At 50.9% G+C, this 57,671-nt stretch carries 44 protein-coding genes and 1 pseudogene (2 of these 45 running past the window's edge); 13 read left to right on the forward strand and 32 right to left on the reverse strand.

What is annotated here, in order from left to right:
- The 28 genes and pseudogenes from AC6I7T_RS23320 to AC6I7T_RS23455 all read right to left on the reverse strand — a co-directional run.
- Positions 1–391, reverse strand: the 5' portion of a protein-coding gene (locus AC6I7T_RS23320) for a hypothetical protein (RefSeq protein ID WP_497790166.1). The gene continues 170 nt to the left of window position 1, outside the view; the window shows 391 of its 561 coding nt (coding positions 1–391); its start codon is at positions 389–391; its stop codon lies beyond the left edge, outside the window.
- Positions 381–1,226, reverse strand: a pseudogene (locus tag AC6I7T_RS23325) (RHS repeat-associated core domain-containing protein); the annotation flags it as partial. The pseudogene AC6I7T_RS23325 and the gene AC6I7T_RS23320, both read right to left, overlap by 11 nt.
- A gap of 426 nt (positions 1,227–1,652) precedes the next feature.
- Positions 1,653–2,228, reverse strand: a complete 576-nt coding sequence (locus tag AC6I7T_RS23330) for a hypothetical protein (RefSeq protein ID WP_497790167.1) — start codon at positions 2,226–2,228, stop codon at positions 1,653–1,655.
- A gap of 76 nt (positions 2,229–2,304) precedes the next feature.
- On the reverse strand, positions 2,305–2,727 hold the full coding sequence (locus AC6I7T_RS23335) for a lysozyme (protein ID WP_497794641.1): 423 nt from the start codon (positions 2,725–2,727) through the stop codon (positions 2,305–2,307).
- A gap of 95 nt (positions 2,728–2,822) precedes the next feature.
- Positions 2,823–3,395, reverse strand: a complete 573-nt coding sequence (locus AC6I7T_RS23340) for a hypothetical protein (RefSeq protein ID WP_497790168.1) — start codon at positions 3,393–3,395, stop codon at positions 2,823–2,825.
- A gap of 69 nt (positions 3,396–3,464) precedes the next feature.
- The gene (locus AC6I7T_RS23345) at positions 3,465–10,013 is read right to left on the reverse strand and encodes an RHS repeat domain-containing protein (RefSeq protein WP_497790169.1); all 6,549 of its coding nucleotides are present in this window, start codon (positions 10,011–10,013) and stop codon (positions 3,465–3,467) included.
- Between the two features lie 1,142 nt (positions 10,014–11,155).
- The gene (locus AC6I7T_RS23350; RefSeq protein WP_497790170.1) at positions 11,156–12,061 is read right to left on the reverse strand and encodes a TadA family conjugal transfer-associated ATPase; all 906 of its coding nucleotides are present in this window, start codon (positions 12,059–12,061) and stop codon (positions 11,156–11,158) included.
- Between the two features lie 17 nt (positions 12,062–12,078).
- Complete coding sequence (locus AC6I7T_RS23355; protein WP_497790171.1) at positions 12,079–14,115, reverse strand: type IV secretory system conjugative DNA transfer family protein; 2,037 nt, start codon at positions 14,113–14,115, stop codon at positions 12,079–12,081.
- 16 nt (positions 14,116–14,131) lie between these two features.
- On the reverse strand, positions 14,132–14,449 hold the full coding sequence (locus tag AC6I7T_RS23360; protein ID WP_497790172.1) for a hypothetical protein: 318 nt from the start codon (positions 14,447–14,449) through the stop codon (positions 14,132–14,134).
- 238 nt (positions 14,450–14,687) lie between these two features.
- Entirely contained in the window at positions 14,688–15,734 is a 1,047-nt protein-coding gene (locus AC6I7T_RS23365; RefSeq protein ID WP_497790173.1) for a hypothetical protein, read from the reverse strand.
- On the reverse strand, positions 15,731–16,804 hold the full coding sequence (locus tag AC6I7T_RS23370; protein ID WP_497790174.1) for a hypothetical protein: 1,074 nt from the start codon (positions 16,802–16,804) through the stop codon (positions 15,731–15,733). Before AC6I7T_RS23370 ends, AC6I7T_RS23365 begins: the two co-directional genes overlap by 4 nt.
- A complete protein-coding gene (locus AC6I7T_RS23375) occupies positions 16,801–17,043 on the reverse strand; it encodes a hypothetical protein (RefSeq protein ID WP_497790175.1) in 243 nt (80 codons plus the stop codon). The genes AC6I7T_RS23370 and AC6I7T_RS23375 overlap by 4 nt, the downstream gene beginning before the upstream one ends.
- Positions 17,044–17,045: 2 nt before the next feature.
- Entirely contained in the window at positions 17,046–17,354 is a 309-nt protein-coding gene (locus AC6I7T_RS23380) for a hypothetical protein (protein ID WP_497790176.1), read from the reverse strand.
- A 69-nt stretch (positions 17,355–17,423) separates the two neighbouring features.
- Positions 17,424–17,798 carry a single-stranded DNA-binding protein gene (locus tag AC6I7T_RS23385; protein ID WP_497790177.1) on the reverse strand — a complete coding sequence of 125 codons (375 nt, stop codon included), beginning with the start codon at positions 17,796–17,798 and terminating at the stop codon, positions 17,424–17,426.
- A gap of 29 nt (positions 17,799–17,827) precedes the next feature.
- Positions 17,828–18,241: a single-stranded DNA-binding protein gene (locus AC6I7T_RS23390; protein ID WP_497790178.1), complete on the reverse strand. Its 414-nt coding sequence runs from the start codon at positions 18,239–18,241 to the stop codon at positions 17,828–17,830.
- 587 nt (positions 18,242–18,828) lie between these two features.
- On the reverse strand, positions 18,829–20,259 hold the full coding sequence (locus AC6I7T_RS23395) for a DNA cytosine methyltransferase (RefSeq protein WP_497790179.1): 1,431 nt from the start codon (positions 20,257–20,259) through the stop codon (positions 18,829–18,831).
- A gap of 73 nt (positions 20,260–20,332) precedes the next feature.
- Entirely contained in the window at positions 20,333–20,746 is a 414-nt protein-coding gene (locus tag AC6I7T_RS23400) for a single-stranded DNA-binding protein (RefSeq protein WP_497790180.1), read from the reverse strand.
- Between the two features lie 334 nt (positions 20,747–21,080).
- A complete protein-coding gene (locus tag AC6I7T_RS23405) occupies positions 21,081–21,473 on the reverse strand; it encodes a hypothetical protein (protein ID WP_497790181.1) in 393 nt (130 codons plus the stop codon).
- 5 nt (positions 21,474–21,478) lie between these two features.
- Positions 21,479–22,156, reverse strand: a complete 678-nt coding sequence (locus AC6I7T_RS23410) for a VirB8/TrbF family protein (protein ID WP_497790182.1) — start codon at positions 22,154–22,156, stop codon at positions 21,479–21,481.
- 5 nt (positions 22,157–22,161) lie between these two features.
- Positions 22,162–22,983 (reverse strand): type IV secretion system protein, encoded by an 822-nt coding sequence (locus tag AC6I7T_RS23415; protein ID WP_497790183.1) that lies wholly within the window; start codon positions 22,981–22,983, stop codon positions 22,162–22,164.
- 3 nt (positions 22,984–22,986) lie between these two features.
- Positions 22,987–23,814: a TrbJ/VirB5 family protein gene (locus AC6I7T_RS23420; RefSeq protein ID WP_497790184.1), complete on the reverse strand. Its 828-nt coding sequence runs from the start codon at positions 23,812–23,814 to the stop codon at positions 22,987–22,989.
- A gap of 226 nt (positions 23,815–24,040) precedes the next feature.
- Positions 24,041–25,285 carry a TraB/TrbI/VirB10 family type IV secretion system protein gene (locus tag AC6I7T_RS23425; RefSeq protein ID WP_497790185.1) on the reverse strand — a complete coding sequence of 415 codons (1,245 nt, stop codon included), beginning with the start codon at positions 25,283–25,285 and terminating at the stop codon, positions 24,041–24,043.
- A 9-nt stretch (positions 25,286–25,294) separates the two neighbouring features.
- On the reverse strand, positions 25,295–26,047 hold the full coding sequence (locus AC6I7T_RS23430; RefSeq protein WP_497790186.1) for a TrbG/VirB9 family P-type conjugative transfer protein: 753 nt from the start codon (positions 26,045–26,047) through the stop codon (positions 25,295–25,297).
- Complete coding sequence (locus tag AC6I7T_RS23435) at positions 26,044–28,518, reverse strand: VirB4 family type IV secretion system protein (RefSeq protein ID WP_497790187.1); 2,475 nt, start codon at positions 28,516–28,518, stop codon at positions 26,044–26,046. The genes AC6I7T_RS23430 and AC6I7T_RS23435 overlap by 4 nt, the downstream gene beginning before the upstream one ends.
- Positions 28,505–28,816, reverse strand: a complete 312-nt coding sequence (locus tag AC6I7T_RS23440) for a VirB3 family type IV secretion system protein (protein WP_497790188.1) — start codon at positions 28,814–28,816, stop codon at positions 28,505–28,507. The genes AC6I7T_RS23435 and AC6I7T_RS23440 overlap by 14 nt, the downstream gene beginning before the upstream one ends.
- A gap of 41 nt (positions 28,817–28,857) precedes the next feature.
- Complete coding sequence (locus tag AC6I7T_RS23445) at positions 28,858–29,187, reverse strand: TrbC/VirB2 family type IV secretion system protein (protein WP_497790189.1); 330 nt, start codon at positions 29,185–29,187, stop codon at positions 28,858–28,860.
- A gap of 318 nt (positions 29,188–29,505) precedes the next feature.
- Entirely contained in the window at positions 29,506–30,228 is a 723-nt protein-coding gene (locus AC6I7T_RS23450; protein WP_497790190.1) for a DNA methyltransferase, read from the reverse strand.
- Between the two features lie 330 nt (positions 30,229–30,558).
- On the reverse strand, positions 30,559–30,882 hold the full coding sequence (locus AC6I7T_RS23455; protein ID WP_497790191.1) for a hypothetical protein: 324 nt from the start codon (positions 30,880–30,882) through the stop codon (positions 30,559–30,561).
- A 328-nt stretch (positions 30,883–31,210) separates the two neighbouring features.
- On the opposite strand from AC6I7T_RS23455, the gene AC6I7T_RS23460 reads away from it, so the two are divergent.
- The 9 genes from AC6I7T_RS23460 to AC6I7T_RS23500 all read left to right on the forward strand — a co-directional run bounded on the left by AC6I7T_RS23460 (position 31,211) and on the right by AC6I7T_RS23500 (position 48,532).
- Positions 31,211–31,438, forward strand: a complete 228-nt coding sequence (locus AC6I7T_RS23460; protein ID WP_497790192.1) for a helix-turn-helix transcriptional regulator — start codon at positions 31,211–31,213, stop codon at positions 31,436–31,438.
- 63 nt (positions 31,439–31,501) lie between these two features.
- Positions 31,502–32,791: a tyrosine-type recombinase/integrase gene (locus AC6I7T_RS23465; protein ID WP_497790193.1), complete on the forward strand. Its 1,290-nt coding sequence runs from the start codon at positions 31,502–31,504 to the stop codon at positions 32,789–32,791.
- 567 nt (positions 32,792–33,358) lie between these two features.
- A complete protein-coding gene (locus AC6I7T_RS23470; RefSeq protein WP_497794642.1) occupies positions 33,359–34,417 on the forward strand; it encodes a site-specific integrase in 1,059 nt (352 codons plus the stop codon).
- A 162-nt stretch (positions 34,418–34,579) separates the two neighbouring features.
- Complete coding sequence (locus AC6I7T_RS23475) at positions 34,580–37,993, forward strand: leucine-rich repeat domain-containing protein (protein WP_497790194.1); 3,414 nt, start codon at positions 34,580–34,582, stop codon at positions 37,991–37,993.
- A 361-nt stretch (positions 37,994–38,354) separates the two neighbouring features.
- Positions 38,355–39,542, forward strand: a complete 1,188-nt coding sequence (locus AC6I7T_RS23480; protein ID WP_497790195.1) for an NACHT domain-containing protein — start codon at positions 38,355–38,357, stop codon at positions 39,540–39,542.
- 237 nt (positions 39,543–39,779) lie between these two features.
- Positions 39,780–42,551, forward strand: coding sequence for a hypothetical protein (locus AC6I7T_RS23485; RefSeq protein WP_497790196.1), 2,772 nt, complete (start codon positions 39,780–39,782; stop codon positions 42,549–42,551).
- A 1,154-nt stretch (positions 42,552–43,705) separates the two neighbouring features.
- The gene (locus AC6I7T_RS23490; RefSeq protein WP_497790197.1) at positions 43,706–43,870 is read left to right on the forward strand and encodes an IS3 family transposase; all 165 of its coding nucleotides are present in this window, start codon (positions 43,706–43,708) and stop codon (positions 43,868–43,870) included.
- Positions 43,871–45,187: 1,317 nt separating this feature from the next.
- Positions 45,188–47,362: a peptidase domain-containing ABC transporter gene (locus AC6I7T_RS23495; RefSeq protein ID WP_497794643.1), complete on the forward strand. Its 2,175-nt coding sequence runs from the start codon at positions 45,188–45,190 to the stop codon at positions 47,360–47,362.
- Positions 47,363–47,470: 108 nt separating this feature from the next.
- Entirely contained in the window at positions 47,471–48,532 is a 1,062-nt protein-coding gene (locus tag AC6I7T_RS23500) for a glycosyltransferase family 28 protein (protein WP_497790198.1), read from the forward strand.
- A gap of 241 nt (positions 48,533–48,773) precedes the next feature.
- Here the strand turns inward: AC6I7T_RS23500 and wecB are convergent, their stop codons facing one another.
- The 4 genes from wecB to AC6I7T_RS23520 form a co-directional block, all read right to left on the reverse strand.
- Positions 48,774–49,949 (reverse strand): non-hydrolyzing UDP-N-acetylglucosamine 2-epimerase, encoded by a 1,176-nt coding sequence (gene wecB, locus AC6I7T_RS23505; protein ID WP_497790199.1) that lies wholly within the window; start codon positions 49,947–49,949, stop codon positions 48,774–48,776.
- 173 nt (positions 49,950–50,122) lie between these two features.
- Positions 50,123–51,007, reverse strand: a complete 885-nt coding sequence (locus AC6I7T_RS23510) for a glycosyltransferase family 2 protein (RefSeq protein WP_497790200.1) — start codon at positions 51,005–51,007, stop codon at positions 50,123–50,125.
- Positions 51,008–51,083: 76 nt separating this feature from the next.
- The gene (gene nusG, locus AC6I7T_RS23515) at positions 51,084–51,635 is read right to left on the reverse strand and encodes a transcription termination/antitermination protein NusG (RefSeq protein WP_497790202.1); all 552 of its coding nucleotides are present in this window, start codon (positions 51,633–51,635) and stop codon (positions 51,084–51,086) included.
- 418 nt (positions 51,636–52,053) lie between these two features.
- Complete coding sequence (locus AC6I7T_RS23520) at positions 52,054–52,773, reverse strand: response regulator transcription factor (protein WP_497790203.1); 720 nt, start codon at positions 52,771–52,773, stop codon at positions 52,054–52,056.
- Between the two features lie 1,448 nt (positions 52,774–54,221).
- On the opposite strand from AC6I7T_RS23520, the gene AC6I7T_RS23525 reads away from it, so the two are divergent.
- The 4 genes from AC6I7T_RS23525 to AC6I7T_RS23540 form a co-directional block, all read left to right on the forward strand.
- Positions 54,222–54,386 carry a hypothetical protein gene (locus AC6I7T_RS23525; RefSeq protein WP_497790204.1) on the forward strand — a complete coding sequence of 55 codons (165 nt, stop codon included), beginning with the start codon at positions 54,222–54,224 and terminating at the stop codon, positions 54,384–54,386.
- A gap of 1,394 nt (positions 54,387–55,780) precedes the next feature.
- A complete protein-coding gene (locus AC6I7T_RS23530; RefSeq protein ID WP_497790205.1) occupies positions 55,781–56,431 on the forward strand; it encodes a hypothetical protein in 651 nt (216 codons plus the stop codon).
- Positions 56,432–56,620: 189 nt separating this feature from the next.
- On the forward strand, positions 56,621–56,998 hold the full coding sequence (locus AC6I7T_RS23535) for a PqqD family protein (protein ID WP_497790206.1): 378 nt from the start codon (positions 56,621–56,623) through the stop codon (positions 56,996–56,998).
- Between the two features lie 33 nt (positions 56,999–57,031).
- On the forward strand, positions 57,032–57,671 hold the beginning of the coding sequence (locus AC6I7T_RS23540) for a B12-binding domain-containing radical SAM protein (RefSeq protein WP_497790207.1). It continues 719 nt past the right edge of the window; the window shows 640 of its 1,359 coding nt (coding positions 1–640); its start codon is at positions 57,032–57,034; the stop codon falls past the right edge of the window.

Below are 57,671 nucleotides of genomic sequence, written 5' to 3' on the forward strand. Positions count from 1 at the left end.
CCTTATGGTGAAAAGTCAACCAGTATTTACGGTTCTTTTCCTCCTCGGAGTTTCCGAAAATATGTTTACTCTGGGCACAGAAGTCAATGCTACCCGTCATGTATCGAAGCCCGCGAATCATCCATAGAACATGCTCCGTCGAAGGCTTGTCCGCTTTTGCAAACTCGTCAGAATCAGGTATGGGATGGAGGTCAGCAATCAACAGGTCTACGCTGACTTTCGGGGTCGCTGCCAACTGTTTTATATCCGCTATATCGTCATTTCCTTGTGTTCCGAGACGAGCTACCCTTTGGGCGGGCGTGATCTGTCCCGTTATCGGTTCTTGCTGAGCTTGAACTGACGGTGCTGTTAGCAATGTAAATATGAGAAATGATGCCAGCTTATTTCTCATAGATGTCGATGAATGTCCTGTTTCCACGTGGTACATCGCCTCCCCCTACATTTCTAAATAGTCCGTACGACTTGGTTGGTACTCCTTGCCCATACCCTGCTTTCTTTGAAGGATGTTGCGGATTCTTTGCTCCTTCTTGCCGAATGAAGAAGTACTTCCCAGGTAAGCTTCCGTTACTCTTCTTCGCCGCATCCATGTTGGCATTCCACAGCTGTTGCTCGATCGGATTGTCTGAGGCGGTTGCTCTCTTCACATTGCTGTTTCGATCAGAAATATCCATGATGTTCTGACGGGCATCCTGGAGTTGTTGAGTCGAAGCGGGGTCCCACGTAGAAGGGTCGTATGGGCTTTTCTTCTTTGGATCTGCATTCGCAGCTCGTTCAGGGACGAGGCCAGCAGTTTCGCCATATCCTACTTCTGCCTTTTGTTCCTGCGGTTGAGCCCCAGAAGCGCTAGAGGGAGTTGTGCTTTCAGAAGCTGGAGATGAAGACCCACCACTCGGACTTGCAGCTCTCTTCCTGTAAGCATAATCTTCCAGCCCCATCTGTTGGTAAGGCGTCCCCTTGCCAGACGAATCGAAGCCCATCAAGGCGCAAAGAGACAGATCCCCGCCACATCCTGTTCCATGATCGAAACGCCAGTGTCCGTCCAGGTCCTCTCCGTTAGCTGGGTCATTCCCCACATACGCATAGAGGTTTAGTGATTGTGGGTTTGTGAATGATGCATAGGGTACGGCCTGAACTGTTGCCGACCAATCGGGAGTCATCCAACGCCGCCATTGCGAAGAAAAATACCTTGCTCCAAAATCATCCAGATTTGATCGTGAATCCCTCTGCTTCCCGGTAAAGAAATTCGGGAGGGATCAATTTCTATTGGCCCTGGGGGGAATTATTGTGTCGCTTCGCTCCAAATGGGTTCGGATGCGATTTGTGGTATGTCCTTCCAGAGTGCATGCAAATTCCGCAATTGTGGTGCGACGGATTCTTTTCGAAGCCAACTCTTGTATGTGACTCGAATCCAAGATGGGAGAAGCACTAATCTTGGCAATTTTCGGACTAGGCCATTCATAGTAATCGTCGCTTGCTCTTTCTCGGAACAAGCGTCCTGTTCACTTCCGTGAAGGTTCGCCCCTATCAGAATCAGCCCGATACGCCTGTCCGCAGCCTTGGTGTCAAAGAGTCATGTGCTGTGTAGCAAGAGAAGGCTGTTGGGGCGAACCGCCCTGCTGTTGATTCTACTGCAGAGCGTCACCCGTCAACGATCATTTCCGAGAACCAGGTTCGATCTTGATCGACCGCAAAATTTCGCGGAAAACAATCATGTCTTGATCGAACGAACGCACATTTGTGTGCAAGCTGAGTTCGTAATTATTGGATGGAACTGTTGGATCAAAATCGGGATCAGGTTTCCCCGCTTGCGTAACAACCAGAATCTCGATAGAGCCATCAGGCCGATCAATGCGGGCCGCTTCGCTAGGTAAGCCATGGAAGAATAGTCCTTCAGGCATAGATTGGCACTGTCCCTTCGCTTCATATTGGCATTGCCATAGCAGAAATGAATGCAGCGTTTTTGTGTCTTCAGAGACGTTATATTGAGCCCAGATGGTTATCCATCGCTTTTCTGAAAGACTTTTACATTGGCTTACATCCTTTGTGCCTAGCAAAAAAGCAGCGCCGTGGTGGGTCCTATCGCCCAAAGAAACTGGACAAATTTGGGCGCCACTCGGAATCGGAAATGCGATTCCATAATCAGCATTGCGATACATCATCCTATGTCTTAGCGCATAGGTCGTAGCCCACAGAATTAAGAATCCAATTGAAACTTGTATGGCCTTCATGCTTTTACCTCCTATGCAGTAAATTCGCTCCTGTACATCGTCCTTACTGCACTATTGCGACAGATAAATGGGGATATCACGTTGCATCTGTCGGATTCCGCTTGTGATAAGCGCCTTCCAGGCAGTGGGCGGAATTTCGACGGAGTTGTACATCCCTTGTTAAGCTTGGCACTTCTACTAGCTTTCCACCAACATGTGCATGGCCATATGCTGTAAAATTTGCTTCCGTAACTGCTGTTCCAGATGACACATTCCCGAAGAGGGTCGAACTCCCGTAGTTGCGTATCTTGAAAGCAAACGATACGAGTCCATCGAACTGCTGCTGGCTCAGAGAAGCGCCAAGACCATTTACAGATTTCTCGAATTCAGCGAGATCGCTTTTCAAAAGAGCCTCATCCTGCTCCTTCGTAATGCCATCCTTGAAGTCCGTGCACTTGCCGCAATTATGTCCCCAGCCGATGGTCCCGTTATCGAAACCATCATCCTTCGCAAAGGTCAGTCCGGTTTTTTGTCGACGGTTCTATTCCAGCCTTCTCAGCCTTCGATGAAATCCACTCCGGCAGCGTTCGTAGTCATCCGCTGTTGAGCCAAGAACTATTTCTTCTGAGAGTGTTTTGCCAAATACCGCCGGTACGAGAATCCGACGCGGCCTAGTTGACGTTGGACGGCCTCATCTAGCCTTTGTTTTGATACGCCAGGATCAACGGTGAAGGCGGATTTCACTGCTCGCTGCTGGATAAAGCTACACACCTTTTCGTCAGTCATATAGATGGTGAGTACACTGCCGCCCGTCGGGAGAAAGCGCTTTTGAGGGTCTCCCAGAAGTACGACAACGCCGTTTTTTTGAACCACGAAGAGCCTATAAACCTCTCCATACGGCATCAGTTTGTAAATTGCAACGCCATCGCCATCTTTGGAAATGTTTCTTGAAATGTAGATGCTAATTTTCGCAGGCTTCGTATCCCCTGCTCCTTGATCGTCAATAAGGAAGTATTTGTTTTCGAAATTGTAATCGTAGATCTCATCTTCGACCGCTTGAACGACAGCGGGAATGTATTGGTCAACGGGCCTCGCTTCAGAGTTTGCCTGCGCGGATTGTCCGAACGAAACCAGACTGTACGCAGCAAAAAAGGCGCCGACAACATAGAGTCGCGTTCGTACTCGCATTGATTGGCTCTCCATCAGATAATTAAGTTCCAGTAACGGCACACATGCCTCCTTGCGAGACGATGAATCCTACGGTCCCTGGTCAATAAGGACATAAATCGTATCACCCTTATGGATATCTGCCCTGCGGTCACTGGCTCCCGCGGTAAAGGGTCCAAGCTTCATTTCATTTCCCTGAGCCCAGGATGGTACATCTTCGTTTCGTCCAGGCGTCGTGTCGAGCACAAAGAAATGTATAGCACCGTTCGTGGGATCGGAAGGATCGGACAGCGCCTCCGCCGATGCCCCGAGGGAATCATTGTAAGCGGCAACATTGATACCATTTGCTATTGCCGTCTGATCCCCAGCACTTAATGCATTCTGGCCTTGAAATGCCGACTTGTGTTTGACGTTCATATACACATGCGCCGTGTCCACTCGCATATCATGGATTGCCTGAGCATCACCTTGGATGGTACCCGTTTCATTGAATACAACATTCGCCATCTTGTTCTTTGGTTGGTATGGAGATTTTGGCTTGTGATGCTTTGCTTTATGCTGTTGATCCTTAGAAGCGCTAGAGGGAGTTGTGCCTTCCGGTGATGGAGATGTAGATCCACCACTCGGACTGGCAGCTCTCTTGCTGTAAGCATAATCTTCCAGGCCCATTTGCTGGTAAGGTGTCCCTTTGCCAGAGGAATCGAAGCCCATCAAGGCGCAAAGAGATAGATACCCGCCACATCCTGTTCCATGATCGAAACGCCAGTGCCCATCCAGGTCCTCTCCGTTAGCTGGATCATTTCCGACATAAGCATAGAGGTTTAATGATTGTGGGTTTGCGAATGATGCATAGGGTACGGCTTGAACTGTTGCCGACCAATCGGGGGTCATCCAACGCCCCCATTGTGAAGAAAAATACCTCGCACCAAAATCATCCAGATTTGATTCTGAATCCCTCTGTTTCCCGGTAAAGAAATTCGGAGATGGATCACATGCCGGAGCATTGGCCGGGGTTGTTCTGACCGTATTATCTCCGTACGGTTGACTGGTTATGGTCTCACACAACACCCCGCCTGCATTGGTACGTGCACGTTCTGTTCCCAACCAGTCATAATGCGAAAAGTAGATCGAACTTCCGTTGTAGGTCCCAACATGTTTCCCCGCTGCATAAATTTCAGTACGTACGAGCTGCCCGCTACGCAATTCATCCAGGATCACGCCGCTTGCACCAACAACATAAACGGTTCCATCGGATTTCCCCACACGGCGGCCTGCTGCATCGTAGGTATAGCTGATTCCTCCGTCCACCTGAAAGATACGGTTTTCCGCATCGTAGATGTAATTATGGCGAGTGTCATTCCGGATATTGCCTGCAACATCGTATAGCAAACTCGCAGTTGCATGATTCGATCCAGTGTCAAAGCCGAGCGAAGTAGATGTTCCAGTTCCTGCGGTCAAGTTTTGATGCCAACGATTACCATAGCGATCATAATCCCACGAGAGCCCTACAATAGCAGCTCCACCGCTATCAACCTTCTCGGCTGCTCCTAGGCGGTTGAAGTCATCATAATGATAGTTCCAGGTCCCGTTGACCCAATCGGCGGACTGCTTAATCTGTCCATTGTCCTCATGCTGGAGGCTGAAACTGTAGATTGTTCCAGTACTGAATTGAGTATCGGCGCCGTTAGCTAAGCTGCCGTTCGCCGGATTCGCTGCAAAGGATGCAGAAGAAAAATCGCTGGTATCAGAGGTGGAGATACTGAGAGAAACCGCAGTACCGTTTGCTGCTGCCCCCGCCTGTTTTGCAGTCAGGGTTATAGATGTCGCGTTCTGTTGTGCAGAAACTGCCAAGTTCGCACTGTTCACCACACTGACCAATTGTGCTGCAACTGTCGATGCGCTGCTTCCTTGTCCATAGTTTACTGACACCGTATTGCCGCCTATGGCTAGGCTAGCCATTCCTCGGTCATAGACAGTAGTCCAGCCAGCATCTTTACCTCCTGCCAGCCCACCACTGGCGGCAGTAAAGTCCGGTGAACCCGAGTAGTTTCCCGAAACCGAGATCTGAATACTCCCATTTGCGGAAGCACCGGTCGCCTTTGTTGTTAGCGAAATCGTTGCTGCTCCTCCCGGAGCCACCGCACTGACGGGAGAACTTGCTGTATTCAAAGCATCAGTAAGCTTACCGGCGATAGAGTTTGCGGTATCGCCCTGTCCATAATTTGCGCTGGCGACAAAACCTCCCGGCAGTGACAGGGAGATAGTCCCTTGGTCCCAGAGTTGATCTTTGCCTCCTGCAAATTGCGCTCCTGAAACCCCGAACGATGCGCCGGAGAAATTTGTACTGTCGAAGTTCACTGAACTAGTCACGCTATAACTGTTTGCCGCAGCCCCAGAGCTACACGCTGTAAATAGAATGTTGTTTCCCGAGGGAATAGCACTGACGGGAGAACCCGATCCGCAAGAGAATTTCGAACTCAATGCCGAAGCTATTGAAGAAGGATTACTGTTTTGGTCGAAAGAGGCACTTTGCACGTATCCATTCACCGAAATGGATACGACTCCAGAATCATAGACGGTTCGGAATTGTGTATCCTGCCCACCTGTCATCACAAGAGAGTCAGGAGAAATTGTAAAGTCTGTACTGTGAGTGTAGGTATTATCTCCATCGTTTTCATTTGTAGTCCAGGACCCCGCGACCGCATAATTTGTGCCGCTACCCGTAACACGCGATGTAAATGTGACCGTAGATCCGGAAGAAGTTGCTGTCACTGGAGAATTGGGATCGTTCAACGATGCTGCTAGCTTCGTGGCAACGGAAATACCATCCTCTGGAGGATTAGGAACAAAGTATGCTATTGCTTGGAAGCCATTCACATTCAAAGTAACATGACCTCCATCTCTCACAGTCTGGCAGTGCTTTCCCTCTATGCAGGACTTGTGCGTATATTGATTCCCTGTGATTGTGACCGACCCTGTTGAGCTGGTGGCCATTTGCGATTGAACCTGTTTGGACTGCTCAGCGCCATTGATCGAAACGGATGCTGTCGCGGTTGTGGCAGGGGAGTTACTCCTCTCTGTTCCGCTTATAGATATCGATCCGGTTGCACTCGTTGCGACACTGGATTGCACTTGTTTAGAAGCTTCGGTACCAGAAATGGTAATCGTAGCTGTTGCAGTCTGAGAGGGCGAAATGATTTGAAGACCGGTAACCTGCATACTGCTTAGCCAGCGAGGAGAATAGCCGTACGTTTCGGCCGTTCCATTCCCAAAACTAGATGAACTCCAGCCGCCATTTGGAGCGTAGTGAAAATTGGCAAGCGTTGCTGGATGGTTGGAATCTGGTGTCCAATTCGGAGTCACCGTAATCAGGTGTCCGGCTGAATTGTAGCTATTGGAATACCCCATCTGAGGAGTAGCTAATGATATTAAATTGCCCTGACCGTCATATTTATACTCGACATCCTGGTACGATCCGCAGTTTGTAACGCATTGATAATGACTCGCGATTCTGCCGTTTGTATCGTAGGAATAAACGCTCTTTGCCTGAACTGTTCCATTCAGCTCTGTATATTCTGAAGTAAGGCGATTGACTGGATTCGCGATCGTCTCTCCATCCACACTCGTTTCGCTGTAGCTATAGTGAGAAGTGGGGGTTGTCGAAGAGGGACCAGATCCCTCATACCATTTTTTTGTAAGCTGGTGCAGGCTGTTGTATTGATAGTGAACCGTAAGCACATCGGAACTGCCCGCCACACTATTGGGAGCGGGCATCGTCTTCGCTACAACGTTCCCGTCATTGTCGTAGTCGTAATGGATATGACCGACCTCAGGATTGGTCGAATCGGTAAGTTGATTCAATGAATCGTAGACAAAAGACCTGGTCTGAGCTCCTTGATGTACAGCGGTCATTCCCCGAAGAGTCTGGGCGTAAGTGGTTAGGAACCCGGTACCGGAAATTTCCAAACCGCATGCCCCAGGTACATCTCCGCCGGCAGTCGGAGTCGAACTGGTGATCTCACAAATTTTGGTGACTCTCTCTAGTCCATCTGACTGCGTAAGCCTCTGCCCTTTAACCGTTCCGTTGCTCTCGCTGGTGGCAAGGGTTGTGGCCCCTGCATACTGAAATGTACTGAGCGTCAGGTCCGGATTCTGGACCTGAACAGTTCGTCCCAAGGCATCATAGGTATAGGTGGTCACCCCATAAAACTGTTGATCGGTCTTGCTCCTATAAGGGGTAGTTTCCGTATGCTTCCTTCCGAGCTCGTCGTAAGCAGTGTCGACATACACATCTCCCTCCGGATCGGAGTGCTGAGTCTGAATCCGACGTCCTAATCCGTCATACCGGGTTGTATCGGTTTGTGACTGCGAAGTATTGAGGGCTTCTGTACGCACCATCGTTTTTGCATCAGGATAGCTGTACCCGACATTGCTAGCAAGATTATGATCACCACCCTCGTGCGTGACGGAGGTCAACCTAAGCAACGGATCGGCATAGAAGTACTTTGTACTTTGATTATTCGAATCTGTCGCAATGCTCAAGAGTCCTGAATCGATGTTGTAGGAATAATTACTACTGTGTCCTAGAGCGTCTGTGATGCTCGTCGGAAACCCGCCATTATACGTACCACTATAGCTATAAGAGGTCTTGCTTCCAGGAGAAATATTTCCGTCTGGAGGCTCAGTAACCGTTGATACCAAGCCGGTGTCCGTATAGGTTTTGATGGTTTTCAAATTCGCATTAGCTGTATCCCAGAAACGATTGACGCTGGTTTGGTTTCCGCGAATATTTCCGTTTGGAGGACTAGACTCCCAGCCAACCGAGGAGGCATTGCCCGCCACGAGGCCGTATTCATCATAACCATAGGTTGTTGTCTGCGATAGTCCTGTAGCGCCATCGGTTATGACAACACTCGACGGTCTGTCGAGCATGTTATATGCCAATGCAGTATTGTTTCCGAATGCCCAATAGTTCGTGCTTATTGTGCGTAAGGTGGCTCCTGGAGAACCATTTGCGCCAAAATCGGATTCTGTTTTACTGACAACATTCCCGTACGGGAATGTTCCACTCTGCCAGTCGAACGTCGCCTTCGTGTATCCACTCGCCGAAAAACCGGTGTCATAGGAGAATGAGACAGTCTTCGTAGTGCCGTTAGCCCACTTCGTCGTCTGCGATAGAGGAAGGGCGGCACCGATTAACTTATCCGATGGGAAAACATCTAGAATGGGCAGTGTTTGGTAGCTGATTAGATCGGTTCGTAGCTTGTTTTCTTTGTCATCATAGTAGTCGGTTTGAGTTTCATACATCGTGCACTCGCCAGAAATCAGCGAGATGGTATGGACTGTCTTGTTGCCCACCGGGTCCAGGGTCGTCTCCGCCCATTGGGACGGAACAGTTGCTCCGATAGAACCGGTAAATCTTCCAGTATAAGACCATGTGTGAGATCCGGTTCCATCGTTTGCATCAATACTGCGCGAGGTAACCTGACTCCGATAAGTATCCTGCTTATTCGTGCTAGGGCATGCACGGTAATCCTCCGACCACCCATACTCCAAGGTTCCTCCTTCCGGCGTAGTGATGCGGGTCAATTCCCCATAGTTGAAATCAGAAGTCACCGTCGGGGTATATTGAAATCCCCACTTTGTATCGTCGGGAAGAACTACACTCTGCAGAAATACGTACGAGCCATTTTCTTCTACCTCAGTTGGAGAACTACCCTTTGTCGCAGGTGCACCTCGAAAGAAATTGGTATGCAGTTGCGTATATGCGTAGCAGAATTTAAACGGTTGGGAGCCTCCGGGCGGTGTCCAGATACTTGCCATCGAAACAGAATTGGGATCACTGCAGCCACTATAGTCGGAAGTCGCACTCGTTTGCACGCTTGGGGTTCCAAAACCCATGTATGGAGGAAACCCCGATGGAGGTGGCGCAATCGTACGTCCTAGGGTATCTGTGTAGCTGGACAATTCGTAGGAAGTAAAGCCACCACTTGTATTCGTAGTGTAGTTCAGCGTGATACGGTTTCCATTTGTATCCTCAACGTAAAGAAGCCGATCAACAATTGGATATTTTCGAGTGCTGTTGGAACTCTCTCCTAGATAATGGTAGCTAACACCGTCTTTGCTTGTGAGAACAAACGTGAGGTCGTTAAACAACCAGCCAGTTCCATCAATTGCCCGATAAGTATTGCTTCCAAGCGAAGCCATCTTGTGAGAACCACCGTCCGGGGTTGTAACCACCCAGTAGAAACTTTGAAAAACGCCGGAGGGAGCATAGACGGTTGGCGAAACCCATACGTCCGTACTGGAGGTTAGAAAGACGCCATAACCTTGGAAATTATAACTGTCTACACAAGCCTTATTAGGAATAGAGCAGTCACGTTCTTTTGAAAAAGAGGGACTACTGTAATGAAGGGTAAAGGCTAGAGATAGATTCCCGCGCTGTTTGATGGTCCACAATGGCACGCGTATCTGCAATCCTCCGTTGATTGTACTCACGGAGTCAATGTCACCACCTTCGACCGGAGCAAACGGGCGGGCGTCGGGAGCCATGGGATCGGATTGCGCAAGCACATTTTGAGAAGAGAGACCCGAAACAAATAACCCAAGAAGCAGAAGACTCTGTAAAGTAAACTTCACTAGCTCCTCCAGGATGGACAGCGGAGTATCACAAGCCTGCTTGATCTACCAACAAGTTATGCGTAACCCTGATAGGAGCAGGGGCGCCTATATTGAACTTTAAGCATCAAGAGTCTGACGTTATCGAGCCAATAATCTGCGGCACTCTCTCGTCTGTACCTTGTCCGCGAATTGCTCAATCGGAAAATATCAGTCAGACGGGTACTTCAGTTAACTTCTAGTTTCTTGAGTGGCTATTCGCAAAAGAATCACAAGACAAGCAGCGTGACGCATGCAGCTCTCCCCCTCGATACATGGTACGTTGAACCCATACAATTCTCATGAAGAGGAGGGTATAGTACTTCTTAAAGAAGAAATTGTATAACCGAGATTAGCTTATGAAACGTGCTGTCTTCGGCAGGATAGAAGCTTTACAGTTAGCCTTCCAGTTTGTTCCACGATCACGATCCTTATATGCAAGCCTAGGAAACAACCTTGAACTTACTAAACGTTGCTGTTAAGAATGCTAGGTTTACGGATGGCACTTGATTTGTCAAGATAATTTTCAGCATTCTCTAACACGTTTCCTCGGTAATGCTATCTCCATCTGCTTCTAAAAGGCCGCAAGTCATTGATTTCACGAGCCTGCATAACTCTAGTCTTGTTTGCTTCTAATCGCGATAATGGAATGGGATACAGGTCACCATAACGCGCAAATTGCATTCCGTTCTAGCGCGCTTGTAAATGAAGTGAATGTGAGTGTAAGCGCCGTTCGGCCAAGAATGTCGGTATGGGCGAATATTGCTCACTTGGGTGGGGAGATCCTGAATATCTCGGCGTCGGAAATCGAAATATGAACCACGCCTCAGGAAACTTGTCCTGGAGAGGAAGCAATGATTTCTCTCAATCAAGACAGGCTGTTCTCGGATAGCTATAGAGCCGATTTGCAGCGGGGAAGGGGCATCGATGTAATTGGACTCAGACTTGGCAAAGACCACGTAGATGCGTCAAAGATCGTCGTGTACATCAATAATCAAACCGCCCAAATGCCCTCGAATAGTAAGGTCGTTCCCACCAGTCCGAAGCCGTTGGTATCTGTTTGCCTGCGCAGGAAATGTAGGAGTAGTGCTCCTGAGATGATATCGGGGGGAGGGGGGCTGCGGTTATCCTACGCTCAATGAAAATACTTCTTGTACAGAACGCTGTCCTTTATCACGTGCAATATGGACGACATGGTGGATCGAAGAATAAATTTCGGCATCGGCTTCGGACGGCTGTAGTGATACAGTTCCGCGCATGAGTAACGTGCGTAAGCGGCGTAATGCGCCCTGGGCACTCGATGCATGAATAGTGGCGAGTGCGCCGCTGTGGCCGGTATTCATCGAGTCAATGAAGATACGTGCTTCGATTCCTCGGATCTCTCCTAAGATGATCCTATCGGGTCTGTGGCGAAGCACCGCTCTCAGCAGATCGTCGAAGGTGACGGGAGTTCGATGCGTGTCAATCTGGGCTTCCTGCTGGATGACATGTGGTTTGCGGATATTCAACTCCGCAGTATCTTCGATGACCAGAATGCGCTCCTCTTCCGGAATTGCGGAGGCCAGTACGTTGAGCAGCGTGGTCTTTCCTGTGGACGTTCCGCCAGAGATGAGGATGTTATCGCCGCGATGGACCGCATCCGACAAAACTTTCGCTTGCACCTCCGATAGCATTCTTCTTTCGACCAAGTCGTGGAAGTTGAAGTCCCTGGATGTAAATTTGCGAATGGTCATCATGGGCTCCGGATTCACGTCAGGAGGAATAACTGCAGCCAGGCGACTGCCATCCGGGAGACGAAGATTCATAATAGGGGAGTCGGGATCGAGTTTCTTCCCGAATCGATTAGCTATCACTTCCAGCGCCGTCAGAAGTGATCCCTGCTCGAAATGGATGTTGGGCACACGCTGGATATGCCCGCTCTCCTCAATCCAGACAGTTCCGTCAGGATTGACCATGATCTCAGAAATGGAGACCGATTCGAGCAGCGATTGAATCGGGCGAAGGAACGGAACGATGATTTCGAAGCTCATTTATATAACCCTCCTTATTAGGGAACTATCCTTCTGGGGTCGAAGTCGATTTTCTCCTGTTCGAACCAGTTCATCGTGATTGGCAGAAAATCGGGCTTGAGATAGCAATACGTTGGCGGTTGCGGACTCACACCATCGAAAACGACAGCAACAGCCTGAGCGTTCTTGAGATCGAAGAAGACTTTTTTTTCGAAAAGCGGTTCTTTATGTTTCTGGTACTGCTTTGCGGCCGCAACGGAGCCCTTACTCGCTGAGGTTCGTCCCGAAAGCCATCCCACGTTGGCATTCGTGGAGGTCTCGGAGAGGGTATAGCTGATGCGGGTGCGATCTTCCTTTCCGCATAGCTCGGATGCGTAGCGCGCTGTTTCCGGATCGGAGGTTGTAAGGAAGATCTTAGTGCGAAATGCCTGCAATAAGGTCTTCACGCCTTCATTGGGTAGAGCATCCTTGAGACTGGCTACAGACTGGGTGGCAACGACGGGGATACAACGTGGCTGACGAGAGAGGGAGAGAAAGCGTTCATCTCCGGTTGGATTGTCGCCACCGACAGTCGCGAAGTTCTGGTACTCGTCGCAGACGAAGACGGAGGCGCGGTAATGATTTTCCGGTTCTGCATCCATTTTCGGGATCCGCAGAAGCATGGCTCGTTGGTAGTCAATCTTCATCATGGTGCCGATGGTCTTGGCAAGGGCGGGATTCAGGGCAACAGGGAAATTGAGCCCAACCACTTTACCTGTTTCAATCAGTTCGTCGAAGGGAGGCATAACCTTGCCGTGCGGATCGAGAGAACAGGGCTTGCCATCGTAAAGCTCCTTCGGTGGACAGAAGACTCGGCGTACCTCGGGATCGGTCTCGAAGAGGGACAGAAAGACCGCGATACCCTGGATAATCGAAGTCTTGACCTCGGAGCGGAAGAATTTCCAGTGCTCCCAGTACCAGTACTGGACACTCAGGAAGCGTTCGTGAGCAGAAGGATCAGGAGGTTTACGGATAAAGACCAGAAACTCAATCGAAGTTTGCTCCTCAAGTACCTTCTCAAGCCTTTCGTTCCATTCGGCCAGATACAATCCCGTCCGCCTGTTCCATATAAAGTCCAGGCGGATTAGCTCTTCTTCATGGTCCCGATAGTTAGCCTTGTCTATTCCGATATAACTGGTACTGCTGAAGCGGGTACCAACTTCGATCAGCATTGCTTCGAGCGCTCCGGCACTGATGACGGTACGGAAAATATCGACTAGAGTCACATACCCATCGCGCACTCGATGAAGCAGGATTACATAGCGGACAAGATCTGTGTAGGACTGCTGCCAGAAGGGTTCTTTGCCCTTACCCCATATAGAGGTAATGATGGAGGCGATATTGAAGGCTTGGGCATAGGGATCGAGCGAGTTATTCAGCGGGTTGTAGCGAATATCGCCATGGAGCGAAACCTCGATGTAGTCGTCTTGGCGTCCACACCACTTGAGGATGTGCTGGAGCTGGCGGCAGAGATCGCCTTTGACCTCGAGAACCAAGCCGGAGAGTTTCCGCAGAGAATCGTCTGCCTTATAGGCGAAGAGCTGGCGCATGACAGGCAGGATCAGCCCATAGGTCTTGAAAGACCCGATAGCCCCGAAACAGGCAATTCCCGTATAGAGTCCCCGTTCCGGAATAGTGAGCCAATGAGGAAAGGCGCTGGCTCTGGGAACAAGCTGGCTATGGATCTCACCCACGATCAGGGATAGTTCCTTGCGGGTACGGGGATCCGGGTAGGATGGCAACGAGCCCGGTACTAACTCCAACTCGCTTTTGTACAGGTGAACGTACAAGAGCGAGAAGCACATTGAGAAGAAGAGGAAGGGCGTCGAGTAGAGAAAGAAGCCATAGCTGTGGACAATCCCGAGATAGATGTGTGGTTGCTCGATCGCGATCAGACGGAGCAGGGGATCGGTCTCCTTGATTGTGAAGAGGCTGCTAAGAATGAGGCCGCATGCCCTACTGAGACCGAACGCAAGCAGGATACGGTTGGCGACCAGTGGGCGGATGATTCGTTGGATACGTGGTGAGGAACGCATCTGCGAGATCTCCTTATCAGGCGTGTGTCGTGGTGCTGGCTGTCGATGATTCGGACTTAGAAGACGAATCAGGTACCGGTTTGGCCGGAGCGTGAACAGGTTTGGCACTGCGAGTGGTTTGTGTTGTCGCCGATACCAGATTGGCCTTATAGCGGAGAAAGTCTTCTTCCTGCGAGATGGCAAAGCGCAGAAGTTCGTTGACGATGTACTTGCGATCGTTGCTCGACCATTCGGCGAGCAGGTCGATGTCCTGCGCGATGGAGTCCTCGATATTGGTCTTGAGGAGTACCAGATTGATCTTGCTGGCTCCATGCTCGATCTTAAATTTACTCATGGCTGATACCTTTCCGGCCGAATTGATGGCCTAAGTCGATACTTGTTTCCGGCTAACGCTAGTCCCATTTCTGGCCAACAGCGGTACCTGAAGTCGTACCTGTTTCGGTCCGGATGCGGGACCAACTCAGGTACTGAGTTTGCAAGAGGAGTGCCGAGGGGGAGCGACCAGCGCGGCGGAGCCGTCGCGTCAGGTGCTTTAGCACCGGGGTCGCTCCCCCCTCGGCACATACTTTCCCTTAATCTCCCTCCTCGCGAAATAGTTGTTGTGGCATAGTTTCCTTTTTGGAATGAGGCCGTCCGGTAGACCCGTTGCTAGACCCATGTTCCTGCCTAGACTGCCTCTCGAACTTGAAGTGATGCAGCGGATAGTTATATGGCAGAACAGTTGTGCTGAACTTTCTGCGTGCGACTTGCTGCCGGATTCGCCCGATGTTGACGGGCACTGCTGCCAAGATTACCTGGTGCTCGGCGCTGGTGTAGATCTCATCACCCTCGCGCAGGACAGCTAGATCGGCCAGAGTAAGAGTTGAGCTTCCCGAATCCGCTCGTTCCCGGGCACGGAGATATTCGAGCAGATGATCGATGCCACGGGGTGTTAATGGTGTTGTTTCGGGAGCTTGTCCGTCGACCAGTCTCAAAGAGAAGACTTGGCGAGCGCGCTCGAAGTTCCTCTCTGAATCGGAGATGTAAAGCAACTCGAAGTGGGAGAGAGACGAGAAGAGCGAGTGATACCGTTGGAGGAATTTTTCAAAGCCGCTTGAGGAAAGTGCCCCTTCGTCGAAGAAGGTGAAGCAGGGATACTCCCTAATAAGGATAGGAAATTCTTCCGCGAAAGATACTTCCCGCGAATATGGAAGCATCGACTTGCTGAGACCGCAAACCTCAGTGAAATAGGTGACTTTTGATTCTTTCGTGTCGAGCCATGTCGCGTCGAGATGGTCGAGGACGAAGTCCAAGACCATCAGACGTGACTTAATGGTTGTGTCACTCTTTAGCCGGCGATGGTGCGAAGCGCCGAGTCCGGCAGCTGCGTACATCTCGATAGATGTAATGTGATAAACAAAGCGAGCCTGCCCGCAGGCGATGCTTTGGATGTGGCCGAGCGCGAAGGCCCGGCGCAGGAACTGCGCGGCCAGAGCGCCGCGGCCACGCTCAATGAAGCGCAAATACTGACGACGGAGAAAGTAACCGGAGTGCAGGGCGGCGAGATACAGGAACGCGGCCTCGCGTTCCGTGTATCCAGCCGATTGCAATACCGGAATAGGATCGTAAGCGATAGTCATAGGTCGAGAATTTCCCGCATCATGTCGTGTTCGTCTTCGATCTTTGCGGTGATAGTGGAACGGTCGGAGCCAGAAGCGTAAGTGCGAAACCTTGCCTGCGCCTTGGCGCGCAGGTGCCCGCGACGATATGCGGCGGTTAGTACCTCGATATCTTCGTGGGCGCCGACGCGCGATCCCTGATTTTGTGTCTGATTCTGTATATCCCCCGTCTCACGATCGAAATCGATGCGGGCATCTGGGATCTGGATTTTCCCATTGACGAAGGGTAGTTCCTGCTTTACTGCAACTTCCTTCTTGATCTCGATGATGTCGCGTGTGGGATCGGCTTTGCGGGCGCGATAGATGTCTTTCTGAACCTCGGCTTTGATCTCGAAGTCCAGCTTTACGCGCAGGTTTGTGCCTCCCTCGTTCTTGATACGTTGGGCAGCATCGCGATAGGCCCGATAAATAAGTGAGTCATGTTCGATCTCGCGTGGTTTGACGAAACCGTAGTACACCATCTGCCCCTGTGGGATTTCGCCATTTTCCTTAAGCCACGCGTGTCCATTGCGCGTGAGTGAGGCGACCTCAATGCGATCGATCTGACGCCGCGTTCCGTCGCGGCGAAGATTGACGTAGCGGGTTTCAACCAGTCCCTTGGAGCGCAGGAAGCCGAGGTCTTCGTCGAGCCTACGTTCTTTGCCGTCGTAGAGGGTGGAAGCAAGGTCGCGAGTGCGGATAACGCGAAAGCGGCCAAGTTCCAGTATTACTTTTCGCTCTTCGGGACGGAGTTGCATGCCAATGGTCTGTGAGGGAAGGCGATCGCGCCGTGTCCGTCGCGGATCGGAGGATTGACGAGGATCTTTGATCTTGCGAGAGCGATTCGGGACTTCATGTTCCTGGCGCAGAGATGGAGATGGATCGCGACGAGAGGGAGCGTGATTGAGCCGATACTGCCGGGCGCGGTTTCTGAGAGCCTGAAAACGGCGTTGGATCGGATTGGGTTCTGGCTGCTTGGGGACGTCAGGTTTTGGAGGATCGGGTTTCACCTCGCGCCGTTGCGGAAGATCCTGAGGAATATCCATTCTCATGGATGGCCTCCTTCATCACTCTGGTCCGGAGCTGGCTTCACATGCTTCTTCTTTGCGGCTCCAGTTGCGGACGCAGCTGCTTCCTCCGGAGTTTTCTGTTTTTTCCCGGTGACACGACGAACGTTGTAGTCGTCTGCTTGAGTGAACTGGTTCATCTTTTCCTCTGCCTCATCGCGCAAGGCGCGAATCTTGGCGACGAGGTCGGGCGTGCGGTCGATTGGTGCGTTGTCAAATGGCATATCTAAAACAATTCCTCCTCATCGCGGAAGCGCGACAAAATTTCGACGGAAAGTTCGTTCTTGCCGGTATGGATCTCCTGATCGAAGTGCTTAAGTTTGCGGCCTGTATCACGCAGGAAAAACTTGCGCTCGATCCAGATAGTCAGTCCGAGGATGTTGGAAAAGATCAGAGCGCAATAAAGCGCGATGCTCCCAAGGTAGTGGTGCAAGATAAGCGAGCGCCACGGTGTGAGAAATACGAACTCGCGTGCCAGCCAGAAGAACAACGCGAGAAAGACAAGCGTGGCGACAAAAACGGCGTTGGCGATCATGGGACTTTTCCTTCGCAACAGGCAGCTAACGGGTAAAAAGCGGAGAGGGGCAAACCTCTCCGCGAAAAGTTATCCGTTGTATGTCTCAATGACGCCTATGACAGGAATCTCCAATCTCCGAATCTGGGTTGCATAGATTTCGTAGACAGGATCGGCCCGGTTGGGGGAATCGTAGTGATGAATCGAAATCGTCCCTTCGATCTCGATGTAGTCACCCTGCTTCATGCCACGCGTGAAGCCGCAGAAGTACGGTCCCGGGCAGACCACCCGATACCACGCCGTGCGAGAAATCCATTCGTTTGCCGGGTGCCACCATGCACCCGAGTCCATACACAGCGTGAGTACAGCATAGGCATCTTCGCTGATGCCTTCCGAGGCGGGGAGCTCGGCGTCTCTGCCGAGGAACCCGCGTAAGATGATGCGATTTTCGAAAAGTTGTGCCATAACTCACCTCCAATGGAGGAGAACGCGGCCTAAGCCGCGTCCTCCTCTGTGATCGGTTCGGAGTCGAGATTCTCTTCTTGCGAGTTCTTGGGCTGCGCCAGCTTCTTGACGATGCTGGCGCGTACCTCCCAACCACGGCGTTTTACGGAAGTCTTCTTCTTGCCATTGCTGATTTCGGAATCAAACTCCGTGCTGCGCAGTTCGCCTTCCACCTCCACGTAGTCGCCTTTCTTGAGGTTCTTCGCGAAATCGGCGGGTTTGCCGAAGGCGACGATGCGATGCCACTCAGTGTGGTTGACCCATTCTTTGGACTGCTTGTCCTTATAGCCGGACTTGGTGGCCAGCGACAGAACCACGAAGCTCCGTCCCTGTCTGGTGGCGAAGGTTTGAGCGGCCTTACCGAGGAAGCCCTTCAGAGCGATTTTGTTTTCGTAGAGTGCCATTGTTTTTCTCCTGTTTGGTATTTGTCCGGATGTCACTCGGGACACTCATGCGCGAAGCGACGCGAGGCGCCCCGCTCCCAAGTGCCGAAGGCGTGTCTTTTTCGGAAGGTTCGAAAAATCTTTTTTGCGTTCTTTGCAGGAAAGATTTTTTGAAAGCCGAAACCCGCAGGGCGCCCGAAAAGGCGAAGCAGAACGCCGAGCGCCGCCGGGCGCGGGATAAGCGCCGAAGCGAGTGACCGAGTGATAGCAGGACAAATCCGGGAGAAATGGCCCTCCACGGAAACTCAGATCTTTAGGCGCTCCATGCACAAGGACGCATTCGTCGCAAGACAGGGACGGAGTTTTCTGTGCTGCATGCCGATCCAGGCCGCTGACAAGCATCTCCAGAATCAACCATACGTTTCTGTAGGCTCCGCATTGTCGCCCTTCCTCCGCTAAGCGAAGGAACTCAGATGCAGGCTTCCCCGTGGAGGTGGAAGGGGGACTGTTCTGCTCCGATTCCGAACTGGTCGCATCAAGGGGGAGACTTCCATTCCGGTCTGGTTGGGAGGTGCGTGTCAGTCTCGTTTGTTGTTGCAGCCTTTTGCTCATGAGCGCCTCCTCGAGACGATCTCGTGAACAGCGGCAATACGTTGTCCGATCCAGCGCATAACTGGGACAGCCATCGAATTGCCGAGAGCCTTATAGCGGGGTCCGTCGGCGGCAAGCTTGCCGTGGTATTCGATCAGAGTGTAATCATCGGGAAAGCCCTGTAGCCGTTCGCATTCTCGTGGCGTTAGGCGCCGCACCACCATGGGGGAATACAGAGACTTTGGTGGTCTGTTGACGGGATCGGAGTTGTCTCCGCGCTGATTAGTGCTGAAGGCGACAGCGATCTGACCACCGCCATTGGCATGGCTTGCGTTATGCCCCATACTGCGTAATGTGGGTGCGATCTCGTCTGCGTTTGTGCCTTCATCTTTTGCGGAGAAGGCAAGATAGTTATTGATGCGGTTGTCATCGGATGTAGCTAGTCTGGGATTGTCAGAGCTATCGTATCTGGACGGATCATTGGCTTGGGTGTTTGATATTCCCGTTATCAGGGGGACGCCCCGCCCAGTTCCGTCTTCCGAGGCGTCGAATCCCTCACCGGAGAGCGCATGCACGATGAAGGTTTCTGTTTCGAAGTCAATGCGTCCTGAAGCGCTTGGGCAGGCATTTGTCGCCGTGGCTACCTCAATTGGTCCGGAGGTATTATTGCCGCCATATGCGCAGTGACTGATCAGACCGCCGTCGACATCGAAGTCTGTTCCAAGGCCGCCACCGCCATGAGCGCGAGCGCTAAGGGTGGGGGCAATGTCTTCCCTCGCTTTTCGGCGCGGCGGAGGATTCCCCGACAGGCACGACTTGTTAAGCAATACTGCTGCGGCAGATCGCCAGTCTCCAAGATATCCGATAACGAAGACGCGGCGCCGTCGCTGGGGTACTCCGAAGTGTTGAGCGTCCAGAATTCGGTAGGCGATCCCATACCCGCATTCGACCAGCATCCGGAGGAAGGCTCCAAACGTCCGTCCTCCGTCAATTGACAGAATGCCGGGGACGTTCTCCCATACCAGCCATAAGGACCGCAATCGATTAGCAAGTCGAGCAAACTCGATGGTGAGGTTGCCACGCGGATCGTCCAGTCCTGCTCGTTTGCCTGCGATGGAGAAAGATTGGCAAGGTGTTCCTCCGACCAGAAGGTCGATTGATCCCACATTGTTAACTCCTAGGTGTGTGAAGTCGCCTATATTGATCACGTCACCATCAGCAGGCAGAGAAACTATGTTGCGAATGGCCGCCGCGCGACGTTTTGCCTCTGTGTTGTCAGGGGCATCATGCGGATTGGGCATGTAATGAGGTCGCGATGCGCGATAGCGCGAGCGTAGCAGCCAGCAGCAGAATGGATCGATCTCGGCAAACATGGCAGGCCGCCAGCCGAGAGGTTGCCATGCAACCGAAACAGCTTCGATGCCGGAGCAGACGGAAAGGTATCTCATTTGCCTGAACGAAACCTCACACAATTCGGGAAAGGGGAGGCTGTGACTGCACAGCCTCCTCGAGAATGCAGGATTAGGATTCCTCGGGCCTGTACAGGGCGATCAGAATAACGTCCACGTCTGCTTCCTGTTTCACTGCTACGGTGTTCCTCTGTGGACGAATGGAAGTGGCAACAACTTCTTTGCGCCAACGGACAATTTGAATTTCGGTGGGATCGCCGATGTATGTGGTGTGCTTGCGTGTGCGCAACTCGCCTTCAACTTCCAACTCGGTGCCACTTTTGAGAGAACGGGCAAGTGCGTCGAGGGTACCGACACAGACGACGTGGTGAACATCGTGGTAGTTGACTTGTTTCCCATTCGGATGTCTGTAGGAACCAAGAGTGAAGAGGTCGAAGGTCGTGTAGGTGAGTCCACCACTGAGAAGCAGTGTTGTCGGGGTATTGCCGATCAGTGAGCCTACGAGTGAAATCGTATTGCGAGTCATTGCTGTGTCCTCCGGTACTGGGCTTGCCCGAAACGTGCTCGGGTCACCCTTGCGCGAAGCGACGGGAGGACGCCCCGCTCCCAAGGCCGAAGGCGTGCTTTTTCGGAAGGTTCGGAAAATCTTTCTGCGTTTGTTGTAGAAAGATTTTTTGAAAGCCGAAACCCGTCAGGGCGTTCGCCGCGGCGAACGAAGCAGAACGGCAAGGCCGCAGAATCGGGGTCCTCGACGCACGGTTGCTGTGCGGTGGGGTGATGTGGCGCGGGAGATGCGCCGACCGGGTGTCCGAGCATGGTTCGGGCAGGGATGAAGGATACAGGAATGAATGTAAGGAAGTTCATGCAACACTCCGAGGCTGGGGCACTGGCCTCTTACGGAAGAGCATCTGAAGCGCTCCGAGAATATGCGCCATCGAAGTATTTCGTCCGTAAAGCAGAATGTCTGCATAGCGGATAGGAGCGAGATCTCCGGCACGGTCTACCAGCAGAATCGGCAGATGCGTGGCGTTTTCAAGGATGCGATATAAGAGTCGTCCTACCGGATCGCCCTGCTGCTCATGAATGAGTAAAACGCAGGCGAAAGAAGAGCAGCTGTCTCCAGCTGAGAAGACTACAGACATGCTATCTTCCATTGCGACGACCTCATACGGGTGAAGGCGCAGAGCGTAGGCCGTTGCGGAAAGAGTTTCCGGCTGGGCGCAGTAGAGTAAAATGGATTTTTTCGGATGCATGATGCTTAACTCTCGAATGCCTGATCTTCGTGAAAGTAGGTGATGATGAGGCCCAATGGGTTAGTGAGAAGCAGCTGGTTTGGGACGTCGTCGCGAAAGTTGTAAACAACATTGGCCGTCCATCGCTCCCGGCGCTGTTCCTGCTGATCGCCTGGAGAGCGGAAGACCTTATCGAACTCGATGTGAGCTCGATAAGGAGGCTGGCGCAAATCCTCAAGGACTACAGCTTTGATTTCGATGTCCACATTGGCAGAGCCCGGATCGAGCAGGAATGTCTCCAGCACCTTCTGCTTGTTAATCTGTGTCAACGTAGCGCTCTGAAGTTCGTTGGAGAAAAAGAGCAACGACTCGGAAAAGTCGTGCTGTAAGGTCGTGTGATTACGTCCATAGTAGAGGGCGCTCCAACGGGCAAGGTAATACTTGCTGACACGCTCAATGGGGATCTTTGAGAGGTCTGCATAGCTTTGCACCTGGCCACGTCCGGCGTCAGAGATAGAGACAATTAGCGGCTTTAGGCGGGCGGCTGCTGTTTCGGCGCGATAGAGCAGCGCGAGCAGAGTAAGAGAGACGACCGCCAGCACCAGGAGCGCAATCTTTAGATAGGTGTTTGTTACAACCGGCTCGGCGTAAAGCTCCAGGAAGCGATGTCCGGCTTCAGTGGTTTGATAGGGAGTCTTCGCCATCGCATTTATCTCCTGTCGAGGTCGACCCAGGTTCCGGAGCGTCCACCCAGGATTGCTCCGGTTAATTCGGGTATCTTGTGGAAACCGTAGGCGCAGACGAGCATGAGCGTGAGTAGCGCCGGAAGCAAAGTGACGATATTCGAAAGGCTCAGCGTTCCGATCACCGAGAACATTCCGAGGATGACCTTCGAGAAGATGAACAGAAAGGCGGAGGCTACAACTTGATAGAAGCTGAAGCCGATGAAAGCCTTGAACCATCCCCAGAAGAGCCAGTCCATCTTGGGCACAATGAACCAAGGAATGAAGATCGGTCCGATCAGCACACAGACAGCGGTTGCCGCATAGCCATACGCGATAATGGCGAAGACAAAGGCCTGCAAAATCATGAGCGCAAGGCGTGCAAGAAAGTAATTGAACTCTTCATGGATGCTGAAGATCCCGGGAGGATCTCCGAGTTGTTCTTCGGCTTTCGTCAGGGAGTCCTCAATTTGTTGTATGTTATCGGATTGAATCTGGTCGGACAGCTGAATAGCTTCTTGGGTGATAAGCTCCGAGAAGCTATAGCCGGTTCCCAGCAACGGTGTCGAGTAGTAAGTGAGCATGCCGAGGCCGAAGGAGATCATCAGGATCAGATCGGCGAATTTGGCGAAGTGAAACCCGCCATGTCCCTGCGAAGCAGACAGTGCGGCCTTCACTCCGAACCAGACCAGCAGAATGACTGCAAGACCGCGAAAGATAGTGAGTCCCGCAGCCTGGATAGCAGCGCTTCGTGTTGTCAATAATTCATTGATAGCCTGCGAAAGAAATGTGAAATAGTTTTGATCCATGACTTACCTCGCGCCAGGGCTGAGAGAGATGGATTGAATTGCCCGGCTGATGCCGCCGGTAGTCTTCTGCATCGCGTCGGCGAAGTTCTGCTCGAAGTAGACGGACTGGTTGATCAGGCGATTCAATGTATCGAGCCGAACTTTCGCATCGAGTGATTGTTGGGCAGCCATCAGGGAGAGAAGTTGGTTGGTGTCCTGCTGCGAATGCACCTGCAGTAGCGTCGCGGAGTTCACCTTACCGAGTAGGGCATTCTGGGTCTGTTGATTTGGGTCGGTTGAGTAAGTATCAGACTCGAGATTCGCAAGTTTTTGTGTGAAGTCTTGGGATTTGGAACGGATGGTTCCCAGCACCGATAGCGCATTGGTCAGAGTCCCTTGTCCGATTTCTGAAGTAGCGTACTGGTTTTGAATGGTCGCCTGCGTAGCGGCGTCCTGCGCTGACATGGCTGCGGTGGGATAACTCTGAGTTTGAATGACCGATTTGCTATAAGCGCGTTGCGCATTGGCAACGGAACCAAAATCTAACGAATCGATCCATGCCGACGTATTACCGTAAGTATTGGGAGCGGAGTAATTGCTCCACTGGGTCCACTCGGACTTATAGCGTGCTGCCAGGTTCTGCGGCACCCTAGACATCTGGTAGGCGAGGTTATAAGTCGCAATGATTTGATCGCGAGTCTGAGCGGCAGTCGTGTATAAGGTCTGCAGCTGGCGATATTCCTTGACAGCATTGGCATAATTGGTTGAATCGAAGACTGCCCACTGCGCATGCGCCGAAGGCGCGAGCAGTGAGGGAATGACGATCAGGACAAAAACGATTCCTGGCTTCATGAGGAAGTTCTCCTTCTATTTCTGGGTGCCGCGCTTTAGCGCTGGCGCCGTTTATCCTTTGGAGGTGATTCAGGTTTCGCGTGCGAGCGGCAGCGGCATGCCTTGGAACACGGAGAGTGCATATCTATGCCGTAGCAATAAGGCGACGGTTTCGACGGCGACTGCGAGGGCGAGGCGCAGCCAAGCATGAGCAGACAGCCGCAAAGTACAAGGGGATAGGCATGCATCAGAATACCTCCGGTATCGAGTGGTTTTCGTAGGTGGGTAACAGCATGTCTTGGGTTAGATAAACCTTGACGCGGTGACCTTCAAAGATGGTGTGAGTAGGTCGAATATTGACAAATTTATCGAGAACATTCGTGCCCGATTGCGACAAGCTTGAGGCTACGCCTTGGCGATAGGCATCTGAGCCTGATTCGTTGTATCCGGAGTTGGCCGTGGATTCGGCCGCTCCAGCAATGATGCCCAATGCGATGGATGCGCCAAAGATCTGGAGGTAGTGGTTGTTGATCTTTCCTTTGAGACCTGTGGCTCCGGTCTGATCGAGCGCATGAAACTGATCGAGATCGACCGAGTAGCCATCGGGCATCAACATGCGATGGAAGACGACAGAAAGTCTCTTTTGGCCGAAGCCCTCGACACGTTGTGCCTCCCCGAGGATGAAAGCGCCTTCAGGAATCAGAATGTGCTGACCATCATGGCTATAGACGGGACTTGAGACCATGACCTTGACTGGTCCCACAAACTCGCCGTCGAGGCGATTCACAAGAATGGTGTCAATGGTTGTGCCTTCAAAAAGGACATAGGGTTGCCCTTTGGCGGAGTTGATGTTGATCTCTGGACTGCGCTTTGTTTGCGATGAGTCTAGTGGTGCAGGCAAGCTCGAAGAGCGAGCAGCTAGCGTCGAGACTCCTGGTTGGTCCTCTCTATCGGTATCTCGTTGTGTGCTGTCGATCTGCGGAGTGTTGGAGTTAGCAATCAGGTTCGACGCGAAGCGGGATTTGAAGGCGAGGTCGCGCTCGGCATCTTCAACCGGGTCACGACGCGCTTCGGTGGCCGAGGATGGTGCTGGCAGCAACTGCGCAGCAGGAGCTTGGCCCAATTGGGGAGACGCCGGATTATTCGAGTTCAGATCCAGACCATTGTTTGGTCTTTGCGCCAGAGCTTGCGATTGTTGCTTCGCTTGGATCTGTTCCGCGCTGAGGCTCTCTTTGAGTTCCTCTATTTTGCGAGCGTTTGTCTCCGTTGCAGGTAGAGGTTGTGGGGGAAGAGAAATAGACGCGGGCTTTGCATGGTTTTTCGAGAACAGTGCCGCCAGCAGAATCAGAATGGCGAGACCGGCGACGACATATGCCTGCGCCTGCTTCGGCACAACACCCTCGGGAGTGCTGCGTTTATCGCGGAGCGACGGAGCAGCAGCAGAACTATGTTGAGCGCTTTCCTCTTTAGTGGACAGTTTTTCCTCGGGCATCGGCAGCACCTAGCGTCCCTTCCGCTCAAAAGAGAGCTTGTGCTTGCCGATTTCGAGGTAACCCTTGTCGATAATCTTTGGGACGATGTAGGTCGAATCTTTCAATTGAAAGTTGATAAGGTCTGGCTTGCCATCCTTCAGTTCATAGACAGAGAACTTTTCAGCGGTCGTGGACTTGATGTAGGTGAACCTGTCGTCGTGGTAAATAGCGGAGACGTTGAACGGCTCTTCGTTATGAAAGCTGTAATCGAACCTCAACGCCTGGGTTGGATAATCGGCGCGAAACTGTTCGATGGCGATCGAGGCGCGCTGCTGGGCAGCCTGCGCTTGCGCACGAGCGGCATCAACGTCGCTGGCTGGCACAAGTTGGACCGCTCCATTGGTTGCGGCTAGCGATGATGGGTCGGAGGGCTGGATTACGACCTTGAGGTCAGGATCGCCCGACTCGACATCGTCGAGTGTGAAGGAATATACCGTACCCTTATCGGTGATCAGGTTTAAATTGGAGTGAATACCTTCTTTAGCTGGATGCAAAAAACAGTAGTTTCCAACGGCATCAATGATCCAGAAGTCTTTATCTCCAGTAGCTACTTCCAGAATCTTTTCGGTATTTGGCAACTGGATCAGCGTCGTGTAACGCATCTTGGCTCGGACACTGACGATATCGTTGGCGTGATACTTCACAATGCGGGCCTGTTGTTGCCCGCGTGCGACGGTTGCAACCAGACCTAGCACGAGAGGAAGAATAGGAGTGCGGTTCATCGATTCACCTCGGTTTGCATGGGATTAGGGAAGTCCTGAACCAGACGCAGAAGTCCCTGCTCTGGTCCGAAGCGGGCGAAGTATTCCTGCTTGCGAATGTTGTCGCGGGGTGTGTTGGTGGCCATCCAGTAGCTCAGCGGATCGACTGAAAGTCGAAGTTTTTTGGCGAACTGCGGCTGCTTGAAGAGCAGGTCTCGCTTGGGCACAAGCGATTCGAGCAGTTCCAGGTCGGTATCGTTCAGTTGAAAGGCTTCGGCATAAAGCTTGCGATCAATCCCTGGATTAGCAAGAAAGATACGGCTTGGACAGGACTCGTTGACTAACTGCAAGAGGTTATTCGCAACCAGTTCAATCATGGATTGCGTGGTCAAGATCATGGCAGCGTTGAGCTTGCGCCATGTCTTTTCCGCTCTCATGACCCAGTCGTGAATAATCTGTCGTTTGAAGAAGATCCAGGCCTCGTCGATGACGAAGAGCTTGAAGGTTGAGATATTCTCCTTCTTCTCAATCTCGGAGGCTGCCCTCTGGAGGAGATAGAACAGCATCGGCTCGAGAACATCGGGATACTTATCCCATCCATCGAAGTTGAAGGTCTGGAATCGCGAGAAGGTGAGCGTGTCCTCGACATTATCGAAGAGATATCCAAATTGACCACCAGAGATCCAGCGATGCAGACGCTCTCCCAAAGGACCAAGAATGGAGGCAAAGTTGGTGAGTGTTCTGATCTCCCGTGGCAGCTTGTAGATGCGCTCGATGGCGGCGAAGAGCGCTTTCTCATCTTCGGGAGTTAACTCGTACCGTCCACCGGCTTCCAGCAGAACACGCAGGAATAGATACAGAAAGTTGAGATTCTCGTGCGTAGGCGCGAGAGAGAAGGGATTAATGCTGAAGCCAGGATTCTTCAAGCCAACGTTCAGGTAGCTTCCACCGAACGAGTGCGTGAGCATCTCGTAGCTCGCGCCGAGATCGAAGACAAAGGTCCGCGGGCTATATTTCTGGGCCGACTGGATCAGGAAGTTCGTGGTGAAAGACTTGCCACTTCCAATGGCTCCAAGGATGAAGGCATTGGGGACATCACCCCAGTGCAGATTCAGGTAATAGGGGGTGCCATGCGTGGATTCAAGAATGGCGAGATACTCTTTATCGAGTTGAGGGTTCCACCTAGACCCGCTATCAATGCTGAATAGGAATGAGAGATCGGCATAGTTCGAATTGAGTGCCCACTGCTTGCGAAGGTTGAACTGCCGGTTCCCTGGAATAGTGGCAAAGAAGGCGTTCAGCAGGTTATAGCGTTCCTCATATAACCTGCCATCATGTTGAGTGAAAAGCTTCTGAAACTCGGCGACCGCATGTTCCACCTTCATTCTGTCCTGGTCGTGGATCACGACAGACAGAGTGAATTCTCCGAAGCTTTTTCCCTCAATGCCGAGCGCGGTGAGAACCGCTCCCAACTCCGCGATTGTAGCTTCCTTTGAGTCATCGACTAACTGATCTTTAGGATTCGTATTCTGCTGATCTTGAAGGTTCGAAAGAAAGCTTGTCTTGGAGTTGTGGTGATGACGCCGACGGGAGGCAATCTCCTTGCGCGCCTTTTCGTTATCGACGGGATGCCATTCGGTGACAACATGGAAGTTCGCCGGAACATCGAAGACGCCTTGCAGTAGCAAGGGCAGCGTTTCAGAGGGAAGCTCTTTTAAAGTGAGTACGCGGACATAATCATCATCGAGGCGCAAATGCCCGCGATGTGCTTCAAGTTCCGAGTCGCACACCTGCCAGTCAAGAGGGCCTGTGGAATGGAGCTTGCTCAACTGAAGTTTTGAAAGATCGAAGTTGACGAAACTCCGAAAGAGTTGGAAGGCTTTCTCCGCGCCTAGCAACTCAACCTGAGTGAGGTCGTTCAACTGTCCTCGCAAGCTTTGTATCTTCTGTTCGAGTCTCAGACGATCCCGCTCGATCTGCTCGTAGAGAAAAGTTCTCTCTTCGTTTCCGGAGAACAGAGCATACAATTCTCCGAGGGAGGTGCGTGGATGCTTCGGTAGCTGTGATAGCGCCCGAAGGATGCTGGCTTTGGCATAGTTGCCATCGACCATTACTACCCAATAGATCTCAATCGAATAAAGCTGATCTGATTTGGACCTTAGGAATGCCGCCCGTTGCTCGACGGCGGCTCGAACGAGAGGATCATCATAGCTGGCATGAGGGATATCGGGATGATTGTGTTTGAATAAAACCTGATACAGCCGAGTTCCAGCATCGAGCGAGCGGAATGCTGCTTCCAGTCGCTTTACCGCATAATCCCGTCCTGCATGATCGAGGCTCTCATAGTCGAGGCCCCCGATTCTGAATGCAGCGCCCAGATCTCCTGACTTCGTCAGGAATAGATGCTCGTCCCAGAAGCCGTAGAGATTGATCTGTGCGGTAAAGGAACCTGCCTCGTTCCAATCTTTTTTGATGGAGCTAATTCTCAACATCGCGCCTCGCGATCTCGATATGGATTGGCTGCTGTTTCATGGCGTCATAGCGGCGACGAAACTTGGTGGAGTTGAAGAGGATGCGTAGGATTTCGATATCGTGTTTGGTTGCAATTCGGGCAAGGATGACGCCAACAACAAACAAGCCGATCCCACCAAAGAGCGAATGCAGAAGCGAGAAGATTGAGCCTCCAGCAATGAGCGCGACAAAGAAGAGTCTCCGCTCCGCGCCTAGCACAGTCAGAGGGCGGTTCATCGCCTTGAAGACCTTGTTCTGTCGAGAGCCGCCCGCCGTCATGCCGTGCTCCTCCTTTCTGCGCTTATGACTTGCGGTGGTTATTAACCGGGAAAGAGCCAGGCCATGAAGTTCACTGCGCCAATGGCCATGCCGACGCCAAAGACGATACCTGCGAGAACTTTCTTTGATTGGCCTTCTCCGTAGGCAAACATCAGACCGCCTACGACGATTGCGACCAGTGACAAACAAGTGGCGATTGTTCCGGTGAAGGCATTCTTGAGGACCGTGACAGCGTTGCCCCAAGGCCCGGCATCGCTTTGCGCGTACGCGGGCAGGGTCATGAAAAAGAGGAGGACAGGAAGATAGCATTTGCCGGCACGCAACTGCAGTTGCCGGAAACGGTGTTTGGGGATGGGAAGTGTGATTCGCATAGAGCTCCTTTTCGTTTTCATTTCCGGCAAGCATCCACTCGCGGATTCGAATGTCATGGAGCGAAGGTAGGCGAACAAGGCGGGTGAGATTATTACTTTCTCAGACAGATCATTTCACTGGGAGCAATAATCGGAAGATACGATTTATGACTGCATAGACGCGAGATGTGATGAAACACGCTTTCTGCTTTTGGGTGCAGGGATGCGCATTCCAACGATGGCGAGCAAAGAAAATGCGGGCACGCCACGGGTCAAGGCAATATCCATGACAACTGATGGCGATGTCTCGCCTTGAGGCGTGGCGGGCACGCGTAAAGATCATACTGCGTTGGAAGGCGCTCCATGAGAGGATCTCTTTTTGTCTGCAATTCTTTTCTGAACCCTGGCCATTCTCTCTATGGCATGAATAAAGTACATTTCATCCAATTCCATGCCGATATACCTGCGGCCTGTCAGTGCGGCTGCTGCGCATGTCGATCCTGATCCAGCAAATGGATCGAGAATTCGTTCGCCTGCAAGCGAAAAGCTGCGAATCAGAGTTGCCATTAGGGATACAGGTTTCTGCGTGGGATGAAGCTTGTTGCCGCTATACGGCATATCCATCACGTCCGCCAGCGGCTTCTTCGGGAGGGGTGGCCTACCCTTCGCCAGTAAATAGGCCTGCTCGTGACAATAGCTGAGAAAACGGCTGTTCGAGATGTACTGCTTGCGGAAGACGACATGGCCTACAGGATGAAACCCAGCATTGAGCCATGCGGCAAAGAACTTGTCGGTCTTCGACCATCCGTAGAACGAGAGCATTAGCCGATCTTGCTTGAGTACGCGATATGCTTCGGTCATAGCAGGCTTGAGCCAGTCATCGTTCACATCGTTCTGAATTGAACGCCCTGTGCGGTCACGATAGTTCACGAGATATGGTGGATCGGTGAGGATGAAATCGACTGTGTCAGCGTTCATCTGCTGCATCAATTCTGTGCAGTTACCGTGCAGGATCCGATTGGTGAAGCTGTTGCTTGCGGGCATCTGAGTCATTGTTGCCATCGCTAGAGTCTCCTTCTGGTTCCTTGTCTCTGCCGTCGACCGGAACACTCGGCGCGAAGCGATGCGAGGGGCCCGCCTCCCGAGGATGAGCGGGCGCTTTTTCGGAAGGTTTGGAAAATCTTTTTGCGTTCTTAGCACAAAGATTTTCTGAAGGCCGAAACCCGAAGGGCTTGAAGCAGAGTCCGCGTCGTCCGTCAGGGCGGCGGAAGAGGCCCGAAGCAGTGTCCGGGCGAGGTGCAGAGACAATGGGATGAGGGACAGCGATGGTGACAACCTGATCGACAGTAGATTATTCACCAAGGATGAATGCTGCGCGTTGAGACGCTGTCTTTAGTTCGGCTTGATTGAGCCTGAAATCGGAAGTGCCATCTTGGATACGATTAAGACTTCGCGCATAGCCCAATCGGGAAGAACCTCGGCAAGAGGCCGTCCTTGCTCGATATGTGCCTGTTCCGGCAGAAAAATGTCTTCCTCGTCGCAGGCTGTGGCCTCGTTCGCTTGTAGTAAACGCAGAAACTCCTTTTTGCTCTTCTGAGAGTCGAAGAAGAAAAGAAATTCGTAGACTTGGTCTTCCTCATGAATAAGGAACGCCAACATCAATGTGTCATGAGGGCATAAGCGTACATGTAGCCGATGGCCCTGGGACCACGCCAAGCAAACTCCTCGAACTTGTTGCTGAGAAATTCGACGAGTGCAATTCAGTCGCTATCGTTTCTCCAATGTGGAAACGTTGGCGGTGAATTGTCGGGCGGGAGGTCCAGAGTACCGCTCATCGCTAAGCATAATAATCTTCCAGTTCGACGAGGGCCTTCAAGCTGTTGTTGACTGAACCTCCGGGAATTATTGCCTGCAGTGAAATGATCGTTCTGAAAAGGTATAAATCGAGCGCAAGGAAGGACCTAATTTGGAGTCATAGAGCTCTCTGCAAAGGAGACATATGTCAAATCCTCCGCCTAATAACCTTCCTGCACGGATTCTCAGTATGTCAACAAAAACAACAGGACCTTTCGGTTTGGACGAACGCTTGTATACGGCGAAGGAGGTGGCTTCGCGTCTCGGGGTATCGGAGCGCTGGCTACGTGATCATGCTACCCGTCGTAATCCACGTATTCGCGCCATCAAACTAGGTCCGTTGGTACGCTTTCGGTGGTCCGACGTGCAAGCGTTTCTTGCGGAACTCGCTGCTCAAACCGACTCGAAACATCGCTAAAAACATGGTTCAATGGAACCGTTCTCCACGGCCAGGAGTAAGAACCAGAAATGGAGAGCAGCAGTGAGAATCAAATATCAGCGGGGGACGGTCTACGTGCGTGGAACCAAGCCCCAGATGTGGTACGGTCGTTTCCTTCTCTATCAGCGGGATAAGGATGGAAAGGAGGTACGCAAGCAACGCAATGTCCCGATTTGTCCTAAGTCGGGGGTACCGAAGACAAGGGCGGCGCAGATGTTAGAACAGATTATTCTGAAAGAGAGCACTGTTCCCGGCAAGCCCACCGCATTACCGTGCGACGAGTCGGTTACCTTCGCTTGGTTCGTCCGGCAGCGGTACATCCCCATGCGGCTTGGCCGTTGGAGCCCGGCCTATCGGCAGACGAATAGCTATGCCATCGAGCACTATCTGATCTCGCGGTTTGGTGATACTCCACTACGCGACCTGAGCACGTTTGAAATTCAGGTTTATCTCAATCAACTCGCCGAGAAATATTCGGAATCGGTTGTCCACCAGGCTTTCACCAATGTTCGCGCGATCATGCACTTGGCACGGAAGCAGAAATATGTAGTAGAAGATCCTGCGGAGGATATCGTTCTGCCGCTGACCATGCCCGTTGAAAAACCGGTGATGGGCCGCGATCAAATTCTGGCTCTGCTTGGGGCAGTTGAGGATTTGCACGACCTCTGCCTGCTCTATGTCGGCATCTTCTGCGGTCCACGTGCTAGTGAGGTTTTCGGATTGCAGTGGAAGTCCTGGACTGGGGAGTCTCTCATGCCGCTAGGCACTGCTTACGAGGGACAGCTCTATCCCGGTCGGCTGAAGACGAAGGCCAGCAAGGCACCCATCCCTGTGCCGGAATCAGTACGTCCGGTGATTGAGGCATGGAGGCGGTACACAGCGGATGCGTCATCGGAGGCACTGATGTTTCCTACCTTCGGTCGACGCAGTCGCAAGGGTGAGATTGTTCCGCATACGAGCAAGAACTTTCTTCGTGCGCGGATCAGGCCGATAGCCGAGCGGCTCGGTATTCCTGGCCGTTTGGTTACGTTTCAGGTGATGAGGCGAACAATGGGCACCGACATGCAACATCACGGGACGCTCAAGGATACGCAAGGAGCGCTACGCCATGCCAGCATTACGACCACTGGCAATGTCTACGTGCAGGTCATCGATGAGAGCGTTTTTCGGGCGGTGAACTCCCGCACGAACGCGGTCCTCAACGGATGGACGGCGCCAATTGAGCAACTGGGGCGAACAGGAAGGCAGCCCAAAATGATCGAAGGAAAGATGCAAATGGCGATGGGTAATGATGTATCCGAGGAAGTTTTCCCAAGTTTTCCCAAGCGGTAGGAAGGAGGCTGATCTAAGTCGTTAAATAATTTGGCTCCTCAGGTAGGACTCGAACCTACAACCCTTCGGTTAACAGGGGATGTGTACAGCATGGAGCACGTTTGTTTTCTGTTGGATAGCGTGGAGTAGCCAGTCGTTTTTGGAGCCTCTACGGCGCGCAATTTGACGAGAAATTTGACGAAGTTTTTATCGGTGTCATTCTTTGGCCGTGAGGGCATCGATAGGAATTTTACGTGGTCACTAGCGAAGGAGCGGGATAAGCGTGGCGATTATAGCTGCTGACCTCTGCCCCATTATTTTGGATGTCTACCCGAATGTTCCAGCCGGACGGTAGCGTATCCCCTAGCTAGATAGCCCCAGAGATCGGGAGCATCATCACCAGCTGTCGGGTAGTTGCGTACATTGATCAGTTAGCTCAAAAGTCAGGAGCCTATTACGCTACTTATTGTGCAACTCTTGCACAAATTATTGACGTAAATGACACAAATTGAATGGGATACGTTTCACAATGTCACATCGGATAATTGAACGTTATCCGACTTTATCGTGCTAGACTCCCTTTTGACCATGGAAAACACCTCCTCTCCCCGGTTTCACCATCCCCAGGCGGCGGACACCAAAACCTCCGATTCGGAGATGCTCGCGGCCAAAGAGGGTCCGGCCCTGCCACTCCCCACCGCCGATCCTCTCTTCGAAACCGTGCAACGGGCGCAGGAATACCTCGAGGCCTCACAGGCCAACAATACTCGTGATGCTTATGAATCTGACTGGCGGGATTTTTGCGCCTGGTGCCAGCAGCACGGACTAGCCAGTCTGCCAGCCGTGGAGCAGACCGTAACCTTATATATGTCGGCTTTGGCCGAAACCCATGCACCCTCGACCCTCAGCCGCAGGCTGGCGACCATCACCCGCATGCATCAGCTGGAGGGATTTTCTTCCCCGGCTCGGATGCGCGACAATCCCCAGGTGGCTGCCATCCTGCGCGGCATCCGTCGCACTAAGGGAGTGGCGCCCAAGGCCAAAAAGCCGATCCTGCTCAAGGACCTGGTCAAGATGCTCGACAAGCTGGATGGACCAATCAAGGCCGCCCGCGACCGGGCTCTGCTGTTGGTCGGTTTTGCAAGCGGCATGCGCTGCTCCGAGCTGGCAGCGATCGCTGTCGAAGATCTCGAATGGTCTTCCTCAGGAGTGACCATCGCCATCCACCGTTCGAAAACCGATCAGGAGCAGGAGGGCAGGGAAGTGGAGATTCCTCTGGGAAGCCAGCGGGCGACCTGCCCGGCCTCGGCATTACAAGACTGGATGCGGATTGCTCCCATCGACAAAGGGGTGATCTTTCGCCGCGTCTTTAAGAACGGCAAAGTAGGGAAAGAGGCCATGAGTCCGGACTCGATCTCCCGCATCGTCAAGCGGGCCATGAAGGCTAGCGGTGTTTCCGGAAGCAAGTTGAAGGATTACAGCGGCCACTCGCTGCGCGCCGGCTTTGCCACCCAGGCTTCGATCAACGGAGCCACCGAACTGGAAATCATGCAGCAGACCCGCCACCGCTCCATCGCCATGGTGCGCAGGTATATTCGCGATGCCAAGAATATGCGCTTGAAGGCCGTGAAAAAATTAGGACTTTAGCCCGCTGGGTCTATCCTTTTGGGTAAACAAGTATGGTTATAAGATTTACGGCTGAGTGTAAACGGACCCGTCGCGTCTTGCGAGCTTTGTTGCCGCGCCTTGGTCCTGTTTCTAAGTACTCTTTCATCGGTTAATCGGGGATCTGAAGGGAAATCGAAAGCATTGAGTTCAGAGGAAGTAATCCAAAGGATTAAGCAAGCACAGGAGAACGAAGATACTGAGCTTGATCTGAGTACCTATTCCTTTCTTCAGGCCGTGCCTGCGGAACTAGGTAAGCTGTCGTCGCTACAGTCCCTCAACTTCGCCGGTTGTAAGCAGTTGAGCGACCTGAGCGTGCTAGGGGAATTGAAGAATCTGCAATCCCTCAACCTCGCCGGTTGTAAGCAGTTGAGCGATCTGAGTGTGCTGGGGGAATTGAAGAACCTGCGGTCTCTCGACCTCTCATGGTGTAAGCAATTGAGCGACGTGAGGGTGCTAAGGGAATTGAAGAATCTGCAATCCCTCGACCTCTCCTGGTGTGAGCAGTTGAACGACGTGAGTATGTTGGAGGAATTGAAGAATCTGCAATCCCTCGACCTCTCCGGGTGTGAGCAGTTGAACGACGTGAGTATGCTAAGGGAATTGAAGAATCTGCAATCCCTCAACCTCTCCGGGTATAAGCAGTTGAACGACGTGAGTATGTTGGAGGAATTGAAGAATCTGCAATCCCTCCACCTCTCCTGGTGTAAGCAATTGAGCGACGTGAGGGTGCTAAGGGAATTGAAGAATCTGCAATCCCTCGACCTCTCCGGGTGTAAGCAATTGAGCGACCTGAGTGTGCTAGGGGAATTGAAGAGTCTGCAATCCCTCGACCTCTCCATGTGGGATCAATTGAGCGACCTGAGTGTGCTGAGGGAATTGAAGAATCTGCAGTCTCTCGACTTCTCCTGGTGTGAGCAGTTGAGCGACCTGAGTGTGCTGAAGGAATTGAAGAACCTGCAGTCTCTCGACTTCTCCTGGTGTGAGCAGTTGAGCGACCTGAGTGTGCTGGGGGAATTGAAGAATCTGCAATCCCTCTATCTCTCCGGGTGTGAGCAGTTGAGCGACCTGAGTGTGCTGGGGAAATTGAAGAATCTGCAATCCCTCGACCTCTCCGGGTGTAAGCAATTGAGCGACCTGAGTGTGCTGGGGGAATTGAAAAATCTGCAGTCCCTCGACCTCTCCAGATGTGAGCGGTTGAGCGACGTGAGTGTGCTGGGGGAATTGAAGAGTCTGCAATCCCTCGACCTCTCCGGGTGTAAGCATCTGAGCGACGTGAGTGTGCTGGGGGAATTGAAGAATCTGCAATTCCTCAACCTCTCCGGCTGCCAAGGGAAGCTGATGTTCGCACCGCTTATTCCACTGTTGCCCATTTTGAAAGAGCTCAAGTTACAGAACAGCCGGCTTCACGATCTGCCAAGCGAGATTTGCGGCGGAGATGAAGGAGAGAATGTCCTGGATGCAGTGCGTGCTCACTACAAGGATCTGGAGACAGAACCGGTGTTTGATACCGAAGTAAAAGTCGTGATTCTTGGGAATGGCGGCGTAGGGAAGACTCAGCTAAGTCGCCGGCTATGCAATCTCGATTACGATGCCAGTGTTTTGAGCACCCATGGGATACAGGTCAGTAGAACACCTCTCATGCTCGAGCATAAGCCAATTCCGATTCAACTCAATCTCTGGGATTTTGGAGGACAAGAAATCTATCACGGTTCCCATGCGCTATTTATCCACGGGGAGACGGTATTTCTCCTGCTGTGGACGCCGGAACGTGAGGATCGGGATACCTACCAGGAAAACGGCCTTTCCATGCATCATCGACCGCTGGCCTATTGGTTCGATTATCTTCGCACCTTCGCAGGAACCGACAATGCAGTGCTACTTATCCAGAGCCAGTGTGATACAGCTGTACAGCGCGTTCGCCCTTTGCCGATGGAATGGCCTGGGGACTTCAAGATACTCCAGTCGATGCAGTTCAGCGCCAAAACAGATCTAGGTCTGGATGTGGTCTATGCAGAATTGAAAGAAGCCGTGCGCTATTTGCTGGAACGGCGGCCGCTGCTCAAGATTGGAATGGGCAGATTTCTGGTTCGCGAGCATCTGCTCAAACTGCTGGCCGAACAAAAGCCAGAACACCGGCTGATGGAGCGCCGGGAGTTTGATCGACTCTGCGAGAAGATTGGGGGGATCAGCGACACAGAAGCTTTCCTGAACTTCCTGCACCATAGCGGGGTGGTCTTTTATCGAGCCGGTATCTTCGGCGGACGTATTGTCCTTGATCAAAACTGGGCGCTAGAAGCAATTTACAGTGTCTTTCATCGAGAAAAGATATTACCTCTGCTGCGAGGCTATGGATGGTTTAACCGAGCCGAACTGGAAATGCTTGTCTGGTCGCAATACGCCCCAGAAGATCAGCTGGTCTTTCTCGAAATGATGGAGAGCTGCGGTATCTGTTTCCGAACAGGGAAGCGTGCGAATGGAGAATGGGAGTACATCGCCCCGGAGTTGCTTCGCGAGTGGCCGGAGGTTGAGCATACCCTTCTTGACGGGCGAGTGCCAGATAGTGCGCCGTCAGCCGAGGCCTGCGCTCATTTTCAATTCCTCCATGAGGGGATCTTGCGGAATTATCTTTCAGCAATTGGCCAGCATGCCAAAGGAGCTCCCGTTTACTGGAAATATGGCTGCTGGTTTCACGAATTGACGACCAAGAGCAGCGTGCTGATCAAGTCCTTCTGGGAAGACGCCATCAGCTGCACGGGGCCAGGGTCGATCCAATTACAAGCATGGGGAGAAAGAGCCGAGGCATTGCTTGAACCGCTTATAAGGGAATTGCAACGCCTACCGATTGGATCAAAGAGCCAGATCGTCTGGAAAAACAAAGGGTGGTCAAGCCGACCTTTCTCGGATGCGCGAGAGTCGAGGAAACAAGATCTCAACACCTTTGTCATTACCGATTCCTCAGTTTCTTTTGCCAAATCGCATCGAGTCTACGTCTCTTATGCCTGGGGAGATGATACCGACGAAAATGCAAGGCAACGCACGCAAGTTGTGAATGGCCTCTGCGCAAGCCTCAAGTCACGAGGGATCGAAGTAATTCGGGATATTACCGAATTGAAATACGGAGATCTGATTTCGGAATTCATGACAGAACTCAGCCGCGGGGACTTGATCATTATCGTGCTCAGCGCGAAATATCTCCGCTCGCCTAACTGTATGGCAGAAATCTACGGCATTTACCAACGTTCTCTCGGGGAACAGAAAGAATTCCAGCGCCATATCCTCCCGTTGGTTCTCGAAGATGCAAAGTTTAAGAGTTGGAGGGAGCGGGCTAACATTACAGGGTACTGGGCAAAGGAATGCCAAGACATGAAAGCCCGCGAGGATGACCTTGGCGTAGAAGACAAAAAGCTCCTTAAGGCTATGCAGCATTGGTGCCTCGACCTGTCAGACATTCTGCATTACGTAGGGGATGTTCTTAGTCCTTATGGATTCGACGACATCGTGAAAGACAATTACTCCGGTTTATTCCAGATGCTGGAAGGCAAGCGAATCCAGTAGATACAAAGGAGAGCCCTTGTATTTTCATATGAACAGACGTGGCATATTACCCTGGATAACAGAAACCTATCCCGACTTATAGTGCTATGGTCTTTCTGTTCGCCTCTTTCTGCCCGACCCTTTTGCATCATTATTTTCGGTCGGAGCTATGACAATTACAGGACGGGAAAGAGAAAGACCGTCTGGAGGCTCGGTAAACTTTACGACGCTATGTCTGCGACGGCAACATCTTTCGCGACAATGCCGCCGAGGGATTGGGGCGTTAATCTTTAAAAGGAGAGAGCGGCTTGTTCTATACCTTCTCGCTATTCACAATAGAGACCCTGCACATACTACGGTTTGGGCGGAAGGACGATGAGGTATGAACGAGCAATTCAAGTGGAAGCGCTTTTGGTGTCCTCGTGAGGAATCCTTTTCGCTTGCCGATCATGGATTCTTGTCTGACCCGGATGGAGATCACGGGAAACTCCTCAACCCGAAGCTGACGACACTTGATCAGCTTCAGAATATCGCCTGTTTAGTTCTACTAGGGGAGCCTGGCGTCGGAAAGACTTGGAGCCTAAATGAGGACGTAGACGCGTTTTTAGAACGGTTGCCCGATTTGGATGTCGTTCGTCTTGATCTTCGTAGCTTCGGGAGCGAAGACCGACTGTATCGTGCTCTTTTCGAAAATCCAAGATTTCTTCAGTGGGTCAGTGGCAATCACGAGCTGCATCTTTATCTTGATAGCTTCGATGAATGCCTGCTTCGGATCGATACCGTAGCAGCAATCTTGGCGGACGAACTTCCCAAATATCCGCTCAAACGTCTGAAGCTGAGAATTGCGTGCCGTACAGCAGCATGGCCTCCATTGTTAGAGACTGCCCTTAAGAAGGGCTACGGTAAGGACAATTTTGTCGCCACAGAGCTGGTACCTCTTCGTCGCGTGGATGTCCTGGAAGCCGCAGCATCGACGGGAATAACAGACCCAACCGCTTTTCTCGAACGGGTCGACGAGTTGAAACTTGCATCGCTCGCGGGCAAACCGGTCACTTTGAAGATGTTGTTGGTCACGTTTCAACGCGAAGGTGATCTGCCGAGGGATCTAGTCAGCTTGTATGAAAGGGGATGCCTAGTACTCTGTAAAGAACTGAACGAGAGTCGTCGCGCCGCAGAGCGTACGGGAAGATTGAGCGCTGCGGAAAGGTTAGCAATTGCGTCCCGCCTCGCGGCGGTAACGCAGTTTGGCAACCACTTCGCTATCTGGAAAGGAACGTCCTCCATTGGGGTCACCCCGGAGGATGTGTCCGTGGTCCAACTCGCCGGCGGGACAGAAACTGCCGAACAAACGATGGATGTATCCAACGAAATGATCGTGGAGACATTAGGCACAGGTTTGTTCTCTTCGCGAGGAGAAGAGCGTCTTGGCTGGTCGCATCAGACACTTGCGGAATTTCTTGCAGCCCGGTACTGCCTGTCGCATGACCTGTCGATTGAGCAGCTCCGGTCTTTGGTCTTCCATCCGCGGCGTGCTCGTGTGGTCCCACAAATACGCGAGGTAGCTTCATGACTCGCCCTCCAGAACAACAAACTGTTTGCAGAAATTGCCGAAAATGATCCCGAGGTTCTGCTGGGTTCGGCCGCACCAAGTTTGTCTGCAGAGCAGCGCCGAATGCTGACAAATGCGCTTTTGCGGAGCTGCGACCAATCTGAAATTCTTCCCCGTCACAATCTAGCTTTGCGACATCTCACACACCCCGGGCTAGTGGATCAATTACAGCCCGTGCTTCGCGATCGGAATCCTGTAATGGCGACTCGATATTTTGCGGTGCAGATTGTACGAGAGTGTGCAGTGGCAGGCCTCGGAGAAGATCTTCTAGCGATTGCGCTTTCTGACGAAGAGCACAATGAAATGCGAAACATCGCGGCAAATGCGCTAGCCAACGTTGGCTCGGAATCAGAGCGCGAACGGATGCGCCCACTTCTTACGACAACCCGTGAAGTGGACCCGTATGATCGGCTGCGAGGAGCAGCCCTCAAGGGGATCTATCCCGGTGATAAGTATGACGACGCGATGTGGGATTATCTCGAACAACCCCGCCAGCCGCAGCACTTCGGCGCCTACAGCAACTTCCTCTATAACGAGGTCACTCCAAAGCTGAATGCGCAGAATTTGCCTGCAGCACTGGCTTGGTGTCAGCGGCAACCCATTGACGACATCGGACCAGTTTCCCGGCTTGAAGCGAACATCTTTGCTCTGGCGATAGAACATATCGAAGCATCCGGCGTTGCATCATCACTCGCGGCGGCCATTCTGCAACGCTGCAGCTTGCATCGCGGGTTTCCGGAGCCCGGTCACTCGAAGGAGAAAAGCACTGAGGAGGACCTGAGTGAGGATGACGCTCGACGACGACGTTTTCTCACTGCCTTCCTTCCGCTTCTAAATGCCGACAACGTTCGTTTTCTAACGTGCCAGCTCTCCATTCTGAATGGGAAGGACTTGGGTTGGTTCATTGAGCGGATTCAATCCGGTGCTTCACCGAATCCAGTGACAGAAGCTCGACTGGTTTTCTGGATCGCTTGTTCCTGGGAACCCGAAGGGGTTCGAACTGTATGGGACGCCTGCCAAACGAATGCTGTGCTTGCGGCGGAGTGCAAGGGCCTGTTTGAACCGGTATCGCTCGATTCTGAGCGGGCGAAATGGGAGCGGCAGTCTCGCGAAGGTATTCGGAAAAGGAAAAGCCTAGAGAAAGCTTCCGCGATGGCACCTCGTGTGGAAGCAGCCCTTGCAAAGTCGGAAGGCGGAGATGTAGACGAATGGCTAGGCCTCATTCGCGAGATGTCGGTAGAGGAGGGAGGAATTTTTTACAAAGAATTCTGCACGATGAAGCCGCTCGAACTGCCAGGTTGGCTCGAAGCTTCTGAAGCATCAAGGAAGAGGATCGTAGAGGCCGCCAAGCGCTATCTGACGGAAACAACATTTCCTGAACTCGATGCGACTCCCTCCAATCAAATACGGAATGGTGCATCGGCTGGCGTGAATGCGCTGTGGTTGCTGCAAGCGTTGGAACCGGCATTTTTGTCCGAGCAACCGCCTGCGTTCTGGGCTCGATGGATTCCCAGCTTCACCGAAGACGGCAGAGCAGGGGAGGGAAAGGAGGAAGCGATCGAAGCAGCATTTCGCTTGGCTGCATGCACGGCTCCGGAAGCGATGAATCAGCGCCTTCTCGCGGTGATCGATTTTCAAAATGCTGGTGAGCAGAAGTACCTCTTCTGCTCATCCCTATTGAATAGTGCATGGTCAGCATCCTTAGGTAAGCTGCTGTTTCAAAAGGTACAGGACAACGTCCTTGCACCCTCGATCCAGGGAAGCCTTCTGAACCAGCTTTTACTCAAGGAAGTGGTCGGAGCTCGTGAGTGGATGGAAGGGGTGATCCAAGCCGATCATGGGTCGGATCGAGGCATGGCCTTCTCTCGCGTGTTGTTGGAGGCAGGTGAAGACAAGGCATGGCCTGTTCTTTGGCCGATTATTCAGGCCGACGCAAACTTTGGCCGCGCACTTCTGGAAGGTTTCTCATATAGTCGTCCTGACCGGAGCACTTTCGGAGTGGGACTTACCGAGAGTGACCTTGAGGACCTCTACGTCTGGCTAGCGGAACAATATCCGCTCAATGACGATCAAAGATGGTCTGGTATAGTGGGACCCGCCGATACCATCCGATACCTTCGTGATGGAATTCTCGAAATCCTCAAAAAGCGAGGCACCTTTGCCGCGTGCGATTCGCTTGCTCGTATCGAGCTGCGTCTGCAAGCCAAGTGGATGCGGTATCACTTCGACGAGGCAGAAGCTCTTGCGTGTGCTCTCACATGGGAACCACCGTCTCCAGATACGATTCTCGCCATGGGCATAGACCGAAGCAAACGCTTCGTTGAGAGCAGCGAGCAGTTACTGGGGTCCATCCTCGAATCATTGCAGCGATTACAAGCAGAGCTCCACTGTGAGCTTGCGGCTGTCGGAGATCTCTGGAACAACGATGGCAAAGAGTGGTGGCCAAAGCAGGAGGAGGACGTATCCGATTACATCGCTCGCTTCCTGCGACGAGACTTAGTTGACCGTGGGATCATATTGAACCGTGAAGTCCAAATCCGCCGTAGTCGCCGTGGAGAGATGCCTGGGCAGGATACGGACATTCATGTTGATGCTGTGTTGCCGGGAAGCATGCCTGAATCGCGTTACGGATCGGTCAGCGTCGTCATTGAGGTCAAAGGAACTTGGAACGATGGCTTGATGAATGATATGGAGAAACAGTTGCGCGACAGGTATCTGAGGAATAGTGGTTGCCGCACCGGGCTTTATATTGCAGCTCATTTCAAGGCGAACCGTTGGCGTGCGACTGACGGACGACGTGCTAAGAGTGATCGGTGGAATATTGACGAGATCCGTCTACGTTTGGAGGAAATGGCAAAAAATCTGTCAGGCGGTGTAACAATCCGTTCATTCGTTATCGACGTGTCATTAGATTCCACTGCCGCGACCGGAATCGAGGATGAAGATAGATCGACTTATGGGCACACATGATTTCTGATAAAGGGCAGTTCAAAAGACGGAATGCAGAGTACATTACTCGTGGAATACTGTGAAACCCAAGCGTTATCTCAGGTATCTCACTTCTGCTGCGCCATCTTTTTGCACACTTCTTGTGTATGCTGGCTGTTAATGTTATGAATTCTCAGATTGACGATCGTGTTTTATGGTCCATCTTCTGAAGCCACTCCCGTTAAGGTTTGCTTCATGCTACAGTGACAACCGATCGGGTACTAGATGTTCCCTAACGACAGTGGCTAATGCAATGGTCGATTTCAGTTCATCAATATGGAATGTGTTCTGGGTTCTTAGTGTGCCTGGGATTTTTTCGCTGGTCGGGTTTTCTTTATCGCGTGGAGGAAACGGCAGTGGTATCACTTCTTCGACCCAAAGCACAATGCAGGCTTTCCAGAAGAAGCTGGCGACTTCAAGGACCATTTTGCGCGTTACGAGAGTCTTGCCAAATTGGCAATTGGTCTGGCAGGCGGTGCGGTTGCTTTTCTCATTAATTTACTGGTCAACCAAGGTACTTCGGCCAACGAATACGGAGAAAGAGTGCGACAGGTTGCTCCTCTCGTTATTGGTTTCTTCGGAGCCTCTATTTTCTTGCTGATTCTATTCCTACTTTGGATGACGTACTGTTGCGAAGAATATTGTCATTCCATCGAACATAATACTTATAGAGCATGGAAGTATGCTTTAACCCAAGCCCTCGGAATCATGGGATTTATCGCTTTCCTATTGGGATTTATTTGGTTAAGCAGTAGTGTTTCTCAGCATTCCATAAGCAATAGGCAAGAATCCCGAATTCAAAACATGTCGCAGACGGTTGTCGCTCCGAGTGGCGCTCCCGTTGAGGGAAACGTCCCTTCCTCAGTTACGCCGAACCCTAGACCAATGCCGTCCGAAACCCCTATATCCACTCTCACTTGGTTCTTCTCGGACAGATCGCTCGCGCCTGCCACATGGGGCCTAGTTGTCGCCACATTTTTCCTCGTTCTTGCGACGGTCCTTCTCGTTGTTGATGGTTTTCGCAAAAGCCGGGAGCAGAATGAACATTGGAACGAAGAGAGGAACCATAGAATTACGGGCTGTTGTCTGTGGCCGGATCGAGCTTTTGATACAAGTCCTCTCTAGACGATAAAGACTTGAAGAAGCGACTCGTTTTTCTCTCGCGAGAGAAGCCTCGTTATGGCTATCGCCCTCCGCTTGTGCCGCTCGTGCGGGATGGTGAGCACGTGAACCATAAGCGGCTGTATCGGCTATATCGCGAGGCGAGCCTTTGCCTGAAGCAAAAGAAGCGGAAACACTGAGTCCGCAGGTTTTCCGTAGGTTCTTCCTACAGCAGCTAACCACGAGTGGGCGCTAGATTTCGCACATGATTGGTGGCTGCCGGTCGCACAATCCGCGTGCTGATATGCGCGAGTGCTTTGCGCTGGAGATGAACACCTTCAAACACGCGTTGCGGAGTTGGAAAACGCCTTCGGAGTTCTCCAACTCCACAACGCATCAACAGTCGGCTAATCTCATAATCACAAACGTGCGGACTACAGGGGCACGTCACTGCCACAGCCAGGCCAGAAAATAAGCGATTGACAGCGCGCTGCGACTAGTCGATGATGATTAATCAAAAGTTAATGGCTGTTGAGTTGTCTCGTGTCAGAGTGTCCTGGTGGCCAATGCCTTTCGTACTAAGAGGAACTGCACGACAACCTGGGACGGCAGTCTATCTTGCTGACATGTGCCACTATTTCATCTATCCGCAGCATGTATCCGGATGCTAGTCTTTTGTCCCAATTGGCAAAGAGTGCTAACTCTGGTGCCTGAAGAATTTCATCATAATGCAGCTCTGAAACCAAGACGGATGTCGTCTCATTGCTTTGTGAAGGATCTCAGCCGTGAGGTTCGCGAACTATCCTCGACGCCTTGAAAGCGAACTTGGCAACACTAAAAAATAATCTCATTTTCTATTAGAGATGACCTGATCCAAGATGTAACTATCCAATGCCCGCATGCGGGACCGCATGAATGCTAATGGGGATGACTTTTCTGCTATGGCTCGGCAAAAGCGAAAAAATCGATAGAAATTCTCACAATTCTGGCCCCTGTTGGATTGAAACAGTGGCAACAGCAAGATGGCAACGGGTTCTTGATAAGGAACAGGAAATCAATGTCGGACTCCAGATTAGCTAACCGTAATTCGAGTACAAGAAATCCTTTCCGACAGCACGCATTGAACGCATACAGATTCCAAGTGGAACACCAAGTTGTTCCAAGAACTCGCGAGGGTTGTTCATTCTGGGCGGCTTGGTTAATGTCTACGCTTCTTGCGATAGCAGCTGCCGTTTTGATGTTCCTATCTCACCTCCAGATCTGAAAAATGCTTTGATCTTTGCCAGCAGAACAGAGCAGCACCTCGCTTGTCGGGCAATTGTTCTCGTTTCCCAATGCCTGACAATCTAAGGAAAAGCATAGACCCGCATCATGGTTGAAGATTGGGATTTTGGCTGTGAAATTGCGAAAGTCGGAGACAGAAAACAGTTGTCTGATTGCTCGAAATCACAAGGAGTAACTGGCCGAGTAGTCTTGCAGGCACATTGGCATCTATCAGCGAAAGCAGGATAACTCAAATGTTCGGACCAAACCTAACCTTATGCGGCAGAGGCATCTATCGTTTCATAGCTAGACCGCGAAAGCGCCGTCGAGTACCCTACGTTCAACAGATGTGCGCCGGGGAGTGCGGTGCTGCTTGTATGGCGATGATCCTGGGGTACTATGGCCGCAAAACGATGGTAGCGGAAATACGCGATCTGTGCGGTACTGGTCGCGAAGGAACGACTGCCAGCACTCTAGTGGAAGTTGGCCGCAAATTCGGCCTTATTGTCAACAGTTATTCGATGGAGCCGGAGTCTATTTCAAATCTGAAGCTTCCAGCGATTATTCATTGGAATTTTAATCATTACGTCGTCCTAGAAGAGTGGTTGGATTCTGAGGCGCACATCGTAGATCCTTGCTGCGGTCGAATGGTCGTATCTCCTTCGGATTTCGATAGAAGCTTCACGGGAATCATTTTGATTTTTACCCCAGGGCCAGATTTCCAGACGGTAGGGGTAAGTTCAACTTCACCTTCAAAATCCTACATTAATCGCATTTCTGAGACCCCAAAGCTGTGGATATTCCTGAGTCAAATACTTCTTGCCAGTCTTCTTCTGCAGTTAGCTGGATTGGCAAGTCCTCTGCTGATGAAGGACCTTATTGACTATGTGATTCCTCGGCATGCAGTGAATACACTATCCTTGGTATTTGTTTCAGTATGTTTAGCAATCATGTCGCAGTCCATACTAGCCTACTTAAGGACACAACTACTCATTCAACTCAGAGTGCGAATAGATCTTCATGTAATGTACGGATTTGTAGAACACATGCTGTCGTTGCCGTTGTCCTTCTTTCAAAGTAGAACCTCCGGTGATTTATTGAATAGAGTGGGGAGTAATGCGATTCTTCGAGAAATGGTCGCGACGCAGACGGTATCCGCAGTGTTGGATGGTCTATTCCTTCTAGTTTATCTTGCAATTTTGCTTATAGAACTCCCACCCCTCGGATTAATAATGGCAACATTTGCCGGACTTGAAGTCGTGGTGGTTCTCTGCACTCAATCCCGGCTCGCGGAATTGGTTCGCAGTGAACTCGAGGCCAGAACTCAAGAGCAGAGCTATCTAGTGGAAGTTGTGAGGGGAATAAGAATGCTTAAGGCGTCTGCGAGCGAGGCCTATGCACTCAGACGCTGGAGTAACATCTTTGCCACTCAATTAAATATCGGAGTCGAAAGGAATGCTCTGTCTGCAAAAATCGAGAGCACATTTATGTTCCTACACTGGATGTGCCCAGCGGTTCTGCTCAGTGTTGGGACATTGATAATTTTGAGGCGGGACGTCCAAACGGGAACGGTCTTTGGCTGTACTGCATTGGCATCCGCTATGCTTGATCCTATTTCCAAATTAATTGCTTCTGCCCAACAACTTCAGATGGCCTCTGCACATATCGAACGGGTATCAGATGTTCTTGGCGTAGCTCATGAGCGATATCAGGGTGGAGAATCGGAGTTTGGACGTTTGCAAGGATCGATAGAGATGCGTAATGTGAGTTTTGGCTATTCAGCAAAAAGTAGACTGATACTCCAAAATATATCCTGCAAAATAGAAAGCGGTCAAAAGGTTGTGATTGCCGGAGCCACGGGTTCGGGAAAGAGCACATTCGCCATGCTGTTATTAGGACTATTTGCTCCAACAGATGGGGTAATTCTCTATGATGATTTGGTTTTAAGCAGGTATAACTTACAGAGTTTAAGAAAGCAGTTGGGCGTAGTGCTTCAGGATCCCGTTATATTTCAAGGATCTATTCGCTCAAATATCGCGGCTCACAATCCGCTCATGTCGGATAGTGACATTATATGCGCGGCAAAAATCGCGTGTCTGCACGACGAGATTATGGACATGGCGATGGGATACGAAACAGTTATTGCTGAGGGAGGGGGGGACCTTTCAGGTGGGCAAAGGCAACGCCTAACTATTGCACGTGCCCTTGGAACAAAGCCTGCTATTCTCCTATTAGACGAGGCCACTAGTAATCTTGATGAAGCCACAGAAAGAAGCATCGATGACAATCTCAGCCACCTCCACTGCACCCGCATAATAATTACTCATCGAAAAAGCTGTATTAGCGACGCGGACCAAATCTTAGTATTGAAAGATGGTATGTTGATAGGCGGCAGCTCAAAAAACAAAGACGTCACTATGGTGACCTAACCCCTAGGAGCAAGATCAGTGTGAAGGTCGAAGTGTGGAACGTTCAGGGAGCAACTTGAAGATGCGAAATAAGTTATATGTAGCTTTCGACAGGGATGGGTATTACTGATGTCTATCGAGCCTTTCTCGACAAAGAGGATAGGGGTCTTGTTCTTCACGCGAGGTGCTGGACAAGAATGTGCTTTTTCTGACCTGTTAATTACGCAGAAGCTGCTTGCGAGCACAAGCGGACTAGATGTTCGTTTTGTGTCCTATGGGACAGGTGCCAAAATACTTTCGGCAAACACTGAAAAGGTCATTAACCTCAATTTACTTGATGATTGTTCATTTTGTGAAAGCATTGTTCGTAGTACACGTCTTGTTGCCAGAATGAATCCTTCACTGGTGTTTGCGCATGAGGAATTTGCTTCGATACCAGCATCGCGTGTGTTTTCTATTCCAATTATCTTTCTGACTAACTGGTTTCACGACCCGTCTGACCTCTTGATGGAAGAACTACAGTATACTCGCGAGATAGTATTTTTGGCGAACTCTGGTATCTTCACTGAACCCCCGTATCTTCGCGGAAAGGTATGTTACTCTGGCCCTGTCGTTAGGCCCTTTCAGTGTACTCGCCAGGATCGACAGAAGATTCGAGCCGAATTTGGGATGCCCGAGGATACAAAGATTATTCTCTACATTTCGGGACCAGACTCTGAGGAAAGCGCACCACTCGCAGGTCTCATAATTCCTGCTTTTGAAAAGCTTGGGTATTTCAAGAAACACCTTGTATGGGTTGCCGGTAATGACTATGAGCGGTTGAGGTCCCAATATTCTGGGAGGAGCGACATTTCTCTTGTTGAGTATATTCCAATGGTTGAAAAATGGATGGTAAGCAGCGACGTAGTCATCGTAAAGACTGCAGGGGAGCAGCTGAATATGCTAGGCTTACTGGGAGTGCCTTCCATCTTTCTTTCAAATGGTACGAACTGGATACACGATGTTTTAAGTCATCAAATATCCACAAACCTGTCTCTTAACGCTCGCACTGCGAGCATTGGGGATTTATGTAGCCTAATCTGCAGACAGATGGAAAGATCATGCCTTCATATCTCGACTCCCTCTCTAGAAAATGGTCTAGCCAAAATCGTAAACCGACTGCAGTATCAGATCGATCAAATTGCTTGTTGAGCAAAAAAGGTTCAAGAGCTTGTTCTCCGTCTCGGTCGCGTTCATCCCGCTGAACCTTTCCTTCCGGGCATAGATGGTGTGCTTGCCGACCCTGTACTCGCGGCCCACATCATTGTCTCGTCGGCCCGCTTCTGCCTGTGTCAATGCCGTGATGATCTGCGTTTCGCTGTGCTCGCTCCGACTCTGAATATGAAAACAGTATCCCGTTGTGTTCGGTTTTAGGCGGGCAGCACAGTTGCATTCAGCCGGTCGATGCAGTCTCTACATGACGCGTTCGTACTTTGGTAGTCCTAGCCAGATATTTGGTGATGATTCGCTCTATATGTTCACTGGCACGACCATCTCCATATGGATTGGAAGTGGTCGCTCGTCGTCTATATTCCTCGGGAGAGTGGAGGAGAAGAGCGACTTCGCTTAGAATACGGCGCGGATGTGTACCTACAAGTATAGCTGTGCCTGCTTCTACGGCCTCAGGGCGTTCGGTTTCGTCGCGCAGAACAAGAACCGGCTTCCCTAGAGACGGACCTTCTTCTTGGATCCCACCAGAGTCCGTCAGAAGAATATATGCATGATTCATAATATCAACAAAAGAGAGATAGTCTAACGGTGGGAGAACTGTGATATTGGGGTGTGGGGATAACCGTGACATAGCTACACGCCCAATATGTGGGTTGGGATGAGCAACGAAAGCAATATGTAGGCTTTTGTCAGCAGCAAGAGAAACTAGCGCAGATAGGATTTGCTCGAACTGGAAGCCAAAAACCTCCCGCCGGTGGACAGTGACCACGATCAGTTTTTTACCTTTCGGAAACATCCGTGAGGGAAGGTTCTCGAAAGTTTCAGTAGCAAGTCGCTTTTGCGCGTATAGTACCGCGTCAATTCCAGTGTTACCAGTGACAAAGATGTGATTTGCCGCGATTCCCTCATCCCTAAGCGATGACGCAGCCTGTAATGTGGGTGCGAAATGAAGAGTGGCCAATCGTGAGATTACTATTCTATTTGCCTCTTCAGGGAACGGACTATAGAGATTCCCTGTTCTTAGGCCTGCTTCAATGTGCGCAACCGGTACACCTGCATAGAACGCGCCCAACGTCCCGCAGAGAGCGGAGGTAGTGTCGCCTTGTACAACGACCAGATCGGGGCTTCTCTTACGAAAGATCTTTTCAAGGCGGGAAATCATTGTCGCTGTTGAGTAGAAGAGAGTCTGGTTCGCATGCATAACACCGAGATCGTCATCTGGTGTGATATCGAAAGTGGCTAATACTTGATCCAGTAGGGAGCGATGTTGGGCGGTAGTACAAATGAAGATGGTGTGAACCATCTGGTCACGCATGATGTGCACGAGTGGACCTAGTTTGATCGCCTCTGGTCGAGTGCCAAAGATAAAAAGAATAGTCGCATTGTTCTTATTTCCCATTAGAGAGTTGCTTTATCTATTGCCTCAAGACTTCGATGGGTATGCCTTACGTGCTTCACAGATCTCATCCAGAGCGGAAGTGCCATATGGCATCTGTTAACGGAAATCATTTCGTGGCTATTGCCTCCGGATATCAATTTTGAAGAAACAGTAAAACGGCCACAACTTCGCGACTAATGGTGCTTCTCGCGCGGGGAATAAATACGGTCAGCGTTTTCAATACGGAACTTGTGGAGCCACTCTACGGCAGAAGCCCATTCTTCTTGCGTCAATTGCAGATTCCAATTCATGAACTCAGCAATTCGAGGGAGTGGTATACCTCCAATCATGTGCCAATCAACCAACATAAGCTGACGGCTGTTAAGTTGGGTGCGAGCCCTTCCAAGCCCCGGGACATAAGCTTTGCCCCATTTCCGTTCAAAGTGTTCACTTCTACGGACGTAGTTTGGGCCAATACCGCGACGTAGTAGTGCTGCTAGGGAAGAATGTCTGCGATGGTAATACTGCCAGCGAATCTGTATAGTGACCAACTGGTGCGAACACATTTGAAGAAAAAGGTCGTCGTCTTCAAGACCCCAGCCGAACCCGTAGGACTCATCGAACAAACAATGCGAGAACACCTCTTCAGAAAAGAGGCCATATTGGGTGTAGGCTATCCATCCCGGTTCGACATCAATGTTACGAGGCGGAAACGAAGGCCAAATTTCAGCTTGATCTGCAGTACAACAGTATGGATCAAAACCAACACAGGCAACGCTATGGAGGCTGAGGAGTTCCATCAAATAGCGAAAACTTCCAGGAAGATAGCCGATGTCGCCGTCTATTAGCAAGTAAGGACCGTGACATGCCGAGATTCCAAGGTTTCGGGCAACAGAGGAGCCCAAATTGGTCGAGTTTAGAATGCTGCGAATGTGCCTTTCTTTTTTAAGGTATTCCGCTGTTCCATCATCACTGCCATTATCCACTGCAACGACATCAATGCCGTCCACTAAAAGTCCTTGCACTAAAGGAACGATTGTCTCGATGTTGTTATAAGTGACTACGATAGCGCTCGGCATCCCGGTCCTTTCAGCAGGAGGAACTGGTGCACTTCTGGATCACAAGCACCGTTTTCTAGATCCACAGCATGCCGCATCAGAGAAGGAGCTCTTGTGGTTTTCGAATTGTGGCGCATTGGCGATCATTTGCATCTTCGATGAGAATGTCATCATAGTTGAGTTTTACAAGAACTGATCGATTTAGGATATTTATTGATATCGCTACATGTCTTTCGGCATCTCTTTGTAAGAGGACGCCACGAGCTCCGGCAAGTGGACCGCGAACTATAGAGATGGCCATTCCCTGATATAGGGAGGGCTCTGCATATTTGCAGCGGGGGGAAGCATTGATAATTGCCAAACTCCTGATCTCATCTTCTGGAATTGGTATAACCGTATGTCCAAAATGAACAAAGTCTTTGACTCCAGGTATCGAGATGATTTTCAATTCTTTCTGGAAGTCCAGTCGGCAAAATAGATAACCTGGAAATAGCGAACGTCCATTACAGCGTCGAGTACAACTTGTACATGGTGGTAATTGAGGTGCAACGACCTCGTATCCGGCATTGCGCAAGAGTGTGGCCACCTCAGGTTCACCCCGGGTTGTGACAGCAAGAGCCAACCACTTTCCGTTTAGAGCAGAATCCATCACATATACCCTCACTGCTGAAGAGATTAAGCAGCCATGTAAGTAATGATGAGATGACTTAAGCTACGCTTTTCGAGTATGGTCAACGTTAGGCTACAGCGTATGGCAAGCTCGCCCGGATGTCTACTGTACCTCCCTCTTTGCTCGGTACAGGAAGCTGTACCTTCCAGGTACAGGGAAGAGGTTGCGACAAAAGTGTAGCTAGCGTTCCTAGATCTATGGTCAAACGTTAATGCTATTGATTGACTCTCGGCCGAAGTTTATCGAAAAACATGGCATAGATAGCATATATCATAGACTCTCGTATTGAGAACGCCCTGGAACCAAGAGCCTATGTAGGCTCCTTAGTGGGTCCAAGATCGTTGAGCGTAGGAAAATGGAACAAGTTCTCGTCCTCCGGAGAGCGGGAGCTAACGGGTTAACTTCGCTGTTGTGTAACCAATTCGTTCGTGTTCACTCCCGGATCACATGGATGGTTCATGCACTTTCTAATTAATTCATTTCGAGATCCCACGCCACCTTTAGCCAACAAATTATGCATATGGAATTTTGCAGTACGTTCGGAGATCCCGAGGAGATTGGCAATATCTTTGTTTGTTGCTCGCTTCAGAGTCAAATTAAGTATTTGCTTTTCTCTTTTGGTAAGTATTGCGATGAACTCTTGTGGTTCGTGATTGAATGAATCAGCGGTATCATTTTCTGTGGCGGGAGAGGGTAGAGGTGGAATCCAAAGTTTGCCTCGGCAAACAGAGCGAATAGCGTCAACGAGGTCTTCAGCCAACCTTTCAGCAGGGATGCAGCCTGCGAATCCAAGATCAAGCAACGAGAGTAGAGGGCGTGATTGATCGCAAGGCGGCAATATTGCCAAAAAGTAGCACATTTGTGAGTGAGGCAGTCCTGTTGAGAGGTGATGAATGCTGATCAGTGGAAATACGTCGATAACATATACAGTGGCTGTCTTCACCTCATTTCGTTTTAGTTCGGATAACCGGTAACCATGCCGACAGAGTATCCCACTAATAATACCTACCAATGTTTTGTGTTTTGAGAGGATATGGACAGACACTCCGTCACAAATCAGAGATCTTGTACCTACTTGTCCACATGTTCCATTTCGATTCTCAGTAATGCCAGCCATTCCGATAATCTCCCACTTCTTGCTCCGCTACATTACGCGGGGAAGACTCGCCGATTGGATTACATCGAGCGGATTGCTCTCGACTAGCGTATTTGCATCGGTGATCGGAGCGTATGCTGCGCTCTGTATTGATTGGCTATGTAGCGGAAATTGTGTGGAGGATCCAGAAGTGAGTAGTGCAGATATAACATTCTGGCGCTAGAAGAAGAGGTAAAAGACATTGCTGCAGACGGATGGCTTTGTTCTGACTCTGAATGTAACTAGCGTGGTCCATAATTCCTCCTGATTTCTCGTAGTATCGCCAATCCCTTCCGGACTAATTCTGTTGAAAACGGTCGAAAGATTGACCCTCTTCATGTGGTGTCGCACTGCTGAGTGAATGAGATTGACTATCTGTAGCTGTCTCCTTGTCGGAGCGATCTCGTGATCTCAAATTCAGCAGCACATCGCAAGTTGTTGAATCTGTGGCCACTAGACATGACGTGGGTCTCGCGCGATTCCTTTCTATTTGGCTGCTCTCCTTCGATCGTAAATATTCTATTTATCGGAGAATACACCACAGCCAACTATACAATATAACAGATACACACAATACAACGACCGCACAGAATTCAACGAAAGAATCTATCGGAAATTGTTCTTTATCGCTCCTGTGCGCTACATCACAATTCGAGCAGATGTGGCTAGTACCTCCCGGGAGGTGTAGAACTCAGAGGCTCGTAAATGCTGTTTTGAACTAAACGGCCGAATGTAGTTGTTGACAAACTCGGTTGAAAGTTCCTGGTGTTTTGGTGTGATAACTCCCAGACTCTTCTTCCATAGTTGATATGCCGATCCTTTTGGTAGAAAACACACCCTTTGGAGCTAAAGAAACAAGTATGCAAGTGGAGGCGAGGTGGGGTTTCGTAGCGTGATCCTGAATTGGCTCGGGAGGTGATGTCCAGTGCATTGTTCGTAATCCGGTTTGCTCCTATTCTCAACCGTCGGAGTTAGATATGGACTCCATGTATTTAATGATTGACCAGTAGATTATCAGGTGATATGGTCGTCGTAATTTCCTTGGGTCACCAAAGAGGTGCCAGCTGGCCACCTCTTCGTGGCGGCAGCATATCCGGACACGGGCAGATCGTACTTATCAAGACGATTTAGCACGTTTCACGAATTCTTAAGATTGTTTAGTGAAAGTCTTTGCTCTAGATAAGTATTTCAACGATTCTCTTCTCTTACGACAATATCAAAGACAAACGGGATCCGAGCTTCGCTGGTATTGCATATTGCTCGAATCCTGAAGCCAGCTCGATCAACAGCAGCTCAAGGATCGCGGAATTACGGTCCGTGTTTCGAGAACTACAGCATATTCGACGATCAGTAGCTAGCAAGAGACTGTATTGAATAAGCTGTTCGATCTATCACATGAAATCTAGACCTAGAAAGGAGAGTTGAGAGAAATGGACGATCATCAGTCTACAGACTACGAAGCACCGGAAATCGACGTAGTAGAAACGGAATATGATTTAGCGTCTTACTACGAAACTGCTGGGGGAATTCCGCCTGCAGCCGCCGCAGCTGCTGCAATTGTCGTGGCCGTATATTCGAAGAATTGCGCTTGGTAATTTGGTCTTTCAAAACAAATGATGGCGAGGCTTCCCATTGTTTGTGCAAATGTTCAGATGCGAGTATAAGTAGTGCTCAGCAATATACGGAGTTCTTCTTAGAAGACAAAGCAAACGATGAATAGTTGTGAGAGATTGACGGGTCCAAGTGTATTGGCGGTTTAAATAGAAGGAGTCGCGATGTCTCCGGGTAGGAGCAATCCGGGGACGTCGCGAAGTGAATTGCCAACATTCCCGTACGTGCAATTCATCGCAATGTTTGACATGGAAACCATCTGCCGTCAATGAGCTATTTCTTAACGTGGCCTTTGCGCTATTGCCATGGCTACCGCATATCGTGCGTCAAACTGGCCCATCGATCACGGAGCGGACCAGAGGTTTGCTTTGGACGGAAAATCTGTATGAAGGATGGATCTTACTATCTCATTTGTCAGCATGAGGTACTCCTGGAATCAATGGTCCTGATTTCTATCGGAGCCTAGTTTGACTAGATGTCATCCTCAATTCACCCAAAACGGTCGTCATCTCGATAAGATGCTGGACTCACATGCTGGCGATTGTCGTGTCCATCCGAGATTAACGAGAAGGAATTACATTGAAGCTGATGTACTTCACATCTTTGTCATCGTGTTCGAGAAACTTTCCCGTGGTTGTGTACAGTGCAGCAATCCGTCGTGCTTTATTCGGGACTAGGATTAAAGGGAACCCGCCAGCGGACTCCTCTCAATTCACGATGACACCATCACAACCCGTGATTCGCACTTCATATCACAATCAGCTGTTGCAGTCTGGCTGAAATCAGCCAGGAGATACTTCTCCAGGAACAGGTCTTGTAGCATCCATTCAAAACCTCTAGATTTCTGTGTCGAATAACGACGACAGACGGATTCTACTCGATCGGCAAAATGACACTTATGCGTGTCAGTGAGCTTTGCCTCCTGTAAATGGAATACACTCGTGTAGGACTGCAAGAACGGTTTGAGACTTGGAATTGGCTATTTGGCCATCACGTCGGTTCACACTTTGTGAGCGGGAATTACCAATACTCTATTTTGTTTTATCTTCTTCGAGCCTTGAGTATAGAAGGGAGACTTAAGAGGAATGGACAACAAACAGCCTAGAGACGACGGACAGCCTAGAGAGTATGAAACACCGGAAATTGATGTAGTAGAAACGGAGTATGACCTAGCGTCTTACTACGAAACGGCGGGGGGAATACCACCCGCGGCAGCGGCAGCCGCCGCCGTCGTAGCGGCAGTTTATGCAAGGAACTGCGCGTGGTGAGACAGTATTTCGCAAGCATATCTCCCTTGACGATGGACTCGATCCGAGTTCCGTTGAGGTGATATATCGAAATCAGGACACTCGCTGCGATACGTGCAAAGGTAATCACCGTGAAAGTGATTCTTCTTTCGAAGCTAAACATTCGATATCCATTGAGGTTGTTAGGAATGGTTGTGTTGCCGATGATACAGCGTACCGCACTGGGAGCGGTTGTGCCTGCACTGTTGGCTACAGGAGTGATGCTAATCGCTTTTCGTTGGTCTTGGACACAGTCGATAATTTGGGGAGTAGCGCCCGTAATGATTGCAGCTGTCTCGATCGGAATATGCGGCGCAGTACATGAGCTCGCACACGCACTTACAGGTGCACGCCTAGTAGGGCCGGACTATCCTGTGGCAGTTGTCCTGCCAACCTTTCGAGCTCCTTTTGTGCGCTTTGCAGCGTCACGTGCAGATGTGCCATATGCCTATATAGCTCTCATATTGCTTATGGGTTCATTTTCAGGCTTGTGTGTTTCGGTTCTGATCATGTTGACTCTAATAATTATGCCTGGGTTGGGAAGCTACCGTTGGGTAGGATGGAGTTTTTGGATGGCTGTGACCTTTTCGCAGATAACGTCATTAGTGCCGTTTGGGCCTACCGATGGAAGCAAGGTTAGGCAGCTAATGCGCGAAAGGGGTGTGACCTGGTCCGCTATCGGTCGGGCCGCTTTGGTCCTTATCTGTAAATCCGATAGGAATGCAATATCCTCGGAGTTGTAATATATCACTCATGCATAATACTGGATGTTATGCACGATTTCACGATCGGATTCTGTTGATTATTGTGGGGTATAGCTTTGAGGCGATCTGCAGTAGGGTCTATTCATATGGTTATGTACCAATCCGGGCATGAGAATAGTGTCTTATGACTCTCTGCTGACCGGAAGGAACTTGATAGAAAGGATTACTATGTCTGTCTTAGACCGAGAAGATTGGAAGACCTTGACACCTAAGGACATTCTGCATGTCTGGAAGTACGAAGAGGATGCAGATAAGCGCCAACGAATCGTTCTCTATCCCATTGATTTTGACCAATTGGCGGAGGCCGAGGCAGCTTCCCAACGCGGCGAAAAGGACGTTCGAATTAGGGGATCCAAGATCACTCTAAATAGCTCCGCCGCTCGGATTTGGGAAATGTGCGACGGTACTCACACCATTGGACAGATTGTCGAGTTACAGATGCAGCGTTTCGGTCTTGATTGCGAGCAAGCAACCAGGGACGTGCGTCAGTTAATTGAAAAGCTTGAGCCCTATAACGTTCTAGAGATCGATTGGACTCCATTGTAGATGGGAATGCCATTGGCATGAGAAGGACTACGGATGGAACAGTACGATCTCTTGTTTGTTATGCCTCCTTCTAGCGCCACCTTGCGTCGATCGTCGGATCAGCAAAGAGCATCTCGGAAGGGCTTTATACCGCCACTAGGCTTGGGCTATCTAGCAGCCACAGCAGGCCGTGCTGGATACAGAGTGGGATTGATTGATCTTGAGGTGGAAAATCTACCTGGGATTGCCCTTGCTGATTGTGTGCGGAAGTACCATCCACGTGTGGTCGGCATAAGCACCATGGTAGTGTCCTACAAGAATGCCTTGCGTGCTGCTCGGATCATCAAAGAAGTTTCACCTGGAACTAGAGTTGTGATCGGGGGACCCCAGGCCACGTTTCTGTCTAGGGAAACCTTAGCTTTTCCATATGTTGATGTAGTTGTCGGCTATGAGGGTGAAGAGACAATCGTAGAACTGATGCACCACTACGACGGGAGCGGGCTGGCGTTGGACCGAATTCGCGGCATTGCATTTCGCGATGGCGATCACGTATACCAGACCTGTCCACGTCCTCCAATTGCCGATTTGGACCTCATCCCTTTTCCAGATCGAACTCTCTTCAAGGGATCTCTGTATACCAAACCGGGAATCCTCATCACCGCTCGTGGATGCTCTTCGCAGTGTGTTTTCTGTG

This window comes from Humiphilus diazotrophicus (assembly GCF_059726315.1).

Excerpts from the sequence above, each read along its gene's own strand:
- nusG (WP_497790202.1), bottom strand. The coding sequence starts at position 51,635 with ATGGATTCTGCTCTAAACGGAAAGTGGTTGGCTCTTGCTGTCACAACC.
- AC6I7T_RS23435 (WP_497790187.1), bottom strand. The coding sequence starts at position 28,518 with ATGTTGAGAATTAGCTCCATCAAAAAAGATTGGAACGAGGCAGGTTCC.
- AC6I7T_RS23445 (WP_497790189.1), bottom strand. The coding sequence starts at position 29,187 with ATGCGAATCACACTTCCCATCCCCAAACACCGTTTCCGGCAACTGCAG.
- AC6I7T_RS23440 (WP_497790188.1), bottom strand. The coding sequence starts at position 28,816 with ATGACGGCGGGCGGCTCTCGACAGAACAAGGTCTTCAAGGCGATGAAC.
- AC6I7T_RS23500 (WP_497790198.1), top strand. The coding sequence starts at position 47,471 with ATGTCTATCGAGCCTTTCTCGACAAAGAGGATAGGGGTCTTGTTCTTC.
- AC6I7T_RS23460 (WP_497790192.1), top strand. The coding sequence starts at position 31,211 with ATGTCAACAAAAACAACAGGACCTTTCGGTTTGGACGAACGCTTGTAT.
- AC6I7T_RS23405 (WP_497790181.1), bottom strand. The coding sequence starts at position 21,473 with ATGCATCCGAAAAAATCCATTTTACTCTACTGCGCCCAGCCGGAAACT.
- AC6I7T_RS23425 (WP_497790185.1), bottom strand. The coding sequence starts at position 25,285 with ATGCCCGAGGAAAAACTGTCCACTAAAGAGGAAAGCGCTCAACATAGT.
- AC6I7T_RS23350 (WP_497790170.1), bottom strand. The coding sequence starts at position 12,061 with ATGAGCTTCGAAATCATCGTTCCGTTCCTTCGCCCGATTCAATCGCTG.
- AC6I7T_RS23395 (WP_497790179.1), bottom strand. The coding sequence starts at position 20,259 with ATGAGATACCTTTCCGTCTGCTCCGGCATCGAAGCTGTTTCGGTTGCA.
- AC6I7T_RS23495 (WP_497794643.1), top strand. The coding sequence starts at position 45,188 with ATGTTCGGACCAAACCTAACCTTATGCGGCAGAGGCATCTATCGTTTC.
- AC6I7T_RS23525 (WP_497790204.1), top strand. The coding sequence starts at position 54,222 with ATGGACGATCATCAGTCTACAGACTACGAAGCACCGGAAATCGACGTA.
- AC6I7T_RS23430 (WP_497790186.1), bottom strand. The coding sequence starts at position 26,047 with ATGAACCGCACTCCTATTCTTCCTCTCGTGCTAGGTCTGGTTGCAACC.
- AC6I7T_RS23400 (WP_497790180.1), bottom strand. The coding sequence starts at position 20,746 with ATGACTCGCAATACGATTTCACTCGTAGGCTCACTGATCGGCAATACC.
- AC6I7T_RS23480 (WP_497790195.1), top strand. The coding sequence starts at position 38,355 with ATGAACGAGCAATTCAAGTGGAAGCGCTTTTGGTGTCCTCGTGAGGAA.
- AC6I7T_RS23410 (WP_497790182.1), bottom strand. The coding sequence starts at position 22,156 with ATGGCGAAGACTCCCTATCAAACCACTGAAGCCGGACATCGCTTCCTG.
- AC6I7T_RS23340 (WP_497790168.1), bottom strand. The coding sequence starts at position 3,395 with ATGCGAGTACGAACGCGACTCTATGTTGTCGGCGCCTTTTTTGCTGCG.
- AC6I7T_RS23485 (WP_497790196.1), top strand. The coding sequence starts at position 39,780 with ATGGCGACTCGATATTTTGCGGTGCAGATTGTACGAGAGTGTGCAGTG.
- wecB (WP_497790199.1), bottom strand. The coding sequence starts at position 49,949 with ATGGGAAATAAGAACAATGCGACTATTCTTTTTATCTTTGGCACTCGA.
- AC6I7T_RS23520 (WP_497790203.1), bottom strand. The coding sequence starts at position 52,773 with ATGGCTGGCATTACTGAGAATCGAAATGGAACATGTGGACAAGTAGGT.
- AC6I7T_RS23450 (WP_497790190.1), bottom strand. The coding sequence starts at position 30,228 with ATGGCAACAATGACTCAGATGCCCGCAAGCAACAGCTTCACCAATCGG.
- AC6I7T_RS23535 (WP_497790206.1), top strand. The coding sequence starts at position 56,621 with ATGTCTGTCTTAGACCGAGAAGATTGGAAGACCTTGACACCTAAGGAC.
- AC6I7T_RS23470 (WP_497794642.1), top strand. The coding sequence starts at position 33,359 with ATGGAAAACACCTCCTCTCCCCGGTTTCACCATCCCCAGGCGGCGGAC.
- AC6I7T_RS23375 (WP_497790175.1), bottom strand. The coding sequence starts at position 17,043 with ATGCCATTTGACAACGCACCAATCGACCGCACGCCCGACCTCGTCGCC.
- AC6I7T_RS23330 (WP_497790167.1), bottom strand. The coding sequence starts at position 2,228 with ATGAAGGCCATACAAGTTTCAATTGGATTCTTAATTCTGTGGGCTACG.
- AC6I7T_RS23385 (WP_497790177.1), bottom strand. The coding sequence starts at position 17,798 with ATGGCACAACTTTTCGAAAATCGCATCATCTTACGCGGGTTCCTCGGC.
- AC6I7T_RS23510 (WP_497790200.1), bottom strand. The coding sequence starts at position 51,007 with ATGCCGAGCGCTATCGTAGTCACTTATAACAACATCGAGACAATCGTT.
- AC6I7T_RS23355 (WP_497790171.1), bottom strand. The coding sequence starts at position 14,115 with ATGCGTTCCTCACCACGTATCCAACGAATCATCCGCCCACTGGTCGCC.
- AC6I7T_RS23370 (WP_497790174.1), bottom strand. The coding sequence starts at position 16,804 with ATGAGAATGGATATTCCTCAGGATCTTCCGCAACGGCGCGAGGTGAAA.
- AC6I7T_RS23365 (WP_497790173.1), bottom strand. The coding sequence starts at position 15,734 with ATGACTATCGCTTACGATCCTATTCCGGTATTGCAATCGGCTGGATAC.
- AC6I7T_RS23415 (WP_497790183.1), bottom strand. The coding sequence starts at position 22,983 with ATGGATCAAAACTATTTCACATTTCTTTCGCAGGCTATCAATGAATTA.
- AC6I7T_RS23360 (WP_497790172.1), bottom strand. The coding sequence starts at position 14,449 with ATGAGTAAATTTAAGATCGAGCATGGAGCCAGCAAGATCAATCTGGTA.
- AC6I7T_RS23420 (WP_497790184.1), bottom strand. The coding sequence starts at position 23,814 with ATGAAGCCAGGAATCGTTTTTGTCCTGATCGTCATTCCCTCACTGCTC.
- AC6I7T_RS23390 (WP_497790178.1), bottom strand. The coding sequence starts at position 18,241 with ATGGCACTCTACGAAAACAAAATCGCTCTGAAGGGCTTCCTCGGTAAG.
- AC6I7T_RS23380 (WP_497790176.1), bottom strand. The coding sequence starts at position 17,354 with ATGATCGCCAACGCCGTTTTTGTCGCCACGCTTGTCTTTCTCGCGTTG.